Annotated in this window: 54 protein-coding genes, 1 tRNA gene and 1 pseudogene (1 of these 56 running past the window's edge); 22 read left to right on the top strand and 34 right to left on the bottom strand. The window is 47.1% G+C overall.

What is annotated here, in order from left to right; all coding sequences use genetic code 11:
- On the bottom strand, window positions 1-72 hold the 5' end (the start) of the coding sequence (locus tag BKD12_RS13865; RefSeq protein WP_070089943.1) for a PadR family transcriptional regulator. The gene continues 276 nt to the left of window position 1, outside the view; 72 of the gene's 348 nt are visible here — the first part of the coding sequence; the start codon lies at window positions 70-72; its stop codon lies beyond the left edge, outside the window.
- A gap of 198 nt (window positions 73-270) precedes the next feature.
- Between BKD12_RS13865 and BKD12_RS13860 the strand changes: the two genes are divergently transcribed.
- Window positions 271-1497: an argininosuccinate synthase gene (locus BKD12_RS13860; RefSeq protein WP_070089942.1), complete on the top strand. Its 1227-nt coding sequence runs from the start codon at window positions 271-273 to the stop codon at window positions 1495-1497.
- 72 nt (window positions 1498-1569) lie between these two features.
- Here the strand turns inward: BKD12_RS13860 and BKD12_RS13855 are convergent, their stop codons facing one another.
- Both BKD12_RS13855 and BKD12_RS13850 read right to left on the bottom strand, forming a co-directional pair.
- Window positions 1570-3510 (bottom strand): DUF5107 domain-containing protein, encoded by a 1941-nt coding sequence (locus BKD12_RS13855; protein ID WP_070089941.1) that lies wholly within the window; start codon window positions 3508-3510, stop codon window positions 1570-1572.
- A gap of 40 nt (window positions 3511-3550) precedes the next feature.
- Window positions 3551-4531 carry a dipeptidase gene (locus tag BKD12_RS13850; protein WP_070089940.1) on the bottom strand — a complete coding sequence of 327 codons (981 nt, stop codon included), beginning with the start codon at window positions 4529-4531 and terminating at the stop codon, window positions 3551-3553.
- Between the two features lie 66 nt (window positions 4532-4597).
- On the opposite strand from BKD12_RS13850, the gene BKD12_RS13845 reads away from it, so the two are divergent.
- Genes BKD12_RS13845 through BKD12_RS13835 form a run of 3 tightly spaced genes read left to right on the top strand, consistent with a single transcriptional unit; the run spans window position 4598 to window position 5836 of the window.
- The gene (locus BKD12_RS13845) at window positions 4598-5341 is read left to right on the top strand and encodes a gamma-glutamyl-gamma-aminobutyrate hydrolase family protein (RefSeq protein ID WP_070089939.1); all 744 of its coding nucleotides are present in this window, start codon (window positions 4598-4600) and stop codon (window positions 5339-5341) included.
- Between the two features lie 38 nt (window positions 5342-5379).
- The gene (locus BKD12_RS13840; protein ID WP_070089938.1) at window positions 5380-5562 is read left to right on the top strand and encodes a hypothetical protein; all 183 of its coding nucleotides are present in this window, start codon (window positions 5380-5382) and stop codon (window positions 5560-5562) included.
- Window positions 5563-5575: 13 nt separating this feature from the next.
- Complete coding sequence (locus BKD12_RS13835; protein WP_070089937.1) at window positions 5576-5836, top strand: spore coat protein; 261 nt, start codon at window positions 5576-5578, stop codon at window positions 5834-5836.
- Window positions 5837-5847: 11 nt separating this feature from the next.
- Here BKD12_RS13835 and BKD12_RS13830 read toward each other — a convergent pair whose 3' ends face one another.
- The 6 genes from BKD12_RS13830 to BKD12_RS13805 form a co-directional block, all read right to left on the bottom strand.
- The gene (locus BKD12_RS13830; protein ID WP_070089936.1) at window positions 5848-6444 is read right to left on the bottom strand and encodes an HD domain-containing protein; all 597 of its coding nucleotides are present in this window, start codon (window positions 6442-6444) and stop codon (window positions 5848-5850) included.
- A 3-nt stretch (window positions 6445-6447) separates the two neighbouring features.
- A complete protein-coding gene (locus BKD12_RS13825) occupies window positions 6448-8268 on the bottom strand; it encodes an ABC transporter ATP-binding protein (RefSeq protein ID WP_070089935.1) in 1821 nt (606 codons plus the stop codon).
- Window position 8269: 1 nt separating this feature from the next.
- Window positions 8270-10408 (bottom strand): ABC transporter ATP-binding protein, encoded by a 2139-nt coding sequence (locus BKD12_RS13820; RefSeq protein WP_070089934.1) that lies wholly within the window; start codon window positions 10406-10408, stop codon window positions 8270-8272.
- A 45-nt stretch (window positions 10409-10453) separates the two neighbouring features.
- On the bottom strand, window positions 10454-10984 hold the full coding sequence (locus tag BKD12_RS13815; protein WP_070089933.1) for a MarR family winged helix-turn-helix transcriptional regulator: 531 nt from the start codon (window positions 10982-10984) through the stop codon (window positions 10454-10456).
- A 232-nt stretch (window positions 10985-11216) separates the two neighbouring features.
- Entirely contained in the window at window positions 11217-11663 is a 447-nt protein-coding gene (gene dtd, locus BKD12_RS13810; protein WP_070089932.1) for a D-aminoacyl-tRNA deacylase, read from the bottom strand.
- A gap of 41 nt (window positions 11664-11704) precedes the next feature.
- Window positions 11705-12619 (bottom strand): DMT family transporter, encoded by a 915-nt coding sequence (locus BKD12_RS13805; protein ID WP_070089931.1) that lies wholly within the window; start codon window positions 12617-12619, stop codon window positions 11705-11707.
- A gap of 89 nt (window positions 12620-12708) precedes the next feature.
- On the opposite strand from BKD12_RS13805, the gene BKD12_RS13800 reads away from it, so the two are divergent.
- Window positions 12709-13407, top strand: a complete 699-nt coding sequence (locus tag BKD12_RS13800) for a TMEM164 family acyltransferase (protein WP_083262969.1) — start codon at window positions 12709-12711, stop codon at window positions 13405-13407.
- Here BKD12_RS13800 and BKD12_RS13795 read toward each other — a convergent pair.
- The gene (locus BKD12_RS13795) at window positions 13369-13803 is read right to left on the bottom strand and encodes a prepilin peptidase (RefSeq protein ID WP_176730977.1); all 435 of its coding nucleotides are present in this window, start codon (window positions 13801-13803) and stop codon (window positions 13369-13371) included. The genes BKD12_RS13800 and BKD12_RS13795 overlap by 39 nt on opposite strands.
- A gap of 146 nt (window positions 13804-13949) precedes the next feature.
- Here BKD12_RS13795 and BKD12_RS13790 point away from each other — a divergent pair, with 146 nt between their 5' ends.
- The 4 genes from BKD12_RS13790 (at window position 13950) to BKD12_RS13775 (ending at window position 16528) form a co-directional block, all read left to right on the top strand.
- Window positions 13950-14294 carry a hypothetical protein gene (locus BKD12_RS13790; RefSeq protein ID WP_070089928.1) on the top strand — a complete coding sequence of 115 codons (345 nt, stop codon included), beginning with the start codon at window positions 13950-13952 and terminating at the stop codon, window positions 14292-14294.
- 223 nt (window positions 14295-14517) lie between these two features.
- Entirely contained in the window at window positions 14518-14886 is a 369-nt protein-coding gene (locus BKD12_RS13785; RefSeq protein WP_070090070.1) for a GntR family transcriptional regulator, read from the top strand.
- The gene (locus BKD12_RS13780; RefSeq protein WP_070089927.1) at window positions 14883-15743 is read left to right on the top strand and encodes an ATP-binding cassette domain-containing protein; all 861 of its coding nucleotides are present in this window, start codon (window positions 14883-14885) and stop codon (window positions 15741-15743) included. Before BKD12_RS13785 ends, BKD12_RS13780 begins: the two co-directional genes overlap by 4 nt.
- 59 nt (window positions 15744-15802) lie before the next feature.
- A complete protein-coding gene (locus BKD12_RS13775) occupies window positions 15803-16528 on the top strand; it encodes a hypothetical protein (RefSeq protein ID WP_070089926.1) in 726 nt (241 codons plus the stop codon).
- A gap of 38 nt (window positions 16529-16566) precedes the next feature.
- On the opposite strand, the gene BKD12_RS13770 is transcribed toward BKD12_RS13775, so the two are convergent.
- The 6 genes from BKD12_RS13770 to BKD12_RS13745 form a co-directional block, all read right to left on the bottom strand.
- Window positions 16567-18639, bottom strand: a complete 2073-nt coding sequence (locus BKD12_RS13770; protein WP_070089925.1) for a heavy metal translocating P-type ATPase — start codon at window positions 18637-18639, stop codon at window positions 16567-16569.
- 3 nt (window positions 18640-18642) lie between these two features.
- Window positions 18643-18957 carry a DUF6110 family protein gene (locus BKD12_RS13765; RefSeq protein WP_070089924.1) on the bottom strand — a complete coding sequence of 105 codons (315 nt, stop codon included), beginning with the start codon at window positions 18955-18957 and terminating at the stop codon, window positions 18643-18645.
- A gap of 221 nt (window positions 18958-19178) precedes the next feature.
- Window positions 19179-19577: a transcriptional repressor gene (locus tag BKD12_RS13760; RefSeq protein ID WP_070089923.1), complete on the bottom strand. Its 399-nt coding sequence runs from the start codon at window positions 19575-19577 to the stop codon at window positions 19179-19181.
- A 47-nt stretch (window positions 19578-19624) separates the two neighbouring features.
- Window positions 19625-20002: a cation transporter gene (locus BKD12_RS13755; RefSeq protein ID WP_070089922.1), complete on the bottom strand. Its 378-nt coding sequence runs from the start codon at window positions 20000-20002 to the stop codon at window positions 19625-19627.
- A gap of 76 nt (window positions 20003-20078) precedes the next feature.
- Complete coding sequence (feoB, locus tag BKD12_RS13750) at window positions 20079-22079, bottom strand: ferrous iron transport protein B (RefSeq protein ID WP_070089921.1); 2001 nt, start codon at window positions 22077-22079, stop codon at window positions 20079-20081.
- Window positions 22080-22173: 94 nt separating this feature from the next.
- Window positions 22174-22386, bottom strand: a complete 213-nt coding sequence (locus BKD12_RS13745; protein ID WP_070089920.1) for a FeoA family protein — start codon at window positions 22384-22386, stop codon at window positions 22174-22176.
- Window positions 22387-22611: 225 nt separating this feature from the next.
- Here BKD12_RS13745 and BKD12_RS13740 point away from each other — a divergent pair, with 225 nt between their 5' ends.
- The 3 genes from BKD12_RS13740 to BKD12_RS13730 all read left to right on the top strand — a co-directional run bounded on the left by BKD12_RS13740 (window position 22612) and on the right by BKD12_RS13730 (window position 26000).
- Window positions 22612-22977 carry a metal-dependent transcriptional regulator gene (locus tag BKD12_RS13740; protein WP_070089919.1) on the top strand — a complete coding sequence of 122 codons (366 nt, stop codon included), beginning with the start codon at window positions 22612-22614 and terminating at the stop codon, window positions 22975-22977.
- 192 nt (window positions 22978-23169) lie between these two features.
- Window positions 23170-24600 (top strand): polysaccharide deacetylase family protein, encoded by a 1431-nt coding sequence (locus tag BKD12_RS13735; protein ID WP_094078760.1) that lies wholly within the window; start codon window positions 23170-23172, stop codon window positions 24598-24600.
- A gap of 53 nt (window positions 24601-24653) precedes the next feature.
- Window positions 24654-26000, top strand: coding sequence for an MATE family efflux transporter (locus BKD12_RS13730; protein WP_330385617.1), 1347 nt, complete (start codon window positions 24654-24656; stop codon window positions 25998-26000).
- Here the strand turns inward: BKD12_RS13730 and BKD12_RS13725 are convergent.
- Window positions 25932-26519, bottom strand: coding sequence for a TetR/AcrR family transcriptional regulator (locus tag BKD12_RS13725; RefSeq protein WP_070089916.1), 588 nt, complete (start codon window positions 26517-26519; stop codon window positions 25932-25934). The two genes, BKD12_RS13730 and BKD12_RS13725, sit on opposite strands and share 69 nt — an antisense overlap.
- A gap of 135 nt (window positions 26520-26654) precedes the next feature.
- Between BKD12_RS13725 and glgB the strand changes: the two genes are divergently transcribed.
- Window positions 26655-28463, top strand: coding sequence for a 1,4-alpha-glucan branching protein GlgB (glgB, locus tag BKD12_RS13720; RefSeq protein ID WP_070089915.1), 1809 nt, complete (start codon window positions 26655-26657; stop codon window positions 28461-28463).
- 9 nt (window positions 28464-28472) lie between these two features.
- Here glgB and BKD12_RS13715 read toward each other — a convergent pair whose 3' ends face one another.
- Complete coding sequence (locus BKD12_RS13715; RefSeq protein WP_070089914.1) at window positions 28473-31712, bottom strand: UvrD-helicase domain-containing protein; 3240 nt, start codon at window positions 31710-31712, stop codon at window positions 28473-28475.
- 51 nt (window positions 31713-31763) lie between these two features.
- On the bottom strand, window positions 31764-32468 hold the full coding sequence (locus BKD12_RS13710; protein WP_070089913.1) for an HAD family hydrolase: 705 nt from the start codon (window positions 32466-32468) through the stop codon (window positions 31764-31766).
- A gap of 192 nt (window positions 32469-32660) precedes the next feature.
- Between BKD12_RS13710 and BKD12_RS13705 the strand changes: the two genes are divergently transcribed.
- From BKD12_RS13705 to BKD12_RS13685, 5 genes are all read left to right on the top strand, one after another.
- Window positions 32661-32731 (top strand) — tRNA-Trp (locus BKD12_RS13705).
- A gap of 379 nt (window positions 32732-33110) precedes the next feature.
- Window positions 33111-33764, top strand: coding sequence for a response regulator transcription factor (locus BKD12_RS13700; protein ID WP_070089912.1), 654 nt, complete (start codon window positions 33111-33113; stop codon window positions 33762-33764).
- Between the two features lie 4 nt (window positions 33765-33768).
- Window positions 33769-34722 carry a sensor histidine kinase gene (locus tag BKD12_RS13695; RefSeq protein WP_070089911.1) on the top strand — a complete coding sequence of 318 codons (954 nt, stop codon included), beginning with the start codon at window positions 33769-33771 and terminating at the stop codon, window positions 34720-34722.
- A gap of 79 nt (window positions 34723-34801) precedes the next feature.
- Window positions 34802-35500: an ABC transporter ATP-binding protein gene (locus BKD12_RS13690; RefSeq protein WP_070089910.1), complete on the top strand. Its 699-nt coding sequence runs from the start codon at window positions 34802-34804 to the stop codon at window positions 35498-35500.
- Window positions 35497-38307, top strand: a complete 2811-nt coding sequence (locus tag BKD12_RS13685; protein ID WP_070089909.1) for an ABC transporter permease — start codon at window positions 35497-35499, stop codon at window positions 38305-38307. Before BKD12_RS13690 ends, BKD12_RS13685 begins: the two co-directional genes overlap by 4 nt.
- Window positions 38308-38396: 89 nt before the next feature.
- Here BKD12_RS13685 and BKD12_RS17320 read toward each other — a convergent pair whose 3' ends face one another.
- From BKD12_RS17320 to BKD12_RS13675, 3 genes and pseudogenes are all read right to left on the bottom strand, one after another.
- The gene (locus tag BKD12_RS17320) at window positions 38397-38582 is read right to left on the bottom strand and encodes a hypothetical protein (RefSeq protein WP_070089908.1); all 186 of its coding nucleotides are present in this window, start codon (window positions 38580-38582) and stop codon (window positions 38397-38399) included.
- Window positions 38583-38641: 59 nt separating this feature from the next.
- A pseudogene (locus BKD12_RS17580) lies at window positions 38642-38902 on the bottom strand (sigma factor); the annotation flags it as partial.
- Window positions 38903-39006: 104 nt separating this feature from the next.
- A complete protein-coding gene (locus BKD12_RS13675) occupies window positions 39007-39828 on the bottom strand; it encodes a helix-turn-helix domain-containing protein (protein WP_070089907.1) in 822 nt (273 codons plus the stop codon).
- A 155-nt stretch (window positions 39829-39983) separates the two neighbouring features.
- On the opposite strand from BKD12_RS13675, the gene BKD12_RS13670 reads away from it, so the two are divergent.
- The gene (locus BKD12_RS13670; protein ID WP_176730976.1) at window positions 39984-41321 is read left to right on the top strand and encodes an MATE family efflux transporter; all 1338 of its coding nucleotides are present in this window, start codon (window positions 39984-39986) and stop codon (window positions 41319-41321) included.
- Between the two features lie 43 nt (window positions 41322-41364).
- Here BKD12_RS13670 and BKD12_RS13665 read toward each other — a convergent pair whose 3' ends face one another.
- From BKD12_RS13665 to BKD12_RS13625, 9 genes are all read right to left on the bottom strand, one after another.
- Window positions 41365-42174 carry an MBL fold metallo-hydrolase gene (locus BKD12_RS13665; RefSeq protein WP_070089906.1) on the bottom strand — a complete coding sequence of 270 codons (810 nt, stop codon included), beginning with the start codon at window positions 42172-42174 and terminating at the stop codon, window positions 41365-41367.
- A gap of 166 nt (window positions 42175-42340) precedes the next feature.
- On the bottom strand, window positions 42341-43693 hold the full coding sequence (locus tag BKD12_RS13660; RefSeq protein ID WP_070089905.1) for a dicarboxylate/amino acid:cation symporter: 1353 nt from the start codon (window positions 43691-43693) through the stop codon (window positions 42341-42343).
- 31 nt (window positions 43694-43724) lie between these two features.
- Window positions 43725-44480 (bottom strand): LamB/YcsF family protein, encoded by a 756-nt coding sequence (locus BKD12_RS13655; protein ID WP_070089904.1) that lies wholly within the window; start codon window positions 44478-44480, stop codon window positions 43725-43727.
- 86 nt (window positions 44481-44566) lie between these two features.
- Window positions 44567-45526 carry a D-2-hydroxyacid dehydrogenase gene (locus BKD12_RS13650; RefSeq protein WP_070089903.1) on the bottom strand — a complete coding sequence of 320 codons (960 nt, stop codon included), beginning with the start codon at window positions 45524-45526 and terminating at the stop codon, window positions 44567-44569.
- A 34-nt stretch (window positions 45527-45560) separates the two neighbouring features.
- On the bottom strand, window positions 45561-46904 hold the full coding sequence (accC, locus tag BKD12_RS13645) for an acetyl-CoA carboxylase biotin carboxylase subunit (RefSeq protein ID WP_070089902.1): 1344 nt from the start codon (window positions 46902-46904) through the stop codon (window positions 45561-45563).
- A 5-nt stretch (window positions 46905-46909) separates the two neighbouring features.
- Window positions 46910-47317 carry an acetyl-CoA carboxylase biotin carboxyl carrier protein gene (locus BKD12_RS13640; RefSeq protein ID WP_070089901.1) on the bottom strand — a complete coding sequence of 136 codons (408 nt, stop codon included), beginning with the start codon at window positions 47315-47317 and terminating at the stop codon, window positions 46910-46912.
- Window positions 47318-47338: 21 nt separating this feature from the next.
- On the bottom strand, window positions 47339-48292 hold the full coding sequence (locus tag BKD12_RS13635) for a 5-oxoprolinase subunit C family protein (protein WP_070089900.1): 954 nt from the start codon (window positions 48290-48292) through the stop codon (window positions 47339-47341).
- 2 nt (window positions 48293-48294) lie between these two features.
- Entirely contained in the window at window positions 48295-49035 is a 741-nt protein-coding gene (locus tag BKD12_RS13630; protein ID WP_070090068.1) for a 5-oxoprolinase subunit B family protein, read from the bottom strand.
- Between the two features lie 282 nt (window positions 49036-49317).
- Window positions 49318-50226 carry a LysR family transcriptional regulator gene (locus tag BKD12_RS13625; protein ID WP_070089899.1) on the bottom strand — a complete coding sequence of 303 codons (909 nt, stop codon included), beginning with the start codon at window positions 50224-50226 and terminating at the stop codon, window positions 49318-49320.
- Between the two features lie 131 nt (window positions 50227-50357).
- Here BKD12_RS13625 and BKD12_RS13620 point away from each other — a divergent pair, with 131 nt between their 5' ends.
- On the top strand, window positions 50358-51641 hold the full coding sequence (locus tag BKD12_RS13620; RefSeq protein ID WP_070089898.1) for an aminotransferase class V-fold PLP-dependent enzyme: 1284 nt from the start codon (window positions 50358-50360) through the stop codon (window positions 51639-51641).
- Window positions 51642-51767: 126 nt separating this feature from the next.
- On the opposite strand, the gene BKD12_RS13615 is transcribed toward BKD12_RS13620, so the two are convergent.
- Complete coding sequence (locus BKD12_RS13615; RefSeq protein WP_070089897.1) at window positions 51768-52424, bottom strand: ECF transporter S component; 657 nt, start codon at window positions 52422-52424, stop codon at window positions 51768-51770.
- Between the two features lie 229 nt (window positions 52425-52653).
- Between BKD12_RS13615 and coaBC the strand changes: the two genes are divergently transcribed.
- The gene (gene coaBC, locus BKD12_RS13610; protein ID WP_070089896.1) at window positions 52654-53850 is read left to right on the top strand and encodes a bifunctional phosphopantothenoylcysteine decarboxylase/phosphopantothenate--cysteine ligase CoaBC; all 1197 of its coding nucleotides are present in this window, start codon (window positions 52654-52656) and stop codon (window positions 53848-53850) included.
- A 197-nt stretch (window positions 53851-54047) separates the two neighbouring features.
- Window positions 54048-55334 (top strand): aspartate aminotransferase type Ic, encoded by a 1287-nt coding sequence (locus tag BKD12_RS13605; protein ID WP_070090067.1) that lies wholly within the window; start codon window positions 54048-54050, stop codon window positions 55332-55334.
- Window positions 55335-55400: 66 nt separating this feature from the next.
- Here the strand turns inward: BKD12_RS13605 and BKD12_RS13600 are convergent, their stop codons facing one another.
- Together BKD12_RS13600 and BKD12_RS13595 are read right to left on the bottom strand one after the other, a co-directional pair.
- Window positions 55401-56063 carry an HD domain-containing protein gene (locus BKD12_RS13600; protein ID WP_070089895.1) on the bottom strand — a complete coding sequence of 221 codons (663 nt, stop codon included), beginning with the start codon at window positions 56061-56063 and terminating at the stop codon, window positions 55401-55403.
- 119 nt (window positions 56064-56182) lie between these two features.
- Window positions 56183-57562 (bottom strand): rhamnulokinase, encoded by a 1380-nt coding sequence (locus BKD12_RS13595; protein WP_070089894.1) that lies wholly within the window; start codon window positions 57560-57562, stop codon window positions 56183-56185.
- Window positions 57563-57671 lie beyond the last annotated feature (109 nt).

Below are 57671 nucleotides of genomic sequence, written 5' to 3'. Positions count from 1 at the left end.
ATCCTGTTCCTCCAGCAGCTTCATCACCAGCATGGACGTACTTCCTGATATCAGACTTTTATCAATACTCATATCTTTTCCTCCTCTCATGATATGTAGATTATCTATACATCGGACATCTATATAATACATAGATCATCTATATATGTCAACCCTGTCCTCGTTTTTTTATCTTGCATAATTATAAATTTTAGTGTATAGTTATCTATGCGATTTACAGAACGAAAAATAATCATAAAATTACATTTAAAATTCAGGAGGTTTTTCATCATGAGTGAGAAAGTTGTATTGGCCTATTCCGGCGGCCTGGACACCACGGCAGTCATTCCGTGGCTGAAAGAGACCTTTGGCTATGAAGTTATCTGCTGCTGTGTAAACTGCGGGCAGGGAGAAGAACTGGACGGACTGGAAAAGCGTGCAAAAATGTCCGGCGCTTCCAAATTATATATTGAAGATATCGTAGATGATTTCTGCGATAACTACATTGTTCCCTGTGTACAGGCACATGCGGTTTATGAAAACAAATATCTGCTTGGCACTGCCATGGCACGTCCCGCCATCGCAAAACGTCTGGTGGAGATTGCAAGAAAGGAAGGGGCTGTGGCCATCTGCCACGGCGCTACCGGCAAAGGAAATGACCAGATCCGTTTTGAGCTTGGCATCCGCGCCCTGGCTCCGGACTTAAAGATCATCGCCCCCTGGAGAATGACTGATCTTTGGACCATGCAGTCCCGTGAAGATGAGATCGAATACTGCAAACAGCATGGCATCGATCTTCCATTCGACGCCAGCCACAGCTACAGCCGCGACCGCAACCTCTGGCACATCAGCCACGAGGGACTGGAGCTTGAAGATCCGTCTGTAGAGCCAAATTATGATGATCTTCTGGTTCTGACTGTTCCCCCGGAAAAAGCTCCGGACGAGGCAGAATATGTGACCATGACCTTTGAAAAGGGAGTGCCAAAGAGCATCAATGGCGAAGAGATGAAGGTTTCCGATATCATCCGCAAGCTGAACGAGCTGGGAGGAAAGCACGGTATCGGCATCTGTGACATCGTAGAAAACCGCGTAGTCGGCATGAAATCCCGCGGAGTATATGAAACTCCGGGCGGAACAATCCTCTACGAAGCTCACCAGCAGTTAGAGGAACTGATCTTAGACCGCGCCACCTATGAGGTGAAGGAAGAAATGGCAAACAAGCTGTCACAGGTAGTCTATGAAGGCAAATGGTTTACCCCACTCAGGGAAGCCATCCAGGCTTTCATTGAAAGCACCCAGGAATATGTGACCGGTGAAGTAAAATTCAAGCTCTACAAGGGTAATATCACAAAAGCCGGAACCACATCTCCCTACTCTCTGTACAGTGAGTCTCTTGCAAGCTTCACCACTGGTGATCTCTATGACCACCATGACGCCGACGGCTTCATCAACCTGTTCGGTCTGCCGCTGAAGGTGCGCGCCATGAAGCTTCAGAACGTAGAAAAAATTTCGAAATAAGCAGAGTAAAATTTTAAGCCCCGCCGCAGGCGCTGTCATATCTGACATGCTCCTGCAAGCGGGGCTTTTTCGTTAAACTGCTTTAAAGTCAAAATGATAGGGTACTTCCTGATCCTCTCCGGAAAGTTCCCGATGGGTCTTTTCCCAGAGTGCGTTCAGTCCGTCCTCTCCTTCCCGGATATCCTCCACTACCAGACCGCCGTTCTCTTCCAGCAGCCCGGCTGCCCGGTCCGCTTCTCCCAGCTGATACAAGGAGAAGGCGTAGCCTAATTTCAGTCTTCCGTTTTGCTGAAGCTTTTCCTCCAGCTGTTCATAGATCCTCTTTACTGCTTCGTATGCCCGGCAGGTCAGCAGGATCTGAAATCCCTCCTTTATATATGCCAGGTCATCCATCCGAAGGCAGAGTCCTCTTTCCATCAAAGAGGCTGCTTTGTCCTCCTGATTTTCCAGCACATGCAGCGCAGCAAGCGCATGAAGGGCCCACGGCTGCTCTCCGGCCGCAAGCGAAGCCTGAAGCTGTTCTTTCGCATCCTCATACGCTTTCTCCTGCATGTAGAGAATCCCCAGCTGATAATGTGCATACCAGCCGTCCGTTTCCGCTGCCGTCTTTTTCAGCATCTGGAAAATTTCTGCACTGTTTACAAAGGCCGGCGGCGCTTCCTTCGGGTCTGGCTCCTTAAGGATCCCCGTCTCCAGATAATCCTTCCATATCTGTTCCTTTTCCTGCACGGAAAAAGCTAAATGCTCTGAAAGCGGACGCAGCCCTTTCATGGAGCGCTCCCTGGCCCGCAGCGCACCGAAACTGCTGCCTTCCCATACAACACTGGCCGGCTCCTTTGCCATGGCCTTTGTCTCCTGCAAAAGTTCTTCCATCTGGGAGAACTCCTCCAGATCTTCTACCTTTCGGGTCACGGCTCCTCTTAATTCCTCAAACTCCATCTCCTGTTCCTCTCCAGTGAGCTGGATGCTGCCATATCGTTCCATCCATTCCCATGCCGTATGCGGCGCCATAGGAATACATCCGTACTGTGTCTTCGCAAGTCCGGCCTGGATCTCAAGATATTTTCCTGCCTGATCTGTCAGAAACTCCTGCCAGTGGTCACCGCCCGGCCTGTTTCCCCAGGAAAACAGCTTTCTGGAACGAAGCCTGTTTGTAGACAGATGCAGAAGTCCATACCCGCCGCCGTCCACATGGGCGATATATTTGGGGCTTTCCTCCGGGATATCAAAGAAATAGTCCACCGACTCCGGGATCTGCTGATACCGGGTAATATCCACCCCATTTACAAAGGGAATATCCACCTTATAAACGCCCCAGTCCTTATTGGTAAAAGCCTTCTTTGCCGGCACGATCACCCGGCCGCCGTCTTCTTCCGGCACAGCCATATTGCTCCACCAGTACATGGGCACCACTTCTTCTCCAAAATTCACCACCCGCATCCGGGCATTCAGGAACCGGTCCTTTTCTCCCAGCCAGAAATCCATCTGATAGGTCACACCGCGGATTCTCTCATACTCATACATCCGCAGGATCTTTGTCCCGTCCTCCTGCTCCAGGACTGCCGTATACAGCTGGTCCGCCGTCAGAGGCGTATGGCCGATCACGCCCAGATTCCACTCCACACCGCCGCTGAACCAGGCATTTCGTACGGCAAGATTGCAAAACCGCAGCACATCGTTGGTATATAAAAGCTCTCTCCCTTGTTCTTTGTCTGTCAGGCTCCAGAGCCTTCCGCCATACTCCGGCAGAAATACTGCCTTCAGATAGTCATTTTCCAGCACCGCCGTTTTGACTTCTGTCTCCTTAAGCTCCCGGGAATAGCAGGTATACTGCCGGTACGGATACGAGGTCTGGCACCGGCCGTATCCTTCATAGAGCTCATCGTCTTCGTCCAGATAAAATTCCAGCTTATTCTGCAGGATCAGGCCGCCAACCAGATCCGGCACCGGCGACTCTTCCCCCAGAGTCCCTGCCATAAGCTTCATAGTTCCAAATGTCAGTTTGGGTTTCATATTGTTTTCCTCTCATTTCTATCTTTTTCTTCGGTCTCTTTCATGACCTTTTCCGGTCCAGTACCTGTGCGCAGATCCGTTCTGCATTGCCTCCCCAGATCCGATCCAGCTGGCGTTCTGTCACGCCTTTCTTTTTCAGCGCATCCCAGAGGCGCTCCATCTTCCCTGCATCGGGGATCTCCAGCTCATCCATTCCGTCAAACCCGTCAAAATCAGTTCCAATGGCTGCGAATTCACTGCCGCCCACGTTCAGCATATGAAGGACATGGCTTGTCATTTCCTCGATCTTTGACGCATGTTCGTCTCCCAGAAATGGGCCGTAAAAGTTTAAGCCTGCAATGCCTCCCTCTTTTGCAAGCGTCCGGATCATCTCGTCCGTCAGGTTCCGGGGATGGGGACAGATAGCCCGGCAATTAGAGTGAGAAGCAACTACCGGCTGCGTTGATTCCTCAAGCACATCCCAGAACACACCGTCGGAAGCATGGGACACGTCGATGATCATCCCCAGTTCATTCATTTTCCTGACTACTTCCCGGCCAAAATCCTTCAGTCCCCGCCTCATCACAGACGGGTTACTGCTGTTTGGAAAACCGATGCAGTTTTCATAATTCCACATCAGTGTCATCAGCCGCACGCCCTCCCGGTACAATTCCTCCAGCCGTTCTGTTTTTCCGTTCAGGACTCCTCCCTCTTCTACGGTCAGACAGGCTGAGATCTTGCCTCTTCCTGCATTTTCCTGCAGATCTTCATAGGTCAGGGCAAGCGCCATATCATCCGCAAAGGAATCTGTCTGCCCCTTCAGATAATGGATCATTTCCTTCACATGGCGGTAGGCTCCGTCATATCCGCCCCGCTCCTTCCACTCCTCAATATAAGTAAAACAGGCGAAAAACTGTGCCTTTGTCCCCGCCTGTCTCATAGCCGGAATGTTGATACTGCATCCATTTTCCATAAGATCGCCCTTTCTGTCCAGGTCCATCAGCTTCCAGATCGTATCACAGTGCAGGTCGATCAGTTTCATAAAATCCCCCCTTCTTTCATAGAATCAGTATAACCTGCTGTATTCTATTTGAAAAGGAGGAATTTTATGCGTCCCGTGATCGGAATTGTCATGTGCGGCTCGGAAAATGGCCGTCAGTTTGTTTCCCAGCCTTACCTGGATGCGGTGACAGATGCCGGAGGGCTTCCCACGGTCCTTCCCGTCACCGGGGATACCAGTCTGTATGCGGGCTTTTCCCGGCTCTGCGACGGCTTTTTATTCTGTGGAGGCGGGGATATTACTCCCCTCCTCTTCGGAGAAGAGCTGCTTACCGATCAGGGCGGGACAGATCTTTTCACCGACCGGTTCCATCTTTCTCTGATGGCCTATGTTCTTCAGTCCCGTCTGCCCGTCCTTGCCATCTGCCGGGGGATGCAGGTGATGAACTTAGCCCTTGGCGGCACCATCTGGCAGGATCTGTCCCTTCGTCCTGTACATACTTTGAACCATATGCAGGTTTCCGTCCACCGTCAGGATGTATGTCATAAGATTACCATCTCAAAAAATAGCATGCTATATGATTTTCTCGGAGAATATGCAGAAGTCAATAGTTTTCACCACCAGTGCCTTCATCTGATCCCAGCCAGTCTCCGCCCCTCTGCCATCGCTTCTGACGGCGTTGTCGAGGCCATCGAGCTTCCCGGACATCCCTTTGCACTCGGAGTCCAATGGCACCCGGAGGTGTTATATCCCTCTGATCACGGAATGAAAAAGCTGTTTCTTGCTTTACTGAAAAAAGCTTCTGTATCCAAAAATATCCAGTATATTTCTCCCTTTTCCGGAGCAGAATAATCCCGATCAGAGATTCTATTTCAAAGGAGGAAATAAATATGAGCGAAATTTCGATTCTTGATCTTCAGAATCTGCGCCACCTGATCGGAGGCTATGACACCACACACTGCAAGATGCAGGATTATGCCTCGCAGGCACAGGATCCGGAGGTCAAAAAACTGTTTCAGGATGCCGCTGATTCTGCTATGAAAAACAAGCAGGATCTGATGAAATTTTTATAGGAGGTTTGGGAAGATGTTAGATGAAAAAACAATGGTAGCTGACGCCCTGGCGGGCGTCAACGGAGAACTGGTCCGCTATGGAGAGATGATCCCGCAGACCGAAAACAAAGAGTTGAAACAATGTCTGAAAAAAATCCGCAACGAATGTGAAATGTCCCAGGAAAAACTGTATCAGATTGCCCGTGAAAAGAGCTATTATGTTCCCGCTGAGAAAGCTTCCCAGCAGGAAATCAGTCATGTGAAGTCTGTTTTGTCAGGACTTGCCATGAAATAGCAATCCCCTCTTTACTCCCGGGAGGGTTTGATCCGCCCCTTCTCAAGACTTGGCCGGATGAAATGCTCCCGGGCATATTCCCACAGAGCTTCGGAGCCCTTGTGGGTATTTTCATTTCTCTTCAGGATCTGATCTAAGAACACTCCATGCTCCACCCAGGCTTTCCCGTCTGTGGCATGGTTTAACATCATGGGCTGGAGATTATCCATAGTCCTGGCAAATTTTGCCTCCGGTGTCTTCTGCTCTTCAAATTCCTGCCACAGCCTCTTAAATCTCTTCCCCTGGTCTTCCGGGAGCAGGCCAAAGATCCGCTCTGCCGCTCTTTCCTCCCGCTCCTTCTGAGTCTTTTTCCCTTCCTCGTCATAGGCATAGGTATCCCCGGCATCAATTTCCACAATATCATGGATCAGAAGCATGGTCACGGTCTTTAACACGTCAATGCCCTCATTGGCATATTCGCTGAGCAAAATCGTCATCAATGCCAGATGCCAGGCGTGTTCCGCGTCATTTTCCTTACGCAGGCCGTCAGACAGATATGTCTGACGGCCGATAAATTTTTCTTTATCAATTTCCTGAATAAATGCAAATTGCTGTTCCAGGCGGTCCATCCTTTATGCGCTCCTCTCAAACTGCGAATTGTAAAGTTCTGCATAGAAACCATTTCTTTCCAGCAGCTCTTCGTGCTTCCCTTGTTCGATGATGTCCCCGTCCTTCATGACCAGGATCAGGTCTGCATCCCGGATGGTAGACAGGCGGTGTGCGATGATAAAGCTGGTACGCCCTTCCATCAGCCGGTCCATGGCTTTCTGAATCCGCACCTCTGTCCTGGTATCCACAGAGCTGGTGGCTTCATCCAGGATCAGGATCTTCGGGTCCGCCAGGATTGCTCTTGCAATGGTCAGAAGCTGTTTCTGTCCCTGGGATACATTGCTGGCCTCCTCGTTCAGCTCCATTCCATAACCGCCGGGAAGGGTCTGTACAAACCGGTGCACATAGGCCGCCTTCGCCGCCTCCACCACCTCTTCATGGGTGGCATCAAGCTTTCCGTACCGGATATTGTCCTCAATGCTTCCTTTAAACAGCCAGGTATCCTGGAGAACCATACCGAACATCTTCCGCAGTTCTCCTCTGTCGAACTCACGGATGTCATGGCCGTCCACCTTGATCGCTCCGCCACACACATCATAGAACCTCATCAATAATTTTATCATAGTTGTCTTACCGGCGCCAGTAGGTCCTACGATGGCGATCTTTTGTCCCGGTTCAGCCTTGGCCGAAAAGTCGTGGATGATCATATGGTCTTTGTGGTAACCGAATTTGACATGGTCAAATTCCACCCGGCCTTCCAGGCCTTCCGTGGATACCGGATGCTCTGCGCACGGCACTTCTTCTTCCTCTTCCAGGAATTCAAAGACACGCTCCGCTGCTGCTGCCGTGGACTGCAGAAGGTTAGCCACCTGCGCCACCTGCTGGATCGGCGAGGTAAAGTTCCGGACGTACTGGATAAAGGACTGGATATCTCCTACCTCGATGGTCTCCTTCACCGCCAGGTATCCGCCCAGGATGACGACTCCCACATATCCCAGGTTGCTGACAAACTGCATGACCGGCATCATCATTCCGGACAGGAACTGGGATTTCCATGCAGAGCGGTACAGCACGTCATTATCCCTTTCGAAAGCCCGGATCACGTCTTCTTCTTTATTGAAGGCTTTCACGATATTGTGGCCGCCGTACACCTCTTCCACCTGACTGTTAACGTGTCCCAGATATTCCTGCTGATCCCGGAAATATCTCTGGGAATGTTTGACGATCACGGAGATCAGCCCCATGGCCACCGGCAGGATCAGTATCGCCACCACGGTCATCAGAGGACTGATGCTAAGCATCATGACTAACACACCGATGATCATGGTCACCGAGGTGATCAGCTGCGTGGCGCTCTGGTTTAAGCTCTGGCTTAAAGTGTCCACGTCATTGGTGATCCTGGAAAGGATCTCACCATGCGTCATTTTGTCAAAATATTCCATGGGAAGACGGTCGATCTTCTCAGAGATCTCCTTTCGCATCCGGTAGGTCAGCTTCTGGGAAATTCCCGTCATCAGATACCCCTGGATAAAAGAGAATAATGCACTGCAAAGATAGAGCCCCAGCAGCATCAGAAGAATCTGCCCGATCTTTTCAAAGTCAATGCCGCCCTGGCCGGACACCTTTCCTACCAGTCCCTCAAACAGCTCTGTGGTCGCCTGCCCCAGGATCTTTGGCCCCGCAATATTAAAAATGGTGCTTCCGATGGCGAATATCACTACAAAAACCAGGGCAACTTTATACACACTCAGATATTTACCCAGCTTCTTTATAGTCCCTTTCAGGTCTTTTGCCTTTTCGCCCGGCATATGTGAGCCCTTTGGCCCCATTCCTCCATGTGGCATCTTAGCCCACCTCCTTCATGTCTTGTTCCAGTTCTTTCTCAGACAGCTGTGAAGATGCGATCTGATAGTATTCCGGACAGTCTCTCAAAAGTTCTTTGTGAGTACCTTTCCCCACAATCTTTCCATCGTCCAGTACCAGGATCTGTTCCGCATGCATGATCGTACTGATCCTCTGAGCCACGATGATCACGGTACTGTCTTCCGTTTTTTCCTTCAAAGCGCCACGAAGCGCCACATCTGTCTTATAATCCAGCGCAGAAAAGCTGTCGTCAAAAATGTAGACCGCCGGATGCTTTGCGATTGCCCTTGCGATGGAGAGTCTCTGCTTCTGTCCTCCGGAAACGTTTGAGCCTCCCTGGGCGATATGGCTGTGATACTGCCGCTTTTTCGCCTCGATAAACTCTGTGGCCTGAGCGATTCTGGCCGCTTCTTCCATTTCTTCGTCAGTTCCGTCCGGATTACCGAACAGGATATTTGAGGCGATGTCACCGGAGAAGAGCACTCCCTTTTGCGGTACATATCCAAGCTTTTCTCTCAAGTCATGCTGTGTCAGGTTTCGGATGTCATGGCCGTCGAGCCGGATGCTTCCTTCGGTTACATCATAGAATCTGGGAATCAGGTTGACCAGAGTAGACTTTCCGCATCCCGTGCTTCCGATGATGGCTGTCGTCTGTCCCGGCTCTGCTGTAAAGGAAATATCTTCCAGTACATCTTCTTCTGCTCCCGGATACCGGAAGGATACATGATCGAAGACCACCTGCCCTTTGCTTTCTTCCGGAAGCTTCTCCGGATTCCCCGGATCATTGATCAGCGTATGGCTTTCCAGTACGCCGTCCACACGCTCTGCAGATACCGCCGCTCTTGGAAGCATGACGGAGATCATACAGATCATCAGGAATGCCATGATAATCTGCATCGTGTACTGGATAAATGCCATCATATCACCCACCTGCATGGTACCCTCGTCGATGCTGTGACCGCCTACCCACACGATCAGTACGGAGATTCCGTTCATGATGAGCATCATGGTCGGCATCATAAAGGTCATGGCACGGTTTACAAACAGATTGGCACGGGTCAGATCCTTATTGGCATCGTCAAACCGCTCTTCCTCGTGTTTTTCGGTGCCAAAGGCACGGATGACAGAAAGTCCTGTCAGGATCTCCCTGCTCACCAGGTTCAGACGGTCCACTAAATTCTGCAGGATCCGGAATTTCGGCATAACCACGGCGAACAGCACTGCCACCAACAGGAAGATCAGTACCACCGCCAGGGCGATGATCCATGACATATCCACATTCGTATGGAACACATTCCAGATGCCGCCTATCGCCATGATGGGCGCATACAGCACCATACGCAGGATCATTACTGTCAGCAGCTGGATCTGCTGGATATCGTTAGTACTCCTGGTGATCAGGGATGCCGTCGAAAACTTATCAAACTCTCCGTTCGAAAATCCTACCACCTTCCGGAAAACTCTCTCTCTTAAGCTTCGGCCAAGCCCTGCACCCACCCGGGAAGCCATGAGGCCTACCAGGATACTGGCTGCCATTCCAAGTCCGGCAAGCAGAAGCATTTTCCCGCCGGTAGCCAGGATATACCGGGAGCTGATATCGCCCACGTCGATCCCGATCTTTTCATACGCCGACTGGATATAGGCGGCCACCGCCTGCTCTACCATGGAATCCGGCAGATCTTCCATTTGCCCGGAACCTTCTCCTGTCATTCCTTCTGCTCCGTTCATATTGATGCCGCTTTCCTCCGCAGCCATGGCCATTACCATAGGAAGCCCCATCTGGTCGGAAAGCTCCTCCAGCTGGGAATCGTCTTCTTTTACCTGCTCTTTCAGAGCCATAACCGTCCCCTCGTAATCATAGGAATCGCTGCTTTCTTCATATGCGTCTGTCACCTCTGCCCGGTCTTCCTCTGGCACAAAGGCCAGGATCAGGTTCAGATCTTCCCCGGCCAATGCCTCCGGCACCTTTTCGTCAATCCCGCTCTGCTGGATTCCCACATTCACGATGTCGGATGTGTAGGCCGGCAGGGAAAGATCACAATATGCCTGCACCATCAGCACACATATGATCACTACAACCTGCAGTGCATACGGCTTTAAAAATCCAAATAACTTTTTCATGATATGCTTGTTCCTTTCTCAATGCTAGTTTCTCAATACCGGTTATTATATTTCTGTGCTGTTATCAGATTCTATATTTTTAAGCTTCATATCCAGGTGTGCCCTGGCCATCATGGAACAGGTATTCATTCCTTTCATGCCCTTTTCCGCCATCAGATTCTCTCTCATATCCAAAAGAAGCCGGCGCAGAAGAAGCTTTTCTTCCTGAGAGATTCCCCGGAAGATCACGTTCTCCATCTCACCTACAATCCTCTTCAGCTCTCCCAGCATCTCTTTTCCGGCTTCCGTCAGATGTATCCTCTGGATCCTCTGGTCGGCCGGGTCTCCTTCCTTCCCGATCAGTCCCTTTGCCTCCAGCTTTCTAAGCGCTGTGGTCACTGAAGGGGGCGTGATCCCCAGTTTTTCGGCAAGCCGCCGCTGGGACAGCTCTCCTTCCCTTCCAAGCCAGAACAGAATTCCCGCCTGTCCGGGCTTCAAGTCCATCTGCTCCAGCCCTCTCATTGCCTGATACTCACTCAGATGCATCAGCTGGTGCAGGATGATCATGATCGACTCATCACTCTTAGCCTTAGTCATGAAAAACCTCCATTCTTATTCCACTCCAAATTTCAAAACGGAGCGCACAGGCTCCGCAAGCCACATATTCATTAGATGACTAACGAATATGTTATGCATATCACCCTATAATGTCAAGGTATTTTATTATATTTTCATATTTTATGGGGGAAATTTACAGAAAAATAATTAGACACTTTAATCAAAAATATTAATTGGGGACGGGGGATTTTCAGAAATCCCCCGTCCCCAATTAAAGGTCTTCGGAATCCAGGACGATTGTGAACGGGCCATCGTTGACCAGGCTGACTTTCATGTCTGCTCCGAACCTTCCACGTTCTACTACTTCCACCTGCTCTTTGCACTTAGAGATAATATATTCGTACATCTCTTCTGCCATATCCGGCGCTCCGGCTTCGATGAAGCTTGGGCGGTTTCCTTTTTTGCAGTTTGCATACAGTGTAAACTGTGAAATCAGAAGAAGGCTTCCTCCCACTGCATCCAGAGACAGGTTTGTCTTTCCCTGTTCATCCTCAAAAATACGCAGTCCCAGCATCTTCTTCACCATGCGGTCTGCGATTTCTTTGGTATCGGAATTGCTGACGCCAATCAGCACCATAAATCCTTTTCCGATTTTTCCCAGTGTTTCGCCTTCCACCTTTACTTCACTTTCCATAACTCTTTGAATAACAAATTTCATAATGGTATTCTCCTTTCTTTTTTCCTGATTCTATGGATTTTCTAGCCTGATATTTCGCATGCCTGTTTCTTTTCTCCCGATTGCCGTCTTTCCGGAAGCTGGGCCAATATGATCGCCGCAAACATCAATACACAGCCAATGGATTCTCTTGCAGACAACCTCTCTCCCAGCACCGCCCATCCAGCCAGTACAGAGAAGCAGGATTCCAGGCTCAAAAGCAATGATGCAATGGCCGGATTCATATTTTTCTGTCCAATGATCTGGAGCGTGTACGCAACGCCGCAGGATAACACACCAGCATAGAGAAGCGGAAACCAGCCTTCGAGCATTCCTCCAAGTGAAGGTTTCTCCAGCAGGAACATGAATGGAAGAGATACGATCCCGCATACAAAAAACTGAATACACGCCATTTTCACTCCATCGACCTTTGGTGCAAAATGATCGATCACTAATATATGTACGGAAAAGATCAGCGCACACAAAAAAATCAGCAAATCTCCTTTACTCATATGGAAACTTTCTGTCATACACAGGAAATATAATCCGACAACTGCAAGAACGACTGCCATCCATACCTTCCATCCTGTCTTCTTTTTCAGGAATATTCCCAACACTGGCACGATTACAATGTAAAAAGCAGTGATAAATCCTGCTTTTCCAGCAGTTGTATATTGAATCCCCATCTGCTGCAGGCTGCTTGCCCCAAATAAAAGCAAACCGCACAACACTCCGCCTGTTACCAGATCTTTACGGTTTACGGAAACATCTTCCTTTTGGTTTTCTTTCCATTTTCCAAGAAGCCAGATGCAGGGAATCAGCGCGGCACCTCCGATCAGGCTTCTTACACCATTAAATGTTATCGGCTCCAGATAGTCCATTCCCATACTCTGAGCCACAAATGCCGTGCCCCAGATAAACGCTGTTAAAGTCAGCATAAAAGCATTTTTTATTTTCATAGGTTTTGCCGTCCCTCCTCATTTCTGTCGTATTTCTCCACTTCACGCAGACAGCATGTGTATTATAGCACAATTATGAATTCTGGTGTATAATAATTGTATTTCAAGCCACTTTATTATTGGCAGGTGATCAATTTATGCATAAATATAAATCTTTCTTTTTTTGCTGCGGTCTTATAATGGCAGTCAGTGAGATCTGGAAACAGTATTGTCTGACGTTTCTGATCGGTCAGGGAACCTATAACTGGTGGTATTTTCCGTTTCAGCTCTGCAGCACCCCTATGTATCTGTGCCTTTTACTTCCCTGGATACGCTCCGAAAGGCTCCGGAGGATTTTCCTGGCCTTTCTGATGGATTATGGACTTCTTGGCGGAATATTTGCGTTTTTTGACACCAGCGGGATGCACTATTCATATCTCCCTCTTACCATTCATTCCTTTGCCTGGCACATTTTACTGATTGTTCTGGGAATTGCAGCCGGGTTAAGTCAGTATGCTGATTATTCCTGCCACGGCTATCTTGGCAGCGCCTGCTGCTATCTCTTCTGCTGCCTGCTCGCCACGTTATTAAACGTTTCATTTCATACTTTGGGAACAATCAATATGTTTTATATCAGTCCGTTTCTCCCCATGACACAGCGTTTTTTTAAGGATATCGCCAAAAATCTGGGAAATCCTGCCGGAATACTTCTTTACATTCTTGCTTCCATGCTGGGTGCCGGCATGTTTCATTTAATCTGGCACCAGGTCTCATCCCATTGTACTGGCACCAGAAGTCAGGAGCCCTGACATAGTTTCTCCAAGAATTCCTGCACAAAGAAATGGCCCCAGAGGAATGGTGGATTTTCTTGTCATTCTGCGGGTGGCAAGCATAACGGCACAAAAGATGCCAGAAAGCCACATTGCCATTGCAAAAGCGGCAAAATTCCGTTCCCAGCCAAGTACGGTCCCGGCAACTGCTGTCAGCTTAATATCTCCCCCTCCAAAGCTGCCGGGCCTCAACAGATTGACCAGTACCAGAACACTGCTGACGCTCAAAAAGCCAGCCGCACTTTCGCCTAAATCTATTCCCTTCTCCATCCATTCATTCCAAATCCCCAGCACTCCATACAACAATATCCATCTGCCCCTGATGTGCCGTGTCTTTGCATCTTCCCATGCAATTTTCAGTAAAATTATCGTCAAGAGAAAGATTTGAATACATTTCATTTTCCTTATCCGGCTCCTTTCTTCATTTATTGCATTTATCACATTTTTTTGCTACGATAAACTCAGATACATATTTAGATATGCATAGCGATAGGTCTATAATCTAAAGGGGGAATTTTGACATGCTGCTGGAAAAATTATTAAAAACGCCTGGATTTATTTATCAGATTAAAGGAAACTACTATTTTCTTGGGAAATGGATCTGCAAAGAATGTACAGATACTGACGCTACAGACTGTGTCATGATGTATCAGATGTGCAGGAAAGGACAGGAAGAACCAGATACCAATATGTATTTTCAAAAAATACGGGCTTACAGCGATTTTGCTCTGGAGGTTCCTTATGATCCGAATAAGATTCGCAACGACATGGCTTTGATTCTGGACACATTGTCCGAAGAAGAAATAAAAAGCCTGACCCAACAGGTAGAAAATGTAGAATCAGATGTGCAAAAATACTGCTCCTGATCATCATATCAAAGTTATTCTGATTTATCTATATATTTTTACTAAAAGCCCCGCCACACTGGCGGGGCTTTTAGTGTTCAACTTTGTTTCTGCACTTTCCATTTTTTTCTTGACATCCTATCTATTCTGTGTTTTAATACACTTGTAGTTAGTTACTCAAGTAATTAACCATTTCACCAATCAAGGAGAATAAAAAATGACCCGGAAAGGAGGTCACTATGGAATGAAAATAAATCCAGACCAGGAAAAACCTATTTTTATCCAGATCGCTGAGGGAATTGAAGATGGAATCCTCACCGGTGCATTCCCGGAAGGCTCCCAGATCCCCTCGATTACAGAATTTTCTGTTAATTATAAGATCAATCCGGCCACCGCTCTGAAAGGCATCAACCTTCTGGTGGACGAAAATATTATTTTCAAAAAGCGAGGAGTAGGTATGTTTGTCTCAAATGGAGCCGTAAAGCAATTAAAAGAAAAGCGGCAGAATCAATTTTACAACAATTACATCAGTAATCTGATCGAGGAAGCCAAAAGACTAGGCTTTTCCAGCGATGACATTATCGCCATGATTGAAAGGGGGTTCTCACAGTGAAAGGTATTGAAGTAAAAAATGTAACGAAAACATTCCAGGACACTACCGCATTGTCTCAGGTAAGCCTGAATCTGGAAGCAGGAAAAATATATGGTCTTCTCGGACGGAACGGCGCCGGGAAATCCACTCTTTTAAATCTGATAACCAACCGGAAATTCCCGGATGAAGGGACCATCACTCTGGACGGCGCTACAGTAGCTGAAAACGATGCCCTTTTACAGCAGGTGTTCCTGATCAATGAACAGAATCTATTCCCTGAAGGAATGAAGGTGAAAAAAGCATTCCAGGTAACAAAACTGTTTCATCCTTCCTTCGACGAAGAATATGCTCTGCAGCTTTGCAAAAAATTTGAATTGAATACCAAAAAGAAAATTAAAAGTCTTTCTACTGGATATCAGTCTATTTTCAAAAATATACTTGCTTTATCCGTCAATGTACCTTATGTATTTTTTGACGAACCGGTTTTAGGATTAGATGCATATCACCGCGACCTCTTCTACAAACTTTTAATTGAAAAGTACAGCATTTCTCCATTTACTGCTGTGATTTCGACTCATTTAATCGAAGAAGTCGCAACTGTTATAGAAAATGTAATTATTATAAAAAAGGGAACGATTATAAAAAATCAATCCTGCGAAGAACTTCTCAGCAGCGGCTACTGCATTTCCGGCACCGCGTCACAGATTGACAGTTACCTCTTTTCCTATGGCTCTTCACAGGAACTGATTGGCACCGATTCCATAGGCGGCCTGAAAACAGCATATCTTCTGGGAACCCCGGACTCCTCTGCTGTCTCAGGTTTAGAAGTATCTCAGATGGATCTGCAAAAACTGTTTATTCAGCTTACAAATTCCTGAAATTTACGGGAAATGAATTGATTACCGTATAGACAAGACTTATATGGAGGGAAATCATTATGAATATTAAAAGAGTCATACACTATCAATTATTCGATCTGGGAAAAGCTTTCCTGATTTATTATTTTATCATTCTTAGTATCATACTGCTGGGAGGCGGTGTCGTAATCATAAGTTCCGGGAACGCAACCTTTAACGGAACAGGCTTTTCTTCAACAGTATTCTGCTTCATTGCCGGGCTTTGCATGTTTCGGGAATATTTTTATCTGTTTTCTCAAAACGGAGTGTCAAGGAAGACCACTTACATCGGAACCTTATCTTCCATTGCACTGCTCAGCGCACTGATGTCCATTATAGAAGTCCTGTTCGTTTACCTGTCCAGGCTTTTCCCATCCGACCGCATTCGCTTCATGCATTTCATGGACATCTTCACCCAGGTCACTGCCAGCTCCTCACTGGCCCTGCAGATTCTTTTGGATCTGATCCTGACATTTTTAATCATCATCACCTGCTTCAGCGCCGGATACCTGATTGCGGTCCTATTTTACCGCTCCAGTAAAATCCTGAAGATAGGAATCGCAGCCGGTCTGCCCGTCCTCCTCTTTCTCGGGCTGCCCCTGCTGGCTTATATATTCCCGGAGGCAGCAGCCAGATGTGGAAAACTCCTAATGACCATCTCTGGCCTGGAAAGCGGAAATCCACTTATCACCATGCTGACATTGGTAATTACCGCAGCTTTCCTGAATATTGTGAATTACTTCGCTGTCCGGAAGGCAGAACTTTAATTGGGGACGGGGGATTTTCAAAAATCCCCCGTCCCCAATTAAAGTAATTCCTCCATACTCTTCAGACTTATCAACAATGTGGATGAATTGTGGATAAGCGCTGATGTAGTGGGCTGTATCACACCTGTTACGCCCAGGAGCAAAAGCCCTGAATTAAATCCTACAATTTGCCGGTAGTTTTTCTTAATGCGCAGCATCAGAAGATCGCTCAGCTTCTTTAGTACAACAAGCTGGAACAGGTCATCGGAGCCGATAGTAATGTCGGCAATCTCCCGTGCAATCTCTGCGCCGTCGCTGATAGCGATCCCTGCATTGGCCGCAGAGAGTGCCGGCGAATCATTGATTCCGTCTCCGATCATGATCACCTTATGGCCGCTTTCCTTTGCCTTTTCTATGAATCCAGCCTTGTCTTCCGGCAAGACTTCCGAGTAATATTCATCTACTCCCACTCGTCCGGCAATGGATCTGGCTGTCCGTTCGCTGTCACCGGTCATCATTACCACCTTAGAAACCCCACATGCTTTCAGCTGCCTGATAACCTCTGGTGCTTCTTCCCGCAGCGGATCTTCGATACAGATCACAGCCGCCAGCTGATTTTCTAAGGCAAGGTATAAATGAGAATATTCCTCCAGAAGGCTGTCGAACAGTTCCTGCTTTCCTTCCGGGATCACGCATTTTTCATCCTCAAATACAAAATGATAGCTGCCGATCACAGCTCGTTTTCCTTCCACGGTCGTAGAGATGCCATGAGCCACCATATACTCCACCTTAGAATGCATTTCATCATGATCCAGCTGTTTCTTTTTCGCCGCATCTACCACCGCTTTCGCCATGGAATGCGGAAAATGCTCTTCCATACAGGCTGCAAGACGCAAAAGTTCGTCCGGCTCTTCGCCGTTAAAAACCACCATCCTGGCTACAGTAGGCTTTGCCATGGTCAAAGTTCCTGTTTTATCAAAGACGATGGTATCTGCATCAGCCACAGCCTCCAGATATTTTCCGCCCTTGACCGTAATATGGTGCCGGTTGGCCTCCCGTATCGCCGAAAGTACTGAAATTGGCATGGCAAGCTTCAGCGCACAGGAAAAATCCACCATTAAGACAGATAACGCCTTTGTCACGTTTCTGGTAAAAAGATAGGTGAGAACCGTTCCGGCCAGTGTATACGGCACCAGCTTATCTGCCAGATGCTCCGCCTTCCCTTCCAGGGATGATTTCAGTTTCTCTGATTCTTCGATCATTGTCACGATTTTTTCAAAACGGCTGGAACCGCTCACTTCCCTTACCCGGATCGTCAGCTCTCCTTCTTCCAATACCGTTCCTGCATACACAGAATTTTGAACCGTCCTTCGCACAGGAACAGACTCCCCAGTCAATGACGCCTGGTTGACCATGGCTTCACCGCCAGTCACCACACCGTCAAAGGGGATGACATTTCCAATATGTATCCTAATCTCATCCCCGGCGCGTATGCCCGAAGCAGGTACCTGTACTTCCTGTCCGCCACGTACCAGCCAGACTTTGCTGACATTCAGCGACATAGTTCTTGCCAGGTCATCTACGGATTTTTTGTGCGTCCACTCTTCCAGCAGTTCTCCGATCCCCAGCATGAACATGACTGACCCGGCTGTCTCAAAATCCCCACGCAGCATGGAAACCCCGATTGCAGTCGCATCCAGCACCGGAACCTCGATCTTTCCTCTCCGCAATACATCAAATCCTTTTCCAATATATTTCAAAGAATGAAATGCAATATAACCATACCGCAGCGGGCAGGGAAGAAATATTTTCCCTGCATAACGAAGCAGGGCTTTCATGATCAGCCGCTCCTGAAATTTTCCGTTCAATTCCCGCCCCGAGGTCTCCAGATATCCTTTTGGCAATTTTATCTTATCGTAATGAAATCTCTTCAGCTCATCAACCAGAAGGTCTCTGCTCCCTTCGTAGCGGATCAGAGCGTCCGCCGTTCTTTCATAGACCTTTGCAGAGATTACCTGGGGCAGCCCCTCCAGATAATAAAGAAGTGTGTCCGCCTGGCCGCAGCTCATCCTTTTCTGCATCACATGGATACGGATCCTGCCCTTTGTTTCATGCTTGATACAAAATTTCATAATTTATTCCGTCACTGCCTCTTCCTGGCACGCCTTTTCCGCAGTCTCTTCCTCACACATCTCTGCTTCTTCCTCTGCCGCACGGGCTTCGTTGATACTCTTTGCCTCTTCGTAAATATCTTCTGCATTTTCCTGGATCGTGGTGGCAGTTTTCATCACGCACTCCTTTGCGCGCAGAACTGCTGCCGTCCCCTGAGTGTACGCCTTTTTCGCATCCTTACTGGACAGGATCTTTATACCTGCTGTTCCAAATGCACCCCCCGCCGCAAAAATTCCAAATTTCTTCCATCCGATCTCTTTTAAACAATCATAAAACATATTCTTTATCCTCCTGTCTACTTGTGTTTATAGCCGGTATATATTATTATAGCCGTCTGTTTTTTTCATTTCTAGCGCTTTGGACTTGATGATAAACTTTATCGTTTATACAATTAGGGACACCCTGTCTGTCGAAAAGGGACAGGGTGTTTGTCAGATGGGGACAGGGAGAATGACGAAAGGGGACGTACACTTTTGCAAAAAGTGTACGTCCCCTTTCGTCATTCCACTGTTACACTCTTAATCTTCTGCCCGTCAATATATCCGCAGGCCTTAAGCCCTGCAGCGATCACGCCATGCCACGTCTTCGCCGACAGATGCCTCACTGTATCGTCATCCAACTCGATCAGACAAGCCTCTCCCCCGTCGCACTTTGCTCCGCAGGCCACCTTATACATATTTTTTCTGTTGATGGCTCCGATCTCTTCCAGCTTATTAACCATCCGGTAGACAGTGGCTGTTCCAATATTGGGATCCAGCCGGGAAGCCCGGTAATATATTTCTTTACAGCAGGAGCATTCCTCTTCCAGAATAATGTCCAGGATCATCAGCCGCTGCTTTGTGATCCTGCAGCCGCTGTCCTTTAATTTCTGAACAATCAGCTCTTTTTGCTTTTCCATCCGGATCCCTCCTGTTTCTTCGTATTCCTGCTTTGGTGTTTCATTGGTTACGGTTTGATTGACTCTACTTGAAACCCTGCTGTTTCTACCGCACTAATCAGTTCCGCGTCATCAATCTCCCGGTCGAAAGTAATCCTTGCCCTGCCTTTCGCAAGACTCACTTCCGCACGTACTCCATCAATCTGATTAAGGGCCCTGGTCACGTCCATAGCACAATGTGCACAGTTCATTCCGGAGATCTGCATTGTCTTCCTGCCGGCCACAGGACCGTCCAGCTTTTTCTTCGGCAGCTTCCCGCTGCCCGGACAATTTCCTCCCGCCGGACATCCAATGCATTTTACCCCACTTTTCTTCGCTTTTACTATGTATGTAACTGCTCCTCCAATTAAAACGACCAGAATGATGGTCACAATAATATCTGCCATAAAAACTATCCTTTCCTGCGTAAAGCGGCGGACAAAGCATACAGCACTGTCCACCGCCCGTCATTTTAATGATAATTTATGCAGCATGTAAGCTGTATGTCGATGCAAACTCTTTATCAGATTTGCGGATTCTCCATATGATAATCGCCGCAAATACCAGAACGGCAATCAAGCCCGGAACAAACGCGGTTCCAAGAGAACCAGTGGTGATCAGTGTACCGATCTGGTACACAAAGAAAGCAACCGTATATCCTGTCGCAAGCTGAAGACAGATCCCGCCAAGCAGCCACTTTCCGCTCTTCATCTCTGAGTTCATCGCACCCAGTGCAGCAAAGCATGGTGGTGTATAGAGATTAAACATCAGGTATGCAAGCGCCGCCACCTTCGTAAGCCCCATAATCGTAGCCACTTCATTTCCACTGCCGACCAGTGCCAGTTCCTCTGTGTCAATCAGATTCGTAACGCCGTATACCACCGCCAGCGTACCAACTACATTTTCTTTTGCGATAAATCCTGTTACTGCTGCCGCTGCAAGTTGCCATACGCCAAATCCCAGAGGGATGAACAGAATTGAGATCGGATGTGCAATACCTGCAAGGATCGAAGTGCTCTCCGCACCTTCTTCCACGAGCTGGAACTGCCAGTTGAAACTCTGCATGATCTGCACTACCGTGTTGCACACCAGGATGATCGTCCCGGCTTTGATAATATATGCCTTGCCGCGCTCCAGCATGGATACACACGCTCTCTTTAAGCTCGGCAGCTTGTATTCCGGAAGTTCAATAATAAAGAAAGATTTCCGGTATTTCTGTCCAGTGATCCTCTTTACCAGCAGCGCTCCCAGAAGCACCAAAAGGATACCTACCAGATACATGGTAGCCGATACCCACCATGCGTCTGCGAAAAACGCTCCTGCAAACAGAGCAATGACCGGAATCTTAGCTCCGCACGGCATGAACGGTGTAAGCATAGCTGTTGTCCGCCGTTCTCTTTCGTTCCGGATCGTACGGGAAGCCATAACACCCGGAATCGCACATCCGGTGCCGATAACCATAGGAATTACCGATTTCCCGGAAAGCCCGACTCTTTTAAAAATCGGATCCAGCACAACCGTCGCACGGGCCATATATCCGCAGTCTTCCAGCAGAGCAATCAGGAAATACATAACCATTACCAGCGGAAGGAAACCGACAACCGCACCTACACCACCAATGATACCATCCACCAGGATCGCATACAATAACGGGTTTGCACTTTCCATCATTCCGCCTGCCCATCCCTGGAAGGTCTCGATCCAGGCAACCAGCCAGTCAGCAATCCAGGTTCCCAATGTTGTCTGAGATATGTAAAACACAAGGAAGATCACAAGCGCAAAAATCGGGATGCCAATGATCTTATGCGTGATCACGCTGTCAATCTTATCCTGCACATTCCTGTCTTTTGTGAAAACTTTTCTCATTTCAACCTGTTTTACAATATTGTTGACAAATTCAAAACGCTTTCTATCCGCGGCTTCTACCGCTTCCTTATCCTGCAGATTGATATCGGCCTGCACGTAAGGCGCCTTCTGTCCCGCGCCTTTAAGCCCGGCAGCCTCGGCCACAGCCTCCTTCAGCCCCTCATGTCCCGAGGACGTTGAGATTGTCTTAACAACAGGACAGCCCAGTTTCTCAGACAACAGCTTCTCATCAATCTGTGTCTGTTTCTTTTCTGTGACGTCACTCTTATTCAGAGCCACCACCACCGGTACGCCAAGTTCCAGAAGCTGTGTGGTGAAAAACAGGCTCCTGCTCAAGTTCGTGGCATCCACAATATTAATAATTGCATCCGGATGTTCATTTTTAACATAGCTGCTGGTAATACTTTCTTCTGAAGTAAATGGAGACATGGAATAAGCTCCTGGCAGGTCTACTGCCACCAGTTCTTCTCCTCCGTCATAATAAACCTTTTTAATCAGGCTTTCCTTTCGCTCTACCGTAACACCGGCCCAGTTTCCAACGCGTTCATTTCTGCCTGTCAATGCATTGTACATGGTTGTCTTTCCGCTGTTGGGATTCCCTGCAAAAGCAATTCTCATTTTACAAACCTCCTCCTTCATCTTCACTCCAATTAGAATCAACTAACTCTTGTGTAAAAAAATAGTAAAATACATTACTATTTTTCTTCTAATTTTATATTGAAATAGCTTGCGCTAAATCAGTATCAATATTGTATCTGCCATCCTTGATCGAGACCACACAGCCTCCCCTTACGCGCGAAACCACCGTGATCGGCTCTCCGCTGTAACATCCCAAGGAAAATAAAAAAGCCTCCATCTCCTCATCATCTGTCATGATATCTTTTATAATATATTCTTCGCCTTCTTTGGCTTCCATTAAAGTCATAAGTCCAGATCCTCTCAATATAGATTACTGTGGGCGGTTTGCATTTGTACCACAAATCGTCTCATCTAACATCTGATAGTGTAAACTAACTTCCTTTCTTTGTCAATCCTTTTTGAGACATTTTTTGCTTTGTATTTAAAAATCATTTGTGCTATACTACATCTGTACATATACTAATAAAATACACATATTTATGTTGATTTATATTCCAGGAGGAACACTGAAATGAAAACTTATACCAGCGAATCCGCCGAAAATTATCTCGAAACTATTCTGATCCTGAGCAAGACACATCCGGTTGTCCGCTCTGTCGACATTGCCAACGAGTTGGGCTTTAAAAAATCCAGTGTAAGTGTAGCCATGAAAAATCTGCGCGAACAGCACCATATTATCATGGAGGATTCCGGGTTTATCCATCTGACAGATTCAGGAAGAGCAATTGCCGAGATGATCTATGAACGGCATCTTTTATTATCTCAATGGCTGATACGCCTGGGAGTCCCGGAAGATATTGCCACCGAGGATGCCTGTAAAATTGAACATGTGATCAGCCCGGAAAGCTTTGAAGCGATTAAACGGCATATTAAATAGTGTAAAAGTGGAGGATTTCTCCACTTTTTCTTTTTTGTCATCATATGAAGTATATCTTAATACTTTTAAAAGAATTATTAATTATTCTTAAAAAGCATGGTATTCATTTGCGAATTTTGTCGAAAAACGTTATACTGCACCCACATAGACAATAAACGATATGGCTTTAATATGTTATTGAAGGGGTTACAAATGAAAACAATTTATCAGCAAAAGAAACGAAAGAAGAAGCGACTGATCCTGCTCTGTACACTGACCGCACTGTTTTGTCTGCTGCTTGTCAGTCTGCTGGGGCTGGTCTATGCGTTGACACGGCGCGCGACCATAGAAATTCATGCAAAAGACGCCGAGATTATCCAGGGCGAAGCGCTTCCTGATTCTTTTGAAGCAGATGTGGCATTAAAGGGAAGTGAACATGTGATCCTGAATCTTAAAGGATTCTATACATCCGGTGATCTTCTGAAGGAATTAAAAGCCGGGAAGGATTACACCGTTTCCTGCAGTGCCGATCCAAATGCTGAAGGGGAATATCCCATTACTGTGACTTTATCTGATACCTTAAAGAAAAAGCTGGCAGGCGGCAATTGGTCCAAACATCTGAAGCTTACCACAGAGGACGGAACTTTTACCGTAAAAAACCCTGTCGGCGAATGGGAGGGAAACCGCTTCCGCAGATATGACGGCAGCTATATAACAAATGACTTTGTAGTCTCCAAAAATCAGACCTACTATTTTGATAATGACGGCAATATGGTCACCGGATGGCAGACCATCCAGAACAGTACCTACCACTTTACAGATGAAGGCGCCATGGAACGCAGCACCTGGGCTGAGCAGGACGGTTCACGGTATTATCTCGGTGAGAACGGAGCCGCGCTGACCGGATGGCAGACCCTTGACGGCAGTACCTATTATTTTGATGCAAATGGGAAAATGGCTACCGGCGAAGTTTATCTGGGCCTTACTCTTTGTACCTTTGATGAAAACGGAAAGCTGATTTCCAAAAAAGGGATCCAGGCAGATCCTTCCAAGCCTATGGTCGCCCTTACTTTTGATGACGGTCCCGGTCCCCGTACTTCTGAACTTCTGGCTCAGCTGGAAAAATATAACGCCCACGCTACCTTTTTCATGCTGGGGCAGAAAGTTCCTTCTTATCCTGATGTTATTAAAAAGATGAAATCAATCGGCTGTGAGCTTGGCAATCATTCTTACGACCATGCAGATCTTTCCAAACTGGATCCTGCCGGTATCCAGTCGCAAATGTCCAGAACCAACGATGGCATCCGCAATATCACAGGCTCCGGGGCCACCCTGATGCGGCCTCCTTATGGAGCGATAAACAGCACTGTAGCCGCCAATGCCGGATTGCCTATGATCCTGTGGAATATCGACACCCTGGACTGGAAGACGCGCAATGCTCAAAGTACCATTGATGCCGTAATGAATAAAGTAAAAGACGGAGATATTATCCTGATGCATGATATTCACACAGAAACGGTCGATGCCGCCCTTAAGCTGATTCCCAAACTGCAATCCGAAGGCTATCAGCTGGTTACTGTTTCTGAGCTTGCGGCGGCAAAGGGCAAACATCTGCTGAACGGGAATACCTATACGGATTTCTAAGCACACAGACAATCCTTTTGTGCTATAATAAGAGCAGATAGGAAGCGATGAGATTGTCAGAACATTATTCTCCGGACCAAAAATATATCATGATGACGGAAGCCCCAATCCCCGGTCTTATCGGGCGGCTGGCTGTCCCCACGATTATCAGCATGCTGGTTTCATCCTTTTATAACATGGCTGACACCTTTTTTGTAGGCAGGATCAGCACCAGCGCAACTGCTGCCGTAGGCGTAGTATTCCCCGTTATGGCAGTCATTCAGGCGCTGGGCTTCTTCTGCGGCCACGGTTCTGGCAACTCCATCTCCCGCAAGCTTGGATCAAAACATACGCAGGCTGCCAGAGAGCTGGCCGCTACCGGCTTCTTCCTTGCATTTGTGTTTGGTCTTCTTCTCATGATCCTGGGCCTTACTTTTTTGGATCCGCTTGCCCGCCTTCTTGGTTCTACCCCTACGATCCTTCCCTACACCAAAGCATATCTGCGGATTATCCTGCTGGGAGCCCCTTATATGACAGCCCAGCTCGTTTTAAACAATCAGATCCGTTTCCAGGGCAATGCATTTTATGCTATGGTTGGCATCACTACCGGTGCCGTTCTTAATATTGGCCTGGATCCCCTTTTTATCTTTATTTTTGATATGGGTATTTCCGGTGCAGCTATTGCCACCATAATCAGCCAGTTTGTAAGCTTTTGTCTGCTTCTGGCCGGGATCCGCATTTCCAGATGTATCCCGATCCATCCAAAAAACGTGAGGCTTTCTAAAGAGCGCCTCCAGGAAATCATTGGCGGCGGACTTCCCTCCCTTTTTCGCCAGGGACTGGGAAGCATTGCTACTATGACCTTAAATATTGCTGCAAATCCTTTCGGAGATGCCGCCATTGCCGCCATGTCTGTAGTCGGACGTATCATGATGTTTGCAAATTCAGCTTTGATCGGCTTTGGACAGGGATTTCAGCCTGTGTGCGGGTTTAACTATGGCGCCCGGAAATATAACCGCGTCAGGGAAGCATTCTGGTTCTGCGTTAAAATATCCACAGCAGCCCTTTTTCTCCTGTCTGTCGCAGGCATGCTGCTGTCCGGTCATCTGATCGGTATCTTCCGGAATGACCCTGATGTAATCCGCATCGGAACTGTCGCTCTTCGGTTCCAGTGCCTGACCTTTGTCCTGAATGGATGGATCACCATGAACAACATGATGATGCAGACCATGGGAAAAACTCTTCCCGCCACAATCCTTGCGGCATCACGGCAGGGCATCTTCTTTATTCCTGCTCTTCTGATACTCCCCCAGTTTCTGGGGCTTACAGGTATTCAATCAGCCCAGGCTGCTTCAGATCTCTGCTCCGCAGCCGTGGCTGTTATCCTGAACAGAAAAGTGATGCAGTCCCTCCGCTCCTGAGAGAACATTTGAAATCTCCATGATTTCTTTTCGTATTTCTTTTTCTCCAAAGCGCTCTCCCTGAATACGGTAGGTATAAAAACCCCCGTATATTTCAAAAGTCAGAAGCGTATGGAAATGAATATCCTGCTCCAGCTTGGGATATTTCCTGAAAATGTGCTTTTTTAATTCCTGCTCGATATATTCCGGGATCATGGCGTCACGAGCTCCCGAAAACAGAATCCTGCTAAGCCCGCTGTGTGCCCGGAAGGCCTGGAACAGTTCCTCTGTAAATCCGGCCGGATCCGTAATGACCCACTCCGGATGCTCAATACTCTGATAGATCTCCTCAATCACTTCCTTTTGCAGCTGCTCTGCCAGATCATAAATATCCCTATAATGCAGATAAAAAGTGGCCTTGCTTATCTGGGCTATTCCAGCCAGCTCTTTCACCGTAATTTTCTCTACCGGTTTCTTTTCATGCAGCTTTAAAAAAGCCTCTTTGATTGCCTTGCGTGTTTTTCTTTGTCTTAAATCCACAGATAATAGTCCTTTCTGTAAAATTGTCTTTTATTTTACTCTGTTCAAATATCGTAAATTGTTTCTCTCCTGTACGTTTTATATAATATATGTTAGTAAAATAATTGACTTCTGTCAATTAATGTGAGGTGTATTATGGATTTTTACAATTTTTATACCGGACATGAATTTGAGGCAGATCAATGGCTGGGCGCACACATAACAGAAGGCGGCACCGTATTCCGTACATTTGCACCGTCAGCCGCCGGCGTATGCCTTCTCCTGCAGGGAAAAGAATACCCTATGCACAAAGTACATGACGGCAATTTTTACGAAATCTTTCTGCCGGGAACTGCTGCCGGCGCACTCTATGAATACCGGATTTATCAAAGCGACGGACAGGTAAGGGATCATTGCGACCCCTTCGGCTTTGGCATGGAATTAAGACCAGCCCACAAGTCTGTCGTCCGTGATCTTGATGCCTATCAGTTTTCTGACCATTCCTGGATGCAGCAGCGTACAGACCGTACAGAAGAGCCTCTGAATATTTACGAGCTTCATCTGGGCTCATGGAAAAAGAAAATCAGTGAAACAGGAAAAGACAATGCCGGCACGGAATGGTACCGGTATGATGAACTTCCGGCACTCCTGATTCCCTATCTGAAGGAAGCCGGATATAACTATATAGAAATTCTGCCAATCACTGAACATCCCTGCGACGAAAGCTGGGGATATCAGCCCACCGGTTTCTATGCCCCTACCAGCAGATATGGAACGTCTGCCAATCTCCAGAATATGGTGGATCTTTTCCACCAGGCAGGGATTGGTGTCCTTTTGGATTTTGTCCCCGTTCATTTTGCCGTTGATGACTACGCACTGGTGCAGTACGACGGCACTGCCCTTTTTGAATATCCGCACTCGGATGTTGGTGTCAGCGAGTGGGGCAGTTATAATTTCATGCATTCCCGGGGAGAGGTCCGCAGTTTTCTCCAGTCCTGCGCCAACTACTGGCTGAAGACTTACCATTTCGACGGTCTGCGCATGGATGCCATCAGCCGGATCCTGTACTGGCAGGGCGATGAACGCCGTGGTGTCAACGGCAATGCCGTAGACTTTATGAAAACTATGAATTCCGGGATCAAACGCAGGAATCCCGGCTGCATCCTCATTGCCGAAGATTCTACCAATTATCCCGGGGTCACGAAACCTGCCGGTCAGGGCGGTCTTGGTTTTGATTATAAATGGGATATGGGCTGGATGCACGACACACTGGACTTCTTTCGGACCGGTCCCGAATACCGGACCGCCAACTACCATAAACTGACCTTTTCCATGATGTATTTTTCCAATGAACGGTATCTTCTTCCTTTTTCACACGATGAAGTTGTACATGGAAAAGCAACGATTCTCCAGAAAATGTATGGAGAATATGACAAAAAATTCCCGCAGGGGCGGGTTTTATACCTGTACATGATGCTCCATCCCGGAAAAAAACTGAATTTTATGGGAAATGAATTCGGACAGCTGCGGGAATGGGATGAAAAACGTGCTCAGGACTGGCTTCTGAGAAAATATCCCATCCATGATGCCTTTTATCATTATATGGCCAGACTGAACCATCTGTATCTGACCTGCCCGGCTTTCTATGCCTGGGATTACCGCCCAGAAGGATTTACCTGGCTGGACTGCCATCAGGAGGAGCGATGCATTTATGCAATCCGTCGCCTCTGCGGCGAAGACTGTCTGATCGGTATCCTGAATCTAAGCGACAGCCTCCAGGAGGATTTCCGGATTCCAGCCGATGCCCTTTCCCCGTCAGAACATCCTGAACCCAGGCTTTTGCTCCACACGGATTGGGAACCTTTTGGCGGAAAGACAAAAGAAGATACTCTTCCCTGGCGTCAGGAGGAAGGCTCCTTTTACTTTTCCCTCCCTCCTTTTTCCGGAATCCTGCTTTCTGTATAAAACAGATTCTTACTCGTCATCTGCAGGCAGATCAAACAGACTCATCTGATACCAGGATTCTGCGCTTTTCTTTTTCCCGATGGTTTCTTCTTCTATGAGGCCATCGGGAAATTTCTTAAGAAACTCAGATATTTCTCCAGAAGAAGTCAAGATCAATTCCTCCTTTGCCCTTGTCATCCCAACATAGAACAGACGTCTCTCTTCTTCTCTATCTGCCGGATGCTTCTCGCTCTCCAGCGGAATTGATCCCTGCTCTGCACCATAAAGAAATACAACCGGAAATTCCAATCCCTTCGATCCATGCAGTGTCATAATCGTAACTGCATCGGAAGTGTACTGTTTCCCTCCGCATCTTCTTACATCGTTTTCTTCTCCCAGCGTAAGCGCAGCCATAAACTGCTGCATGGAAGAATAGAACACTGCCGCCTGCAAAAGCTTCTTCATCTCCGGATTCTCTGAAAGCCCTCTTTGTTCCATCCAGATTTTCAAAAACGCCTCCGGTGTTTTCTTCTGGTATGCAGATTCCAGCTGCCCGATCTCCCTTTCTACTATTTCCTGAGCCAGAGAATTCCAGTGAAGCTTCCAGAAATACTCTGCACACAGCTGCCGGGCAGTCATATCGCTCCGGTCCTCTATAGCATGGAAAAAGCAAAGGCTGTTTCTTACCACATCTGTTTCAAGATAATCTTCCCGCCCGGCAACGATATGAGGAATACTCTCCGTCCTCAGGCATTTCTCCACCAGCTCTGCCTGATGATGTGTCCGGCAGAGCACAGCAAACTCTCCAAAACCTCTCACCTTGCTCCTGCTCTGCTGCCAGTCCGCCCGATGAGCCTCTAACATTCCAATCCCGCCGGCCATTCTGCCAATCTCTTTTGCAATAAAAATCCCCTCCGCAAGAGATGAACTTCCATGCACCAGCCGTACCGGTACATTCTCCTGGCAATTCGCCCGGAGCCCTGTTTTCAGATCACGCCGGATCAGTGTCTGCGCCACTTTCAGGATCTGCGGTGAAGAACGGTAATTTTCCAGAAGACGTATCTTCTCAAGTCCGGGATATTCTTCCCCGAGATGTGCAAAACATGCACTGTCCGCTCCACGGAATCCATAGATCGACTGATCCGGATCTCCAATCACAAAAAGCTCTCTTCCCCTGGCACTCCACAGCTTTACCAGCCTGTACTGAACCGGATTGATATCCTGAAATTCATCTACCAGCAAATACCGGAACGGCTTCTCCCAGCCTTCCTGTACCTGCCCATTTTCGATTCTTTCCGCTGTCCGCAGCAGAAGGTCATCAAAATCCAATGCCCCAAGCTCTTGCTTTTTCTCTTCATAAAGAAGGAATGCTGTCTTAAACTTCTCCGCCTTTTTAACCGCCTCCGGTTCTTCTGTCCGCATATCCACACCGGATTTCCTCCGGGATATCCACTGCAGAAATTCTCCCGCCTTCATATCCCCGCCACTCTCACTAACTGCCTCTTCTGCAAGCTTTTGCTGCTGCGCCGCTCCTATTAATGTAAATTCCTCTCCCTGACTCTGAAGAAAGCCAAGACATATTCCGTGAAAGGTTCCAATCTGCATCGCTTCTGCGGCACGCTTCATCCCGGCCATACGGCCAACCCTTTCCTTCATCTCTCCTGCAGCCTGATTGGTAAAAGTGACTGCCGTAATCTCTGAAGGCCTTACCCTTCTGTATTCCAGCAGGTATTGCAGTCTGGACACCAGTGTTTTGGTTTTTCCGGTTCCCGGTCCGGCGATCACCGCAATCTTTGTCTCCAGACTCCTGACTGCTGATTCCTGCTCTTGATTCAATCCATACAGGCCAGGCTCCGGCCTGTGAGACTGCGGCTTCTCTTCTTCGCTTCCCGGCAGCTTCTTTTCCCTGATCTCCGGCCTCATCTCTTCCGCTTCCTCTGCAGGCGGCGCCTCCTTTTCCAGAATGTCCGTATTTTTTACCTCCGGGACAGTTCCCAGAATGTCAAAGAAATCCATCTGACCTTCTGTATTTTCCAGCTCATCGCTGGTGAAAAGCCGGATCACTCCATATTCGCCGTCAAATCCGGGAATCCTCTCCACCTGTCCTTTCCTGAGTCTTTCAATCCCTTCTGCGACGCGGCTTCCGGAGACTCTCCGGATCTCCTCTGTCGGAATCCTCCTGAGAATTTCAAACTCCGGCCCAAGCTCTTTCAACATCCGCTGATATTCCCGCTGCACCTTGGCACTTGTGGCCGACCGCCCCTCCGACGCGCCGATAACTTCCGGGAGCGGCACCAGGCTCTCAAATAGCCTGGCATTTTCTCTGATATAGCCTTCCGGCCGGTCTGAGAGTTCCTCCACTCTGTGAGAGACCCCGATGGTGATTTTTCTTCCGCACACAGGACAGATTCCCTGATAGCTTTCTGTCTCAGCCGGTTTCAGACACAGGCCGCACTTTCGATGTCCGTCCATATGATATTTCCCTTCCTCCGGGAAAAATTCAATCGTTCCCTCAAGCCCTCTGCCCGTCTGTATCGCTTCCGAAAGCCCTTCATAAGAAAGATCGATCCTGAACAGATTGGCCTCCCGGCCCAGCTTGGCCGGAGAATGTGCATCCGAATTAGAAATCAGCTGAAACCGGTCCAATGCCGATACTCTCCAATTCATAGGCGGATCAGAAGACAACCCAGTCTCCACGGCGTGGATATAAGGTGTCAGATCTTCATAGCACTCCTCTACAGTATTAAATCCCGAAAAAGCCCCAAATAAAGAAAAATGCGGCGTCCAGATATGCGCCGGCACATAAACCGCTCTGGGGCAAAGTTCCAGCAATATTTCCAGCAGGTCACGGCAGTCCAGTCCCAATATCGGCCTTCCGTCTGAATGGATATTTCCAATCTGCTCCAGTTTGACAGAAATTTTCTGCGCATCCTCCAGCGACGGCAGAAGGATCAGGCTGTGTACCTTACGCACCTTTCCGTTCTTTTTATAGATTGAACTGATCTCCCCTGTCACAACAAACCGGGTCTCATCTCCTCCCGCCACCGACGCATCCTGGATCTGATACTCTTCTTTCAGCCGGTACAGACCGTCTTCTGCCGGCGTAAGCTTCTCCGTCAGCTCTTCCCGCCACTTTGGATGAGTAAAGTCTCCTGTCCCCACAATGTGGATTCCTTTTCTCCGCGCCCACAGCTCCAGATGCTCAGGCGTACATTCCTTACTGGTAGCCCGGGAATATCTGGAATGGATATGTAAATCTCCGATGTACATCCTTGTCACCTCTGTATTTTTCCTTATTCTTCCTTTCAAAAAAGGAACTCGTTATACAAGTTCCTTCAGATCCTCATATAGCTGCTCCAGATTTTTTCCTTCGTAATCCGGACTCCCCGGCTCTGCCGCATGTTCCAGACATTCCGTCACAAGGTATGTCCGTATTCCCAGTTTTCCTGCTGCCAGGTCTTCTCTTTTGTCATTTCCTATCATCAGGCACTCCTCTGCCTTTAACCCCTGCCTGTCCAGGATCTCCTGGTAATATCCCACATTCGGTTTGCTGTAGCGGCAGGTCTCATAGGTCGTAATTTCTTCAAAGTCCTCTGCGGAAAGTCCCGCCCAGCGAATACGGTTCAAGGTAGCACAACGGGGGAAAATAGGATTCGTCGCAAGATAAATTTTCTTTCCTTTTCCTTTCAGATACTTTATGATCCGGTCAGCTGCCGGATCCGGACGGGTCGACTGTATAGCTCTGTTAAACTCATTTCCATAAAAATCCAGGACCTCGTCCTCTACATCTGCCCGCTCTATGGAAAGCTCCCTTGAAAAACAATCCCAGAAAGCATCTTCATTTGTACGGCTTCCGTCATTCATCACCATGCTTCCCACGCCGTTCCATACCGCTCCTATCAGCTTCTCCTGCGGCACTCCCCGGTCTTTAAACCTTGCTGCCAGCATAGGCATATAAAATTTTACGAAAACTTCCTGGTCCATCGGAAGCAGTGTTCCATCCAGATCAAATAAAAAGTGTTCCATGCAATAAATCTCCTTTGTCAGTCCGTACTAAATCAAACAATAAGATTATAGCAAAAAATAGAATTCTGCTCAAGCTTCGTCATTTTCACTTTTGGGATAATTTCTTACAGTTTACACAACTTTTTTTATGATTTCTGATTGACAAATCCCCGGGATGTATGGTATAAATATCTAGTGCCAACAAACACATACAGGGGATTGGTCAAGTGGTATGATAGGGGTCTCCAAAACCTTTGGCGGGAGTTCGATTCTCTCATCCCCTGCTTGAAAAGCCTTGGAAACGGCGTAGAACCGCTGTTTTTCAAGGCTTTTGTTTTTATCAAAATGCAAAAGGTTATCGAACGCACACTTGGAATAATGATCAAGAAGAAAAGTCTTGCACATATGCTTTTTCCACATAATATCTTGTGATTTGTAATGTTGGGAAAATTGGATGATAGATAATACAACAAGGCCTGCGGGATAGAAAAATGTCCGGCAGGCCTATTTTATTCAATGTCCCGTATGCCGCTTCAACCCGGTGCAGTTACATGCCTATAAATTTAGCTGAAAGGGAAACACGAAAAGTAAAAAAAGTGGTCATTTTACTAATATAGAAGTATAATCAGATTTATAAGTGACCGGAGTGAGGAATTTGAAATTATGATGATAGGAATTATAGAAGATGACTGCCTTTTAAATCAGGCGCTGAAGAAAATGCTTACAGACAAGGGATATGATACAACCTGCGCGCATTCCCGAGAGGAAGCACTGGTGCTGTCTGCTGACCGCATCGATCTGTTCCTGATCGACATCGGACTTCCGGATGGAGATGGATTGAAATTATATCGGGAACTAAAAGCCGAAAAAGATGTACCGGCGATTTTTCTGACCGCCAGGGATGAGGAGCAAGATATGTTGACAGCTTTTGACACCGGGGCGGATGATTATGTGGTAAAGCCCTTTTCCATGAAGGTGCTTTTGAAACGGATCGAAGTGGTGCTTAAGAGAAATAGAGAGGGCTCTGTCCTTACCTGCGGAGACATCACCCTATATCCGGAGAAAAAGCAGGTATTTTCTGACGATGGAGAAATCTCTTTGACAGCGAAGGAATATCAATTGCTCGAGCTTTTTATGGCTAATCAGGATCAGGTGTTGACAAAGGAGAACATTCTGGACCGGATCTGGGGTATTGACGGAGAGTTTGTGGAGGAAAATACATTAAGCGTTACGATCAGCCGGCTGAAGAAAAAGCTGGGACGTGAGCAGTCACATATCAGAAATGTTTTCGGCCTGGGCTACCGAATGGGGGAATAAAACGATGGATATTGCAGCATGGATTGCTTTCATGATCGGAATTGCAGCAGGCGGAAGTATCATATATATCCGTCAGAGAAAACTTCGTATGGAAGAGCTGGAGAAAGCGGCGGCGATGACGGAGGATATTCTGGCAGGCCGCAAGCTCCGTACTACTGCTCCGGGCGATGAGTTATTGCTTGCGAGGATAGAAAATCAGCTTGTGCGTATACAGGAGATGCTGGATGGCAGAAGAAAAGAGGCAGAAAAAAGCAGGGATGAAATCCAGAAACTGATCTCGGAAATCGCACACCAGATGCGGACGCCTCTGACCAATATTGAAAGTTACACCGGTTTCCTAAAGGATATGGTAGAAATAACTGAGCCGAAGACAAGAGAAGGAGAACAGGAAAGTAATGCAGAGATCAGTTTGCAGTATGTAACGGCTCTGGAGGAAAGTGAGAGAAAACTACATTTTCTGGTAGACAGCTTCGTAAAGATGGCTCGTCTGGAACAACATATCATCCAGATCCGTAAAAATGAGAGAAATCTGCTGAAGACTATCCAAAACACATTTGGACAGATTCAGAATAGAGCGGAGAAAAAGCAAATCCGGTTCCATATTACCATGCCGGAACAGGCCGTCTGTATTCATGATTCCAACTGGCTGGGGGAGGCCGTCTTCAATGTCCTTGACAACGCAGTGAAATACAGTGAATCAGGCGGCACGGTAGAAGTTTCTCTGAGGCAGAATGAAATGTATCTGAAACTTCAGGTGCGGGATTACGGGATTGGCATAGATGCGGGGGAAGAAAATCAGATCTTCCGCAGATTTTACAGAGGCAGACGTGTGACAGGGCAGGAAGGGTTCGGGATCGGGCTTTACCTTGCAAGAGAGATCATAAATCTCCACGGCGGTTTTATGATCTCAAAGAGAATGAATCCCGGGCTTCTGATTGAAATGAATCTTCCTGTATGAGGCTGCTTTGCGAAGGCTGTCAGGAATTTGTAAGATTTACTGTTTACACTAAAGAAAAACAGCTATAGGAGATTGAGATATGGATATGGTAAATGCAGTAAATCTGAAGAAATATTATGTCACTGACACCTATGAAGTCCGTGCTTTGGACGGTGTGTCACTGACAGCAGAGGAAGGTGAATTTCTCGCAGTAGTCGGAACATCGGGCAGTGGAAAGACCACTCTGCTGAATATGCTGGGCGGGCTGGATGTACCCGATTTCGGCGGAGTCTGGATCCGTGGGATCAGCCTGAAAGATCTGGACAGGGAGGAGCGTACAGTATTCCGAAGACGGAATATCGGGTTTGTATTTCAGCAGTATAATCTGATCCCGTCTCTCAGTGTCTATGAAAACATTGTTCTTCCTCTCAGGTTGGACGGACAGTGCATAGATGAACGATTTTTTGAAGAGATCACGGATCTTCTCGGTCTGGCAGATAAGTTAGACAGGCTCCCCGGTACTCTTTCCGGCGGTCAGCAGCAGAGAACCGCGATCGCAAGAGCGATGCTGACGAAACCGGCTGTCCTGCTGGCAGATGAACCCACAGGGAATCTGGACTCTGTTATCGGAATGGAAGTAACAGGACTTCTGAGATCCTGCGCCTTTCGATTCCACCAGACAGTAATCGTTGTCACCCATCAGGAGGAAGTAGCCCAGATGGCTGACCGGATCATCCGGATGTCAGACGGACGGATCTGTGACACTGCCGCAGGTTTCACCCGGGAGGTGCAGGTATGAAGAGAAGAAACTACACTCCCAATGATAACCGAAATGTGATCCGTATGCTTGCTGTTTCATTTACCGGATCGGCGAAAGGGAGAAACCGGATCCTTTTTATGACGGTGGTTTTGAGCATTATCACCCTGACAATGGTGTTCGGTATTTCCCGGGGAAAGATCCGTTCGGAAGAGTTAAGTATGATACGTGAGAATGGAACGGCTGCGTCCGGAGTTGTGGAAAGCGGAACTGCGTCCCAATATGCAGCACTTAAATCCCTGGATTATATAAAACAGACGGGCAGATGTTTTACCGTGGGAGCGGCGACGGCTGCAGAAAAGGATTCCGGTGCTGAGAGTGAAAAGACCACGGTCTGTACAATCAGATGGGCAGATCCGGATGCATGGAAGGATCTGCTTCGTCCAGCCTATACAAAGATTCGGGGAAGTTATCCTGAAAAAGAGTCTGAGATCATGCTTTCCGAAAAGGCGCTGAAAGCTCTGGGAATTACCAGGCCTCAGGAGGGCATGGAGATCCCTCTCAATGTTTCCATCGGAATTTTTCAGAGTTCGGAAGAAACATTTTCCCTGAGCGGCTGGTTTACTGATCACAGTAATGAGGCTGCTCCGGGTTATATTTCAGAGAAAAAGCTGGAGGCCTGGGGCATTCATCCTGATGATGAGGCAGATCTGGTCTTCCGTCAGTCAGACCGGCTTGGCTGGCAGGAAACAGAAGAACGGCTGTATGAAGAGCTGCCTATGAAGGATCAGAGTCAGAAGATCACGGTAACCGATACGGCGGGATATCAGGCAGTGGCGGGCATGACGGGCGGTTATGGCATGGCGGTTCTCGGAGCTGTTATTACTTTGTGCGGCGTCTTCTTCCTGTGCTATAATGTGCTTCAGATCTCAATGGCAGGGGATATCCGGAAACTCGGACTCTTAAACACAATCGGATCGACGCAAAGACAGCTTTCCAAAATCTACTACAGTCAGATCCGGCGGATCCTCGTTCTCGGAACAGCGGCCGGTGCGGCTTTGTCTGCCATTTTGCTGGCGGGAGTTATCCCGGCAATCCTGAACAGTCAGTATTTCAGAGAAACAGGAGGCGCTGAAGGGTTTTGTCTTTTCCATCCGGTCATCCTCTTATTATCCGTCCTCTTTACGGACGGGATCCTTCTGGCAGCGTCAGCCGGAGTGATCGTAAGAACAGTAAGGATGTCCTGTGTGGAAAGTACCGGATACACAGGAACGCAGGGCAAAAAACGATCTCACAAGGAAAGAAAGCCGGTTTTCACGAAAAGAAAACGGACCTCTGCCGGGGAAATGTGTTATCTGGCGTGGAGAAATATTTCCGGTCACAGGAAACAGTTCCTTCTGACCGTGCTTTCTCTCTTCCTTGGTCTGGAAGCTTTTCTTGGAGCTGTTGTGATTACAGCTGGAAGCGACTATGTACATGTCATTGAACAGCGTCCGGATTTCCTGATCGCAGGTCAGTTCAGCACTTCCGGACGTGAGCAGGGATATGGAGAGGAATATCAGACGCGGGATGCAGGGCAGGATCCCATGTTGACAGAAGGAGACTGTTTTGATCTGCTGTATGATAATGATTATGACGAATTCTCTCCAATATCTTTGGAGGTCAGAAAAGAACTGATGGAGATAGATGGAGTTGATACGGACAAGTCTTATATCATGGAAGGCGCTTATCTTTACACTGTGATCTCTAAAAAAGGAATCCGTCCGCTGGATCAGGTATTTCTCGCAGAGGACGCTGAAGATGAAATGATCGAAGGATGGGATCAGGATGTGGTCCAGATCCTGAAGGAGGATGAGATTGAATCTCTGAAAAAATATGTGGAAACAAACAGCCTTCCTGTTGACATGGATTCTCTTGAGAATGGCACCGGAGTTCTGATCCTTCATGATCATGCATTGTCTGCCGCACAGGAAAAGCTGGTGAAAGAAAGTATAGGGGAGCCTGTTTATTTTAAGACAATGATATCGCGGGAAGACAGGATCCGATGGAACAACATGACAGCTCAGGAACAGACAGAACAGGAAGAAGCAGGGGATTTCCAAATGAAACAGTCAGAGGACTTTACTTTATGCGGGTATCTTGATAACCGAAGGGAAGATTTCCCGGAGATCCGGCAGACATGGCACGGTTCAGAAGGAGGTCTGTATTTCTTGATCAGCGAAAAGGGATTCCAAAGGATTCCCACAGAGAAGAAAAGACTATACATGGAGCTGAACGTGGATCATGAAAAAGAACCCTCTGTGAAAACCTCAATACAGAAAATCATTTCCGAAGAAAACCAGCGCCGGAGCCGGATGGCGGAAACGGCATTTGACGAAGGAACCGGAGAAGCCGGGATCTTCTGCATCAGCAAGTCTGATCTGATGACTGAGGCGGCCTCTGAGATCCAGAGAAACAGGCTGATCCTCGGCAGTATCAGTGCTGTCCTTTTACTGGCAGGCTTTACAAACTATTTTAATGTGATGGTCACAGGCGTTCTCGCAAGGAAAAAAGAACTGAAGATCATGGAAAGCGTTGGCATGACAGAAAGGCAAAAGCGGACAATGATACAGGCAGAAGGAGGTTATTATTGTCTCTTCACTGTGGGACTTTTGATGACTGTGGGGATGGGTATTCTTCTAATGATCCGATACTATATGGAACAGAAATTGTCGTATTTTAAATTTGCATGGCCCATATCATGGCTTCTCCTTTTGATTGCGGGACTTGCTATAATTAATGTAACAACCACATGGATTATGTGCAAAGATCAGGGGGAAAATTCATCTGGAAAAGGGATACGGGGATAATCGGACATTACGGCTGTATTCGATTATCATCCCCTGCTGTTAAAGAGCTAGAAATACTTGTCAAATAAGCGTTTCTAGCTCTTTTATCGTCAATCAGTAAGATCAATTTCCATCTTTGCCGCCGACCGCTCCTCCAGCCATCCCGGCAGCTGCGGCGCAAAGCTTTCGTCATACAGCTTCTCCCACATCTCCTCCCATTCTGCCTCAGACGCATTAGACACATCGAGGGAATACACCGTGATCTTTGACAGATCATAGCCCTCTGTAGGGAACATGCTTTTCCGGATATCTGAACCTCAGAGATATCTACACAGTATAATGTTTTCTTCTTTTCATCTACGGCCAGATTGATCAATATCCGTGTCAGCCAGGTTTTGAACCACTCCGGATTCTTAAGGCGGTGGATATTCTGATATCCTTTCAGCACCACGGATCCCACCAGATCCAGGGCGTCTTCCTGATTACGCATATAGAGGAACGCCATTTTATACAGGTACTCCTGATACTCGGATATCAATCTGCCATAAGCCTCTGGGTTGCCGCGTACCGCCTGCCTTACAAGCTTTAGATGCTCCTTATTTTGATTCTCTCTCATTGTTTCTCCTTTCAGAAAAGAGGCCACTTTTCTTTTGCTTACACAGGTTAGACGGTATATAAGGGCATTTGGTTGCAGAAATATTTATTTGGCAAATCTGTTTTCTAGCTGTTCCTGCGGTACTCTCCCGGCGTATACCCGGTATGCTTTTTGAACTGGCGCGCAAAATAATTCTGATCAGAAAATCCACACTCCTGAGCAATGGAGTAGATGGACTTTTCCGACTTCTTCAGGCTTTCTTTTGCCTTCTCCATCCGTATTTCCATCAGGCAATGATATATGGACATCCCCATACTTTCCCGAAACAGCTGATTCAGCCGGGTCTTACTGTAGCCAAACCAGCTGCACAGCCTTTTTAAGGTAATCTTTTCTCCATAGTGCTCTTCCAGATACAGACGCACTTCTTCTGCCATATCTCCGGCTGATACCGGAAATTGGTGATGGTTGGTGATATAGTCCGCACAGATCCGGCAGAGTGTCACGAAGGTTTCAATCTCCTCCAGATCAATCTGAACCAAATCCTCTACAGCACTTTTAATGGCCTCTGTCGTTCCCAGTCCCAGATTTTCGGCTTTCTCTATAACTTCCGCTCTCGCTTCCTCTCCCTTTTCCAGCATCTGCCCCATCATCATATAGCCGGCCAGCGTTCCATAGTAATACAAAGGCACCACAGCCTCGTAAAGTCCCATATGACATTTGTAGATATGTACCTTATGCTCTTTCCTGACCTGGGCAAATCCCTCCTGGTTCGCCCGCCCGCATCTGACGCACCCCCTGGGATCTTCATTGACCAATCTGCAAAGCTCGGCCCCGCGGTCCGGATATCTGGCCAGAGATTCGCCGTCCAGGCTGTATACATCGATCAAGATTCCCGAAATACTGTATAACTGTTTTAAAATATCATATAATGAAATTTCTTCTTTCATCTTTACACCTGCCTGTTTCTAGCATTTTTTATCATCAGTGTTCAAATATGCTAATTATAGCTCTATTTTATCTTGTTTTCACAAAAAAGAAAAGATATCATGTCACAGGAATGGTTTTCCATACTGACATCAATGAAAAGAAAGGGATTATTGTTATGAAGTTTGTACAAGATATGACTGCCGGCTCTCCCTCAAAGCTTCTTGTTTCATTTTCTCTTCCTATACTTGCAGGAAGCCTGATCCAGCAGCTTTATACAATGACAGATTCTATTATTGTAGGACGCTTTGTAGGTGCGGATGCCCTTGCGGCAATCGGAGCCTGCGGGTCACTGACCTACTTGTTTTTTTCTTTATTTTTCGGCCTGTCCGCCGGAATCGGGATCATCATTGCCCGATATTTCGGCGCCGGAAAAGATGAGCAGGTACAGAAGGGTATTGCCAATTCTGTTTTTCTTCTCTTAGGAGCGGCAATCCTTCTTACAGTTACCGGCATTTGCTTTGCCCGGCCTATCCTGCTTTATCTTGGCACTCCTTCTGACATTCTGAAGGATGCGGTTGCCTATTTTCAGATCACCAGCGCCGGGATTCTGGGCGTAGCCTTTTACAATGGCATTTCTTCCATACTGCGGGCACTGGGTGACAGTAAGACGCCTTTAATCTTTCTTGTGATCGCCTCCCTTTTAAATGTAGGACTGGATCTTCTCTTTGTCCTCGTCTTTCATTTGGGGGTCGCCGGAACCGCTCTTGCCACTTCACTTGCCCAGTTTGTTTCCGCATGCACCTGTCTGATTTTTGCACTGCACACCAATCCTTTTTTTCGCTTAAAAAAGGAACAGTTCCGACCAGATAAAATACTTCTTGGCCAGATGACCCATATCGGCCTGCCTCTTGCACTGCAGGATGCACTGATCGCTATTTCCTGTGTCGCTCTCCAGACAGTCATTAATTCCTTTGGGACAGCGATCGTTGCAGCTTTTACAGCCACCAACCGTATCGAGACAATGCTGGGGCAGATCTATCTTACCATGAATACGGCATTATCCAGCTATACCGCTCAGAACCTGGGGGCAGGCAAAGTCAGCCGTGTCCGTGAGGGGACCCGCTTCTGCGTCTGGATCACAGCCGCCTTTTCACTGTGTATGGTCGTTCTTATGCACCTGTTTGGCAGTGCATTTATGACCCTGTTCGTGGACGACACCTCTGTGATACAGACCGGCGCTTTCGCCCTTGCACTGACCAGCTGGTTTTTTATCGCATGGGGGCTTCTTTATATTTTCCGCGGTGTCTTGAACGGCGCCGGAAATGCAGCGTTTGCGTATATCAGCGGTATTCTGGAGGTTGTAGGGCGTGTCGGATCCGCTGTGCTCCTCACGTCTCTTCCCCTGATCGGCCAGTGGGGGATCTGGCTCTCCGAAGGGATTACCTGGATCCTGGTAGCCTGTGCGGGAATCATCTGCTATCTGCACGGAACCTGGGCCAGGCGGACAGCATAGCATAAAGATACCTAATCGAAAAAGAGGGGACTTTTCCCCTCTTTTATAATATAATCCGCTCCAGATCTTCAGGCACGATCAGATTCCCATGGTAATACTGCCGCCCTTCTTCCGTATAGAGCTTTCTTCGGTTTTCCAGATTCTTATCCTCCGTATGATAGAGGATCAGATTTTTTGCACCCAGATTTTCTCCATCCTCGCAGGCCTCCTTCACCGTGGCATGATGCTTCTCATAAGGCTTGTAGATTTCCCTGTCCCTATAGAGGCAGAAGGCCTCATGCAGCAGCCAGTCCGCATCTTTTGCATAAGGCTCTTCACATTCACAATAAGGTTCATCTCCAAGAAAAGTAAATTTCTTTCCATTTTTAAGCTGCAGGGTAAAACCATACTGCTTGGCTTTGGTCGACTGGATATCAAAAAACTGCACTCTGTATCCCAGAATCTCCCGTGCCTCTCCATCTTTTACCGGCTGAAAAAAGATCCGTTCTCCGATCATCTGATAAAACTTTTTCTGGACCGTAAGCTTTGTGATCGTCAGGATGGTATCCACCAGGTCCTCATGACAGAAAATATACAGATTCCCCTCATACTGCCATTTTTTCATTTTCGTAGCGATCATCCGGATCAGCCAGATCAGCCCCAGCAGATGATCGGTATGCTCATGACTGATGAAAATCTCATGGATGGCTTCCATAGGGATCTGGGCTTTCTCCAGCTGCGTCATGATCCCGTTTCCGCCTCCGGTATCAACCAGAAAATATTCCTCTCCTGTCTGAATGGCAAAACAGGTGTTGAAGCATTTCGTCACGGTAGCATTTCCTGTTCCCAGTATGATCAAAGTTTCTTTATCCATCTATTATCATCCTCCTATATGTCTACGTTTTATTATAGCTTACATCCATGATTTAAGACAGCACTAAAATCTGCTTCTGTCTCTTAACGTACGAAAAATATCTCCGGAGTATAAACTCCAGAGATATTTTTCTCAGCATTATATTCACATTACAAGTCCGGGGACTTTAGCTGTTGTATATCTCTTTATTCAGTTCCTTTTCCTTTGCATTTACGATCACGTTCGTTGCCGCATCACCAATAACGTTCAGCGGAAGCAACGCCATCTCTACCGGACGGTTAATAGCAACAACAAGAGCATATGCAATCATACATGCGTCGGTTGTCCATCCCATACCAGAAAGGATTGTTACGATCAGAGTTGTACCTGCGATCGGAATTGCCGGACATCCCATAGCCGCACAGATGGAAAGGAACGCAACCACAACCAGATTTGCCGGCGTTACATCGATCCCTGCGCTGGTAGCGATAAACGTGACCGCAAACATATGCATAACCGTTGTACCATTCATGTTAATGGTCATACCTGTCGGAAGTACAAAGCTGGTAATCTCTTTGCTGCATCCAAGTTCATCTAAACAGGTTCTGGTGTTAAGAGGCAGTGTTGCAGCAGAGGAGTTAGTAGAGAATCCAAACACTCCTACCTTTGCGATCTTCCTTAAGAACTTCATCGGATTTAGTCTCGTTGTCAGCCAGATACCGATTGGATAAATAGTTGCCACCAGTACAAACAGAGTAAGCATTGCACCTACTATATACGCGGCTGCAGGAGCCAGATATTCCGTTCCATAAATGGCAAATGTACGGGATACCAGACAGAAGATGGCTACCGGTCCTACTTTATCAATGAGGAAGGTCAGATAAAAATTGATAATCTCACTTCCTGCCTCCAGTACACGTTTCAGAGGGTCTGTCTTTTCTCCCAGAATGTTCATGCAAAGGCCGATCACGATAGCCACAACAACTACCGCCAGGATACTGTTATTACTGCTCATGGATTCGATAATGTTGGAAGGCACCGCTGTGACAATTGTAGCAAGCGGATTAAACGCCTCGATCGTCGCTGCTTCCGTTACTTCCTCTGCCGGAAGACTGACATTGAAAAATCCAGCCGATTTCATAAAGAATGCAACTACTCCCGCACAGAAAGCTCCAACGATATAGAAGCAAATGAACCCAAGCACTGTACGCCCGGCGATTCTTCCCAGCTTGGAAGAACTGGAAATACTGCACATTGCCAGACTTAATGATACCAGTACCAGTGGTACGATGGCAGCCTGAAGTCCCCTCATAAAGAGCTGGCCGATAATGTAAAAGAGTCCGAGAGCGTTTGTTCCGCCTTCCGCAGTGATGTCCTGGAAAAGGAGGCTGTTGATGATATTCCACGTCCCTTCATTTCCAGAATCCAGCATTGAACTGCGGATAAACATAAATATAAGTCCGACTAACAGTCCGCCGATCAGAGCGATCATCATTTTTTTGACGACAGACATCTTTTTCTTATTTTCAGTTTTGCCCATTTCTTTTCTCTCCTTTGCTATACAACCCTTCCTATAAATGCCTGATCTCTATCCCCTCTTTTTCAAATGTCTCGCGGATCCTCTGTACAAATGCAAGCGCTTTTGGTCCGTCTCCATGTACACAGAGCGTATCTCCCTTGATATCCAGATCCTTTCCATTGATGGATGTTACCTTGCCTTCTTTGATCATCCTTACACAGCGCTGGATCGCCACTTCTTCATCCGTGATCATAGAGCCTTCCATTTTCCTCGGCACCAGCGAAAGATCATCCATATATGCACGGTCCGCAAAAATCTCAGAAGCCGTACGAAGCCCTTTGCTCTCCGCGATTTCTCCCAAAACCGCACCCGCACAGTAATATACGATCAGATCCTTATCATACTCGCAGATTGCCTCACAGATTGCGGTTGATATCTCTTCATCGTACTGGCATTGATTCCCCATTGCTCCATGAGGTGCCACGTGCTGCAGCTTCATGCCATAGCTTTGTGTAAAAGCAGCCAGAGCGCCAATCTGGTATCTTACATAGTTTTTCACTTCCTGGAAGGAGAGCACCATCTTACGGCGTCCGAATCCCATCAGATCCGGATATCCCGGATGTGCGCCTACCATAACCCCTCGTTCTTTTGCAGCCTTTACTACCTTGTCCATTACCATCGGATCACCTGCATGCCATCCGCAGGCAACATTTGCAGTCGTCACATATTTAATAATCTCTTCATCTCCGCCCAGCTTATATGCGCCAAAACTTTCACCCATGTCACTGTTCAAGTCAATACTATACATCCTGTCACACTTCCTTTCTTAATACTTTTTCTTTTATCTGCTCTGCCCTTTTCCGGACACAATGCATTCATATAAATATGCAAAGCCTATGCATTTACAACGTTCTGCGGTGCACCATCAACAAATGCCTGCAGATTTGCAACGGCAATGTCCATCAGTCTTTGTCTGGATTCTTTCGGAGCCCAGGCAATATGTGGTGTCAGGATCACGTTCTCTGCCCCCAGCAGCGGATTGTCCATCTTGATCGGTTCCGTGGAAACCACATCCAATGCGGCTCCCGCCACCTTACCGCTGTCCAATGCTTCCCTGAGATCCTGCTCTACGATCAGAGGACCTCTCGAATCGTTGATGATCATGACTCCGTCCTTCATCTTTGCGATAGTGTCTTTATTAATAATGCCTTCTGTAGACGGGAAGAGCGGACAGTGCAAAGAAATCACGTCAGATTCCTTTAAAAGTTCATCCAGCTCTACATAATGACAAGTCTCGCTTTCCAGTTCCGGACGTTTATAGGAATCGTAAGCCAGGACCTTCATTCCCAGCGCCTGGGCGATCTTGCCCGTCTCTTGTCCGATCCGGCCAAATCCGATGATTCCCATGGTTTTCCCGGCCAGTTCTACCAGCGGATATTTCCAGAAGCACCAGTCCGGATTACTGCTCCATTCCCCGGCTTTAACCGCATCAGAATGAGCACCGATATGATGGCACAACTCCAGCAAAAGTCCGATAGCAAACTGGGAAACAGCTGCTGTTCCATAAGTAGGAATATTTGCGACCGGAATATTCTTTTCCTTTGCGGCTTCGATGTCTACAATGTTGTATCCGGTCGCCAGAACCCCGATAAATTTCACATTCGGGCATGCATCCAGCGTCTCTCTGGTGATCGGAGTCTTATTGGTATAAACTGCTTGTGCATCTCCAATCCTCTCGATCACATCCTCTGCTTTTGTCCTGTCATAGACAGTGACCTCTCCCAGTTTCTCCAGTCCTTCCCAGGTAATATCTCCCGGGTTCAGTGTGTAGCCGTCTAATACTACGATCTTCATACTTTTATTCTCCTTCCTGTTTATTTCCTTTTGATCACATTGGATAATTTTCTTCTATAAATCCGGTGTGGAATCTTCCACTTTTAAAATCCGGATGATTAACTACGTCATATAGGAAATCCCGATTTGTTGCGACTCCCTCGATTTCCAGTTCTCCCAGTGTGCTGATCATCTTGCGGACCGCGCCGTCCCTGTCTGAATCATAGGCAATCACCTTTACGATCATGGAATCATAGTAGGGCGGTATCTGATATCCCGGATATATAGCCGTGTCCATACGGATCCCATTACCGCCGGGAAGATGCATCTTTTTTATCATTCCCGGGCAAGGCATAAAATTATGGAGTGGCTCCTCGGCATTGATCCTGCACTCAACAGCGTGCCCACGGAACCTGATATCCTCCTGTTTTACGCTTAACGGCAGTCCTGCTGCCACCCGGAGCTGTTCCCTGATCAGATCTACGCCTGATACCAGCTCGCTGACCGGATGTTCTACCTGGATCCGTGTGTTCATTTCCATAAAGAAAAACTCGCCCGACTGATCCAGCAGAAACTCCAGAGTGCCTGCATTTTCATAGCCTACGGCATGGGAAGCTTTGAGCGCTGTCTCCCAAAGTTTTCTCCTTGTCTCACCGGTAATAAACGCACATGGAGATTCCTCTATCATTTTCTGATGTCTCCTTTGGATCGAGCAGTCCCTCTCTCCCAGATGGATCACGTTCCCGTGACGGTCTGCCATGATCTGCACCTCAATATGGCGCGGAAACTGTATATACCGTTCCAGATACATTGCGTGATCCGCAAATGCATTTTCCGCTTCCTGCTGTGCCTCCCGGAATTTTGCCGGAAACTCCTGCTCTTCCCAGGCAAGTCTCATTCCCTTTCCGCCTCCGCCGGCTGAAGCCTTGATCATAATCGGAAATCCGATTTCCTTTGCTTTCGCCAGAGCTTCCTCTTCTTCATACACCGGAAAATCTGTTCCTGGAACTACCGGGATTCCGGCTGCCTTCATCGTCCGTTTCGCCTCTGACTTATTTCCCATCTTGTCGATCAGTTCCGGAGACGGGCCCACAAACTGAATTCCATACTGTCCGCACATGCGGGCAAATTCAGCATTCTCGGACAAAAATCCAAAGCCGGGATGGATGGCTTCTGCCTTTAGCGCAAGCGCTGTGCCTATGATCTGCTCCATCCGAAGATAACTGTCCTTGGGAGAAGCCGGACCAATGCAGACTGCCTCGTCTGCAAGTCGTACATGCATGGCATCCCGATCCGCTTCCGAATAGACCGCTGCCGTACGGATCCCCATTTCTCTGCAGGCTCGTATGATGCGTACTGCAATCTCTCCTCGGTTTGCAATCAGTACTTTTCTGAACATCGTCCCTACCCCTCTATGACAAACAGCGGCTGCCCATATTCCACCAGCTCCTGATCCTTTACCAGAACCTCTGTTACCACACCGGAACAGACAGCCACGATATCATTCATTAGTTTCATCGCCTCAATCGCACCAAGAACCTGTCCTTCTTCCACCTGGTCGCCTGCTAATATGTCTGCCCCGTGATAAATTCCTACAAGTGGAGACCGTATAATGGTCCCGTCCTGGATCGATACCGGTGCTTCTTCCTTTTGTGCGGCTTCCTTCTCAGCTGCCGGTACTGCCGGGGATGCTGTCTCCTGCTTTTCGCCCATTTTCACAGCAATCCGGAAATCGCCCTGCTGAAGCTCAAATTCTCCCACACCACACGCCTTGACTTCCCGGATCAGATCTATAACTTTTTCATATTCCATATCTGGCCCTTCCTTTCCCCTTTAGCACTGTCCCAGCTGTTTTTCCAGATTCTGAAGCTGACGGAGCCTGCGGATATACAAACTCTGAGCAAGCTCCACGCCGACCCTGACAAAGCGTACCCTGTATCCCGGAACGCTCTGTACCAGCTTCGGGATATCTACGGAAATCACTGTTCCGATCTTAGTGTACCCTCCGGTTGTCTGCCGGTCAGCCAGCATAATAATCGGCTGTCCATTGGTCGGCACCTGGATGGAACCAAATGCTATTCCGTCTGTAATAATATTTCCGTCTCCTTTATGATGCAGCGGTTCGTCTCTTTCCAGCCTGCATCCCATGCGATCGAATTCATTCGTAATTTTTGCTCCGTACCAGAAAAACTTTTTTAATTCTGATTTTGTAAAATCACTATCCTGCGGTCCGGTTACGACACGCAGTGTCAGTTCCCCTTTCGGGAACACCTCTGGTTCCAGTTTTCGAAGCCCCATATTCGGAAGTGTTGTCTTTGGATTCGCAAATCCTATCACATCGCCCTTTTCCAGTTTCCGTCCCTGGACACCTCCAAGTTGATTCCTCAGAAGCGTGGATTTACTCCCCATGACCAGAGGAACATCCAGACCTCCGGCAAACGCCAGATACCCTCTGCATCCGTTTATCGTTCCCACGCCAAAAGCCAGCACGTCTCCCGCATGCACCAGCAGTGCCTGATACATCGGAGCCGGCTGCCCATTCAATGTCGGCGACAGATCACCGCCAGTAATGGCAATGATAATATCTTTTTCAAACCGGACCGTCGGTCCCTGGAACGTCATCTCAATGGCGCCTTCACCCATACGGTTTCCCACAAGAATGTTTGCAATATAAAAGGACTGTGTATCCATCGGCCCTGACGGGGAAACTCCAAACTGCTGGCTTCCGAACCGGCCTTCGTCCTGTACTGTAGTCAAAATCCCCGGATTTTCAATTATAATTCCCATGTTTACACCGCCCTTTTCTCATACGTTTTCACACGATAGGTTCCCTTTTGGTCTTCTTCTTTGATCCTGTCATATTCTTTCCTGTCTACAGGCACATATTTGATCCAATCTCCCGCATGTACTAAAAATGGATCTTCCTTCTTGTAATCACAGATTGTAAGCGGAGTAGCCCCTACAATATTCCATCCGCATGGCTGATCGAACGGGATCAGATTGGACTGATTTAATTGAGCTACAACAGATCCTCCTGATATACGCACGCGCGGGCTTTCTCTTCTCTTAAAGTGAAACGGTTCATCAAAACGCGCCATATACGGATGCCCAGGCGCCACCCCCAGCATATAGCAGTAGTACTCATGGCCGGAGTGGATTCGTATAAATTCCTCTACGGAAATATGTTCAAATTCCGCACAGGCTTCCAGATCCAGTGCAAGATCCCTGTCATAGCAGATCGGAATTTCCTTTACGATCCGTCCCCCTTCTTGTACCGTCTGCTGTGAATCTTCCAATTTCCGAAACCGTTCTTCAATTTCCTCTTTCATCTGTCTAAACAAGATCTTGTCAGGCCGGTAATGGATCATGAGTGCCGCATAAGTAGGTACCATCTCGACCACGCCGTCCAGTGGCTTTTCTGTCAGATTTATAAATAGTTTTCTGACTTTCTGGTTGACATCCAGGCTGATTTCACTTCCCAGCTGAACGGAAACAGCACTGTCTCCCACTGCCAAAATCTTTCCTTCCATCGGTTTTCCTCCTTTCATATTTTCCACATTTTGTACAAATTCCGCTTGCTGCATTTGTGAATTTTCACAATTTTATTCCGCTTTTTCCGTCAATCCTTATTGATTGTTTACAGTTTAACACATGGCTTTTTAATATAAAAATAAATTATTTAAGTATAATATATTAACATTTTTTATTATTTGGTAATTTTGTAGAATGGACTTTGAACGCAAATTTGGCAGAAAAAAAGATCTGCAGAACAGACCTCTAAAGTTCTGTCTGCAGATCTTTTAATATTGCGACTAACCGAGATACCCCCAGTCTTTTGACTTTAAATATTCTTTCATCTTTTCTTCAAACACCTGTACTGCCTTCAGACTGGCCTCATTGGGATATTTATGCTTGATCATATAAGTCACCCGCTCCGGAGGCTTACTGGTATTCCCAATTTCACTGACATAGATCGGACGCAGCGTCCGGATTCTTTCGACCACTGTCACCGGTGCGATTGTCCACATTCTGGGATCCGACATCAGATGCAGCAGGAGTTCAAAGGTATCAACCTCCACCCGGGGACGGTTTCCTTTGCTGACATTCTGGTCATGCCAGACCTGGTAATTGGCTTCCCAGCTTGCAAAAATCTCCCAATCCGGATTCAGCTCATCCGTATGGATCACCGGCTTCTTTATCGGTGCGTCTTCAGCCTGCATGATATACATTTTTTCCTTAAGAACCGGCTTGGTGACGATGTTCTTGAAATGCAGATGATGATACACAAACCCAAGATCTATCTCATGATTTTCCAGCAGACTGTACAGCTCATAAGAGTAGTGCGTTTTAATATGGAGGTTGATAAACTGCTCCTTCTCATTTAGCATATTCCGGTACAGATCAAAGAAGATGGCGCTGTTGAGCGTATCCGTACACCCCACGGTCAGATACAGCTTTTCCCTGGAATGTTTCAGAAGCTGCATTTCCTGCCAGACAGACACCCACCGTTCCGCAATCGGAATAAATTCCTCTCCCTGGCTGGTCAGTTCAATCTGTTTATGTCCTTTTTTCCTCGCAATCAGCTTCACTCCCAGTTCTTCCTCCAGAGATTTGAGACGATGGCTGACGGTCGGTTGGGACAGGAACAGATTCTCCGCTGTTTTGGTAATGTTTTTTGTCTTAACAATCATCAAAAAAGTTTCGATTTCGGATATATTCATCTCCATCCCTCCAAACTGCACAAATATAAATTCTTTTTATATTATACAATAAAATTATTCATTTAACAAATGTTACATCACATGCTATGATAAACCCAAAGTACATCGAGTTGTCAAAAGGAGGCAAAAATATGAATACAGAGAAAGGTATCTGGTTCCCGGACGAATACCAGAAGCATCTGAAGGCACAGTTTTGTTATGCAGATGAAGATCCATTGTACGGACCACGTCTGTTCTTCGAAAACTCCGGCGGATCTTTACGGCTCCGCAAAGCTGTTGAAGCAAAAGCTGCCGCTGAACAGTTTCCAGACTGTCCGGAGCGAAATTATGCACGCGGTTTAAAACTGGCGGATTATGTATCTGAGGGCACAAAGGAAATCCTTGAAGTCGTGTTCGGAGCCAAAAGCGGCGCATTAGTATCAGAATTGTCTGCTTCACAGACAATGTTCAAGATTGTAGACACTATCATGGAAAATGTAAAATGGGGAACAAATGCAGTTACGTCCTGTCTGGAGCATCCTTCCGCTCATGATGCGGTAGAATATGCCTGTATGAAAACTGGCCGCGAATTTCGTGAGGTTCCCGCGAATCAGACTACAGGCGGCATTGATGTAGATGAGGTCATGAAATATGTTGATAAGGATACCTGTCTTTTAAGTATTATGGCTGCATCTAATATTTCCGGAAATGTAATGGATATCAAGGAGATTTCCCGCCGCGCAAGGGAAATCAACCCTGAGATCTACATCGTCTCTGACGCTGTACAACATGCTCCTCACGCAGCGATTGACGTGGAAGACTGGGACGTGGATGTATCAAATATCGCACCTTACAAATTCTTTGGAGTGCGTGGCTGCGGATATGCTTATGTATCTGACCGCGTAGCTTCTATGATGCACCACAAACTGACCCACAAGGATGCAAATGTATGGCAGCTTGGGACTCCGTCTCCGGGCAATTTTGCTGCTATGCTGGAAGTCATTGATTATGTCTGCACCATCGGAGAGCATTTTATCCACAGCACAGACAAACGTACTCTATTTGAAGAAGGCATGCACCGCATCCATATGCAGGAGCGTGCGATCCTCTACCGTATGCTGGAAGGTACTGATGAGGTTCCCGGCCTTCGCCATATCCCCGGCGTCGAGGTCTATGTAGATATGGAAGACCTGACCTGGAAAGATCTGATCATTGCAATGGGAATCAAAGGAATTGATTATCCAGACTGTGTGATCGAATACATGAAGCGCGGAGTCACAGTATTTGAACGTGTAAGAAGCAGCATGTACTCCAAACGGATTGTAGAAACTCTTGGTATCCCCGGCGCAATCCGAGTATCGCCGCTGCATTGCCACGGAAAAGACGATGTGGACAAGTTCCTGAAGGTCACAAAAGAAATCGCCGAAAGCGTATAGCTGTCATACCCCCTGCCCTTTTCATTCTATCCCCTGGGCAGGGGGATCTTAATACCTGAATTTAGCATAAAAATAAACCACTGTGTTATGACTTCTTTACCATAGCACAGTGGTTTTCTATCTATATTACACGCTCATTGCACTTCCTGCAATCCCGATATTCATCTTCCGGAACACTCCAACCAGGACTTTTCCCAGCGCCAATACCAGTACGGCCGCTGCGATCGCCTCCGGAATTCCTGATGCGGTAATTGTCCCCATGATCAGTCCCCAGACAGCTGTAACACCTACATTCTGCGCCTCAGCATACTGCCTGGCAAACAGAAGATAAATACTTCCCATAACCGTTATCGTGTTCACCATGGATCCTATGAACCCGACAATAGGAAGGGCAATGATCTGATTGACCTTCAGTTTCTTCAGCAGGAGCCAGAGCCATCCGGACACAAGACCTATCAAGATCCTGCAGCCTACGGAAATCCAGATTGCCTTCAGTGCTCCCGGAATTCCTGTCGTACTCATAAACGGCGAAAATGCAAAAGACAAAAGTGTCGGTGCCATCGTGTTGCTGATCAGCGAACAGATTCCAAATACTCCTCCCAGGATCGCCCCGGCAGACGGGCCTAACAAAATTGCGCCGATGATAACCGGAATATGTACAGTTGTCGCCTTAATCACCGGAAGCTGGATCATCCCGAGCGGCGTATTTGCCAGCACGATAATGATCGCTGCCATAAGTGCAACACTGACCATCCAGCGTGTGTCGTGTTTCTTTGCTTTCATTATTCAATTCCTCCTTGTTATCATTCCCGCTCCTGCGGGATACAATACAATTACGGTGACATTATAGCACCTGCCTTTGCAGCCGACAAGCATTTTTTGTGGAATATTTAAGGCAGACCACACCTAAATCTGAGTTCATTTCTTGCAAGATAGTGCTAAACACGATATAGTAAAAAAAGAAACTTGGTAAAAACTTATTAATATATAAATAGGAAAGGCTGGAAGATTTATGTTAAAAGAAAAAACAATCCTTCTTGGCGTTACCGGCGGCATCGCCGCCTACAAAAGCGCTTCCCTGGCAAGCAGACTGGTCAAGGCAGGAGCTGAAGTCCGTGTAATCATGACAGAACACGCCACAAATTTTATCAACCCTATTACTTTTGAAACTCTGACAGGACATAAATGTATTACGGATACCTTTGACCGCAATTTTGAATTTCAGGTAGAGCACGTGTCTCTGGCTAAAAAAGCTGATGTCATCATGGTCGCTCCCGCCACTGCAAATGTAATCGCAAAGCTGGCTCACGGCCTGGCAGATGACATGCTCACCACTACGATCCTGGCAAGCCATGCGCCGAAACTGGTTGCTCCGGCTATGAATACCGGCATGTATGAAAATCCGGTGACACAGGACAATCTGGCTCTGCTAAAGAAATACGGCATGGAGGTCATAGAGCCCGCTGCCGGACATCTGGCCTGCGGTGATGAAGGAAAAGGAAAGATGCCTGAACCGGAAATTTTATATGAACATATCCTTCGTTCCTGTGCCTGCAAACAGGACATGAAAGGCTTAAAAGTACTTGTCACTGCCGGCCCTACACAGGAAGCTGTCGATCCGGTACGCTTCCTCACCAACCATTCTTCAGGCCGTATGGGCTACAGTATCGCCAAGGCCTGTATGTTAAGAGGCGCAGACGTCACTCTGGTCACCGGACGGACAGCTCTTACACCGCCGCTTTTTGTAGACGTCGTACCCGTGGTTTCTGCAAAAGATATGTATGATGCCGTTATTTCACGGAGCGACGAGATGGACATCATTATCAAGGCAGCCGCCGTAGCGGATTACCGTCCGGTCCATGTAGCAGAAGAAAAAGTCAAAAAATCAGACGGTTCATTTTCTCTGGAACTGGAACGGACAGATGATATTCTGAAATATCTGGGTGAACATAAGAAACCTGGACAGTTTTTGTGCGGCTTCTCTATGGAGACCGAAAACATGCTGGAAAATTCCCGGAAAAAACTGGAGAAAAAGCATCTGGACATGATTGCCGCCAACAACCTGAAGGTACCCGGCGCAGGCTTTGAAACCACAACGAATATTATCACCATCATCACTCCGGATTCTGTCAAAGAGCTAGAATTAATGAGTAAAGATGACGCCGCATTCCGCCTGCTGGATGAAATTCTTTCCAGACGATCCCTGTAAATCTCCGGATTTGCCGCTCCATTTTGTCTCTTTTTTAACAGATTTGCATATGAAAGCTTCAAATATTTCAATTTTTTGAATTTTCTTACATAAAAATTAGGATTATCCTCTATTTTTTGCAAGAAACTATTGACGAAATGTCAGATTCACATTACAATGTTGAAATTGAGGGATAGAAAAAAATGGAGGATGGAAACGTGACAGCATATAAAGAATTATCAAAAGAAGAGTTATTGGAATTAAAAAGCAGTCTTGAGGCTCAATTTGAAGAAGTAAAGGCACAGAATCTGAATCTGGACATGTCCAGAGGAAAACCGTCAACGGAACAGCTCAATTTGTCTATGGGCATGATGGATGTTCTGACCAGCGATTCCGATCTGAAGTGTACAGAAGGAGTGGACTGCCGCAACTACGGCGTGCTGGATGGAATCGCAGAAGCCAAACAGCTTCTGGCAGATATGATGGAAGTTCCGAAGGACAACATCGTAATTTTTGGAAATTCCAGCCTGAATGTGATGTTTGACACTGTTGCCCGCAGTATGACACACGGTGTCATGGGAAGTACACCCTGGTGCAAGCTGGATAAAGTAAAATTCTTATGTCCAGTTCCCGGGTACGACAGACATTTTGCTATCACTGAATATTTCGGCATAGAAATGATTAATGTACCTATGACTCCGGAAGGACCGGATATGGACATTGTAGAAGAACTGGTAAGTTCTGATCCTTCGATCAAGGGAATCTGGTGCGTGCCAAAATATTCCAATCCGCAGGGCATTACTTACTCCGATGTCACAGTTCACCGTTTTGCAAAGCTGAAACCAGCTGCAGAGGACTTCCGTATCTACTGGGATAATGCATACGGCATCCACCATTTATATGAAGATAAACAGGATTACCTGATCGAGATCCTGATGGAATGTAAAAAAGAAGGCAACCCGGATATGGTCTATAAGTTCTCTTCTACTTCCAAGATCAGTTTCCCAGGCTCCGGTATCGCAGCAATCGCTGCATCCGATGCAAATCTGGCTGACATCCGGAAAATGATGAAGATCCAGACAATCGGACATGACAAACTGAATCAGTTAAGACATGCCAGATATTTCAAGAATATCCATGGTATGGTAGAGCACATGAAGAAGCATGCAGATATCATGCGTCCGAAATTTGATATCGTTCTGAAAACCTTCGAAAAAGAGCTGGGCGGTTTGGAGATCGGTTCCTGGCTTGCACCCCGCGGCGGATATTTCATCTCCTTTGATTCCATGGATGGCTGCGCCAAAGCAATCGTGGCAAAAGCAAAGGAAGCCGGACTTATCATGACTCCGGCCGGCGCTACCTTCCCGTATGGAAAAGATCCGCACGACAGCAACATCCGTATCGCACCGTCCTATCCGACGGTAGAGGAACTGAAGCTGGCAACCGAAATATTTGTATTAAGCGTGAAGCTGGTCAGCATCGAAAAACTGCTGGCTGCGAAATAAAAAAGTGACAGGGGACGTACACCTTTTGCAAAGGTGTACGTCCCCTGTCACTTTTCCGTTTCTATATCAACAAAGTTTACTCCCGTTTGCGATTAATTTGAACTTACAATTTAATTTTTCTGCCGCACGCTTACACATCAGCATACGGCCCAGGAAAATTTCAAAATAGTCCATAACTGTACAGATGGAATCATCAAGCTCCAGTTCCATCTGTATGATTTCTTTTTCTTTTTGGATTCTTAATGCCGAAGATAAGGCCGCATAGTTTACCCGGTCATGAATATCAAAAGAAGCCGGCACCGGGTTTTGCACACGATTTCGGCGTACATCTGTCTTATCTGCCAGTATCAGGGCCGCAGATACTTCGTCCACAGCTGTCCCGGTTCCCTCGTCATGATGACCGATAGCCGTAGTCACTACCAGAATATCTCTGTACGAAAAGTCAAGTTCTTTTAAAATCTGGTAAGCCAGGATTGCCCCGCTTTGGGCATGGTCATGACGATTGATGCTGTTTCCGATGTCATGCATATATCCTGCGATCTTTGCCAGCTCTATCTTCCGTTTGCCGTATCCCAGCTCCTTTAGTATTTTCCCTGCGGTTTCTGCCACCTTCATAGCATGTTTCCGGGAGTGTTCCGTATATCCCAATTCGTGCAGGATTTCATTTCCCTTCTCTATCAATAAGCTTATTTCTTCATTTTTACAGATCTGTCTATAATCCATTTTCATGCTTGATACTCCTGTCTGATACATCATTCTGTTCGTATCTTTTATTTTCCCATGCATTTGACAGTTTCTCTACCTATTTCATGTAAAAAGATTGTTAAATGACCCGTTGGCTATTCTCTCTATTTCCTTTGCGGCACATAATACCGGAAACTTTCCCCATTCTGAAGTATGCGCCTTGCATCTGAAGCATCTGCGATCTCACCTAATGCTTTCAGCTGGATTATCAGATTGCCCAGTGCAGTCGCCTCTACCGGTCCCGCAGTCACCGGCCTGCCGCAATAATCTGCTGTCATCTGACAAAGCATCTCTGAACGGGCGCCTCCTCCTAAGATCTGCAGTTTTTCAATCCTCCGTCCACTTCCCTGCTCCAGTTTTTTCAGTTCCTTGCTGTATGTGGAAGCCAGACTTTCATAAATACACCTGACGATATCTCCCACGGTTTCCGGTATTCTCTGTCCGGTTCTTCTGCAAAATGTACGGATTTTTTCCGGCATATTCCCCGGCAATGCAAAATCCGCTGCATTTGGATCCAGAAAACTCCTGGATGCACCTGCCTGTTCTGCCAGCTTCTCTAATTTATCGTAGGAATAGCAGTTGCCTTCCTCTTCCCAGGTTCTGCGACATTCCTGCAAAAGCCACATCCCGGTTATGTTCATGATACAATGAATCCCGCCGTAAGGTCCCTGCTCATTGGAAATGCCAAGTTCGTACCCTTCATCAGACAGTATCGCTTTCTCATTCTCAATTCCTAACAGACTCCAGGTACCAATGTTTAAAAATGCTGTCGTCCCCACGTCCTCTGTCATAGCCGCGCCTGCACTTTGAGTGTCATGTCCTGCCACCGTAATTACTTTGACTCCCTTATATTCTCCAATGATAGTTCCTGTGTCTGTCATCGTCCCGAAAATCTGCCGGGGGATCTGAAACTCATCCAGGATCTCCTGGCTCCACATGCCACTGTCTGGATCCAGCATCTGAGTTGTAGATGCAATCGTTCTCTCACAGACCGCATTTCTGCATAAAAGGTAGGAAACCAAATCCGGTATATGCAGAAGCTTTCTGGTCTGATTCCATATTTCGGGTTCTGTCTTACGCAGCGCCAGAATCTGATATAAAGTATTTGTTGCATATGTTTGATTACCGCTTAACTGAAACAATCGTTTTCCTGTAATTCTTTCCTGTGCTTCCTTTATCATACCTTCTGTACGAAGGTCTCGATAGTGTACAGGAAGAGACAGCAGATCTCCATTCTGATCCAGCACGCCAAAATCTGCCCCCCATGCATCAATGCCGATGCTGTCGATTTCTCCTGCCTTTTCAATCCCTAAATAAATTTCCTTCATAATCTTCTCAAAATCCCAACATAAGTGTCCATTATGCCATATCGGAACGTTTTTAAACCGGTGGATTTCTTTGTATTGAAGTTTTCCATCCGCATATTTTCCTTCTATTGCCCGGCCACTGGAAGAACCAAGGTCAAATGCCAATATCTTTTTCATTCTTTTCCTTTCTGTATCCGTAAAAATGTATTAAAAAAGACAGTATATTAAATACTGCCTTCAATTCAATGCTTTATTATTTAAGATATATGTACCTTCAAAACTGCAT

It is taken from the genome of Merdimonas faecis (assembly GCF_001754075.1).
Taxonomy (GTDB): domain Bacteria; phylum Bacillota; class Clostridia; order Lachnospirales; family Lachnospiraceae; genus Merdimonas; species Merdimonas faecis.
The sequence above is the reverse complement of the archived record's forward strand: the minus strand, read 5'-3'. Positions and strand labels throughout refer to the sequence as shown.

What these genes read in the sequence shown, in the direction of transcription:
- BKD12_RS13860 (WP_070089942.1), top strand. Translation starts at nt 271, where the DNA reads ATGAGTGAGAAAGTTGTATTGGCCTATTCCGGCGGCCTGGACACCACG.
- BKD12_RS13855 (WP_070089941.1), bottom strand. Translation starts at nt 3,510, where the DNA reads ATGAAACCCAAACTGACATTTGGAACTATGAAGCTTATGGCAGGGACT.
- BKD12_RS13850 (WP_070089940.1), bottom strand. Translation starts at nt 4,531, where the DNA reads ATGAAACTGATCGACCTGCACTGTGATACGATCTGGAAGCTGATGGAC.
- BKD12_RS13845 (WP_070089939.1), top strand. Translation starts at nt 4,598, where the DNA reads ATGCGTCCCGTGATCGGAATTGTCATGTGCGGCTCGGAAAATGGCCGT.
- BKD12_RS13840 (WP_070089938.1), top strand. Translation starts at nt 5,380, where the DNA reads ATGAGCGAAATTTCGATTCTTGATCTTCAGAATCTGCGCCACCTGATC.
- BKD12_RS13835 (WP_070089937.1), top strand. Translation starts at nt 5,576, where the DNA reads ATGTTAGATGAAAAAACAATGGTAGCTGACGCCCTGGCGGGCGTCAAC.
- BKD12_RS13830 (WP_070089936.1), bottom strand. Translation starts at nt 6,444, where the DNA reads ATGGACCGCCTGGAACAGCAATTTGCATTTATTCAGGAAATTGATAAA.
- BKD12_RS13825 (WP_070089935.1), bottom strand. Translation starts at nt 8,268, where the DNA reads ATGCCACATGGAGGAATGGGGCCAAAGGGCTCACATATGCCGGGCGAA.
- BKD12_RS13820 (WP_070089934.1), bottom strand. Translation starts at nt 10,408, where the DNA reads ATGAAAAAGTTATTTGGATTTTTAAAGCCGTATGCACTGCAGGTTGTA.
- BKD12_RS13815 (WP_070089933.1), bottom strand. Translation starts at nt 10,984, where the DNA reads ATGACTAAGGCTAAGAGTGATGAGTCGATCATGATCATCCTGCACCAG.
- dtd (WP_070089932.1), bottom strand. Translation starts at nt 11,663, where the DNA reads ATGAAATTTGTTATTCAAAGAGTTATGGAAAGTGAAGTAAAGGTGGAA.
- BKD12_RS13805 (WP_070089931.1), bottom strand. Translation starts at nt 12,619, where the DNA reads ATGAAAATAAAAAATGCTTTTATGCTGACTTTAACAGCGTTTATCTGG.
- BKD12_RS13790 (WP_070089928.1), top strand. Translation starts at nt 13,950, where the DNA reads ATGCTGCTGGAAAAATTATTAAAAACGCCTGGATTTATTTATCAGATT.
- BKD12_RS13785 (WP_070090070.1), top strand. Translation starts at nt 14,518, where the DNA reads ATGAAAATAAATCCAGACCAGGAAAAACCTATTTTTATCCAGATCGCT.
- BKD12_RS13775 (WP_070089926.1), top strand. Translation starts at nt 15,803, where the DNA reads ATGAATATTAAAAGAGTCATACACTATCAATTATTCGATCTGGGAAAA.
- BKD12_RS13770 (WP_070089925.1), bottom strand. Translation starts at nt 18,639, where the DNA reads ATGAAATTTTGTATCAAGCATGAAACAAAGGGCAGGATCCGTATCCAT.
- BKD12_RS13765 (WP_070089924.1), bottom strand. Translation starts at nt 18,957, where the DNA reads ATGTTTTATGATTGTTTAAAAGAGATCGGATGGAAGAAATTTGGAATT.
- BKD12_RS13760 (WP_070089923.1), bottom strand. Translation starts at nt 19,577, where the DNA reads ATGGAAAAGCAAAAAGAGCTGATTGTTCAGAAATTAAAGGACAGCGGC.
- BKD12_RS13755 (WP_070089922.1), bottom strand. Translation starts at nt 20,002, where the DNA reads ATGGCAGATATTATTGTGACCATCATTCTGGTCGTTTTAATTGGAGGA.
- feoB (WP_070089921.1), bottom strand. Translation starts at nt 22,079, where the DNA reads ATGAGAATTGCTTTTGCAGGGAATCCCAACAGCGGAAAGACAACCATG.
- BKD12_RS13745 (WP_070089920.1), bottom strand. Translation starts at nt 22,386, where the DNA reads ATGACTTTAATGGAAGCCAAAGAAGGCGAAGAATATATTATAAAAGAT.
- BKD12_RS13740 (WP_070089919.1), top strand. Translation starts at nt 22,612, where the DNA reads ATGAAAACTTATACCAGCGAATCCGCCGAAAATTATCTCGAAACTATT.
- BKD12_RS13735 (WP_094078760.1), top strand. Translation starts at nt 23,170, where the DNA reads ATGAAAACAATTTATCAGCAAAAGAAACGAAAGAAGAAGCGACTGATC.
- glgB (WP_070089915.1), top strand. Translation starts at nt 26,655, where the DNA reads ATGGATTTTTACAATTTTTATACCGGACATGAATTTGAGGCAGATCAA.
- BKD12_RS13715 (WP_070089914.1), bottom strand. Translation starts at nt 31,712, where the DNA reads ATGTACATCGGAGATTTACATATCCATTCCAGATATTCCCGGGCTACC.
- BKD12_RS13710 (WP_070089913.1), bottom strand. Translation starts at nt 32,468, where the DNA reads ATGGAACACTTTTTATTTGATCTGGATGGAACACTGCTTCCGATGGAC.
- BKD12_RS13700 (WP_070089912.1), top strand. Translation starts at nt 33,111, where the DNA reads ATGATGATAGGAATTATAGAAGATGACTGCCTTTTAAATCAGGCGCTG.
- BKD12_RS13695 (WP_070089911.1), top strand. Translation starts at nt 33,769, where the DNA reads ATGGATATTGCAGCATGGATTGCTTTCATGATCGGAATTGCAGCAGGC.
- BKD12_RS13690 (WP_070089910.1), top strand. Translation starts at nt 34,802, where the DNA reads ATGGATATGGTAAATGCAGTAAATCTGAAGAAATATTATGTCACTGAC.
- BKD12_RS13685 (WP_070089909.1), top strand. Translation starts at nt 35,497, where the DNA reads ATGAAGAGAAGAAACTACACTCCCAATGATAACCGAAATGTGATCCGT.
- BKD12_RS17320 (WP_070089908.1), bottom strand. Translation starts at nt 38,582, where the DNA reads ATGTTCCCTACAGAGGGCTATGATCTGTCAAAGATCACGGTGTATTCC.
- BKD12_RS13675 (WP_070089907.1), bottom strand. Translation starts at nt 39,828, where the DNA reads ATGAAAGAAGAAATTTCATTATATGATATTTTAAAACAGTTATACAGT.
- BKD12_RS13670 (WP_176730976.1), top strand. Translation starts at nt 39,984, where the DNA reads ATGAAGTTTGTACAAGATATGACTGCCGGCTCTCCCTCAAAGCTTCTT.
- BKD12_RS13665 (WP_070089906.1), bottom strand. Translation starts at nt 42,174, where the DNA reads ATGGATAAAGAAACTTTGATCATACTGGGAACAGGAAATGCTACCGTG.
- BKD12_RS13660 (WP_070089905.1), bottom strand. Translation starts at nt 43,693, where the DNA reads ATGGGCAAAACTGAAAATAAGAAAAAGATGTCTGTCGTCAAAAAAATG.
- BKD12_RS13655 (WP_070089904.1), bottom strand. Translation starts at nt 44,480, where the DNA reads ATGTATAGTATTGACTTGAACAGTGACATGGGTGAAAGTTTTGGCGCA.
- BKD12_RS13650 (WP_070089903.1), bottom strand. Translation starts at nt 45,526, where the DNA reads ATGAAGATCGTAGTATTAGACGGCTACACACTGAACCCGGGAGATATT.
- accC (WP_070089902.1), bottom strand. Translation starts at nt 46,904, where the DNA reads ATGTTCAGAAAAGTACTGATTGCAAACCGAGGAGAGATTGCAGTACGC.
- BKD12_RS13640 (WP_070089901.1), bottom strand. Translation starts at nt 47,317, where the DNA reads ATGGAATATGAAAAAGTTATAGATCTGATCCGGGAAGTCAAGGCGTGT.
- BKD12_RS13635 (WP_070089900.1), bottom strand. Translation starts at nt 48,292, where the DNA reads ATGGGAATTATAATTGAAAATCCGGGGATTTTGACTACAGTACAGGAC.
- BKD12_RS13630 (WP_070090068.1), bottom strand. Translation starts at nt 49,035, where the DNA reads ATGGAAGGAAAGATTTTGGCAGTGGGAGACAGTGCTGTTTCCGTTCAG.
- BKD12_RS13625 (WP_070089899.1), bottom strand. Translation starts at nt 50,226, where the DNA reads ATGAATATATCCGAAATCGAAACTTTTTTGATGATTGTTAAGACAAAA.
- BKD12_RS13620 (WP_070089898.1), top strand. Translation starts at nt 50,358, where the DNA reads ATGAATACAGAGAAAGGTATCTGGTTCCCGGACGAATACCAGAAGCAT.
- BKD12_RS13615 (WP_070089897.1), bottom strand. Translation starts at nt 52,424, where the DNA reads ATGAAAGCAAAGAAACACGACACACGCTGGATGGTCAGTGTTGCACTT.
- coaBC (WP_070089896.1), top strand. Translation starts at nt 52,654, where the DNA reads ATGTTAAAAGAAAAAACAATCCTTCTTGGCGTTACCGGCGGCATCGCC.
- BKD12_RS13600 (WP_070089895.1), bottom strand. Translation starts at nt 56,063, where the DNA reads ATGAAAATGGATTATAGACAGATCTGTAAAAATGAAGAAATAAGCTTA.
- BKD12_RS13595 (WP_070089894.1), bottom strand. Translation starts at nt 57,562, where the DNA reads ATGAAAAAGATATTGGCATTTGACCTTGGTTCTTCCAGTGGCCGGGCA.